Origin of the sequence: Fulvivirga imtechensis AK7 (assembly GCF_000331535.1) — a bacterium.
Classification (GTDB): domain Bacteria; phylum Bacteroidota; class Bacteroidia; order Cytophagales; family Cyclobacteriaceae; genus Fulvivirga; species Fulvivirga imtechensis.
The window spans coordinates 1-43,045 of record NZ_AMZN01000031.1; the positions used below are offsets into that span (position 1 = coordinate 1).

The 43,045-nt window shown below is 43.6% G+C and carries 40 protein-coding genes; 23 read left to right on the top strand and 17 right to left on the bottom strand.

Features of this window, described 5'->3' with window-relative positions; all coding sequences use genetic code 11:
- Positions 1–494: 494 nt before the first annotated feature.
- On the bottom strand, positions 495–2,360 hold the full coding sequence (locus C900_RS29835) for a toxin-antitoxin system YwqK family antitoxin (protein ID WP_009579508.1): 1,866 nt from the start codon (positions 2,358–2,360) through the stop codon (positions 495–497).
- A gap of 192 nt (positions 2,361–2,552) precedes the next feature.
- On the opposite strand from C900_RS29835, the gene C900_RS09190 reads away from it, so the two are divergent.
- Both C900_RS09190 and C900_RS09195 read left to right on the top strand, forming a co-directional pair.
- Positions 2,553–3,995 carry a carotenoid oxygenase family protein gene (locus C900_RS09190; RefSeq protein ID WP_009579510.1) on the top strand — a complete coding sequence of 481 codons (1,443 nt, stop codon included), beginning with the start codon at positions 2,553–2,555 and terminating at the stop codon, positions 3,993–3,995.
- 67 nt (positions 3,996–4,062) lie between these two features.
- On the top strand, positions 4,063–4,446 hold the full coding sequence (locus C900_RS09195) for a hypothetical protein (RefSeq protein ID WP_157493964.1): 384 nt from the start codon (positions 4,063–4,065) through the stop codon (positions 4,444–4,446).
- A gap of 183 nt (positions 4,447–4,629) precedes the next feature.
- Here the strand turns inward: C900_RS09195 and C900_RS09200 are convergent, their stop codons facing one another.
- Positions 4,630–5,109: a hypothetical protein gene (locus tag C900_RS09200; RefSeq protein ID WP_009579513.1), complete on the bottom strand. Its 480-nt coding sequence runs from the start codon at positions 5,107–5,109 to the stop codon at positions 4,630–4,632.
- A 150-nt stretch (positions 5,110–5,259) separates the two neighbouring features.
- Between C900_RS09200 and C900_RS09205 the strand changes: the two genes are divergently transcribed.
- From C900_RS09205 to C900_RS09225, 5 genes are all read left to right on the top strand, one after another.
- On the top strand, positions 5,260–5,445 hold the full coding sequence (locus C900_RS09205; RefSeq protein ID WP_009579515.1) for a GxxExxY protein: 186 nt from the start codon (positions 5,260–5,262) through the stop codon (positions 5,443–5,445).
- A 370-nt stretch (positions 5,446–5,815) separates the two neighbouring features.
- On the top strand, positions 5,816–7,771 hold the full coding sequence (locus C900_RS09210; protein WP_009579517.1) for an aconitate hydratase: 1,956 nt from the start codon (positions 5,816–5,818) through the stop codon (positions 7,769–7,771).
- Positions 7,772–7,905: 134 nt separating this feature from the next.
- The gene (locus tag C900_RS09215; protein WP_083867470.1) at positions 7,906–8,322 is read left to right on the top strand and encodes a DUF6567 family protein; all 417 of its coding nucleotides are present in this window, start codon (positions 7,906–7,908) and stop codon (positions 8,320–8,322) included.
- A gap of 7 nt (positions 8,323–8,329) precedes the next feature.
- Complete coding sequence (locus tag C900_RS09220) at positions 8,330–8,926, top strand: CDP-alcohol phosphatidyltransferase family protein (protein WP_009579523.1); 597 nt, start codon at positions 8,330–8,332, stop codon at positions 8,924–8,926.
- A 19-nt stretch (positions 8,927–8,945) separates the two neighbouring features.
- Complete coding sequence (locus C900_RS09225; RefSeq protein ID WP_009579525.1) at positions 8,946–9,485, top strand: flavodoxin family protein; 540 nt, start codon at positions 8,946–8,948, stop codon at positions 9,483–9,485.
- Between the two features lie 62 nt (positions 9,486–9,547).
- Here C900_RS09225 and C900_RS09230 read toward each other — a convergent pair whose 3' ends face one another.
- Positions 9,548–9,961: a hypothetical protein gene (locus C900_RS09230; protein WP_009579526.1), complete on the bottom strand. Its 414-nt coding sequence runs from the start codon at positions 9,959–9,961 to the stop codon at positions 9,548–9,550.
- 220 nt (positions 9,962–10,181) lie between these two features.
- Between C900_RS09230 and ppsA the strand changes: the two genes are divergently transcribed.
- Entirely contained in the window at positions 10,182–12,578 is a 2,397-nt protein-coding gene (gene ppsA / locus C900_RS09235; protein ID WP_040496299.1) for a phosphoenolpyruvate synthase, read from the top strand.
- A 71-nt stretch (positions 12,579–12,649) separates the two neighbouring features.
- Positions 12,650–13,708: an AI-2E family transporter gene (locus C900_RS09240; RefSeq protein WP_040496301.1), complete on the top strand. Its 1,059-nt coding sequence runs from the start codon at positions 12,650–12,652 to the stop codon at positions 13,706–13,708.
- A gap of 235 nt (positions 13,709–13,943) precedes the next feature.
- Here C900_RS09240 and C900_RS09245 read toward each other — a convergent pair whose 3' ends face one another.
- Positions 13,944–14,414: an OsmC family protein gene (locus C900_RS09245; protein ID WP_009579530.1), complete on the bottom strand. Its 471-nt coding sequence runs from the start codon at positions 14,412–14,414 to the stop codon at positions 13,944–13,946.
- A 432-nt stretch (positions 14,415–14,846) separates the two neighbouring features.
- Between C900_RS09245 and C900_RS09255 the strand changes: the two genes are divergently transcribed.
- The 9 genes from C900_RS09255 (at position 14,847) to C900_RS09295 (ending at position 23,790) form a co-directional block, all read left to right on the top strand.
- Entirely contained in the window at positions 14,847–16,097 is a 1,251-nt protein-coding gene (locus C900_RS09255; RefSeq protein ID WP_009579531.1) for a baeRF3 domain-containing protein, read from the top strand.
- Positions 16,098–16,248: 151 nt separating this feature from the next.
- The gene (locus C900_RS09260; RefSeq protein WP_009579532.1) at positions 16,249–16,623 is read left to right on the top strand and encodes a hypothetical protein; all 375 of its coding nucleotides are present in this window, start codon (positions 16,249–16,251) and stop codon (positions 16,621–16,623) included.
- Between the two features lie 338 nt (positions 16,624–16,961).
- The gene (locus tag C900_RS28300) at positions 16,962–18,509 is read left to right on the top strand and encodes a sensor histidine kinase (protein WP_009579533.1); all 1,548 of its coding nucleotides are present in this window, start codon (positions 16,962–16,964) and stop codon (positions 18,507–18,509) included.
- Positions 18,487–18,864, top strand: coding sequence for a response regulator transcription factor (locus C900_RS09270; protein ID WP_009579534.1), 378 nt, complete (start codon positions 18,487–18,489; stop codon positions 18,862–18,864). Before C900_RS28300 ends, C900_RS09270 begins: the two co-directional genes overlap by 23 nt.
- Before the next feature lie 814 nt (positions 18,865–19,678).
- Positions 19,679–20,104, top strand: a complete 426-nt coding sequence (locus C900_RS09275) for a response regulator transcription factor (protein WP_245558415.1) — start codon at positions 19,679–19,681, stop codon at positions 20,102–20,104.
- Positions 20,105–20,313: 209 nt separating this feature from the next.
- Positions 20,314–20,772, top strand: a complete 459-nt coding sequence (locus tag C900_RS09280; protein ID WP_009579537.1) for an Hsp20/alpha crystallin family protein — start codon at positions 20,314–20,316, stop codon at positions 20,770–20,772.
- Positions 20,773–20,966: 194 nt separating this feature from the next.
- The gene (locus C900_RS09285; RefSeq protein ID WP_009579538.1) at positions 20,967–21,650 is read left to right on the top strand and encodes a BON domain-containing protein; all 684 of its coding nucleotides are present in this window, start codon (positions 20,967–20,969) and stop codon (positions 21,648–21,650) included.
- 592 nt (positions 21,651–22,242) lie between these two features.
- Entirely contained in the window at positions 22,243–23,412 is a 1,170-nt protein-coding gene (locus tag C900_RS09290) for a carbohydrate kinase family protein (protein ID WP_009579539.1), read from the top strand.
- 48 nt (positions 23,413–23,460) lie between these two features.
- Positions 23,461–23,790 (top strand): HPF/RaiA family ribosome-associated protein, encoded by a 330-nt coding sequence (locus C900_RS09295; RefSeq protein ID WP_009579540.1) that lies wholly within the window; start codon positions 23,461–23,463, stop codon positions 23,788–23,790.
- A 940-nt stretch (positions 23,791–24,730) separates the two neighbouring features.
- Here the strand turns inward: C900_RS09295 and C900_RS09305 are convergent.
- The 11 genes from C900_RS09305 to C900_RS09355 all read right to left on the bottom strand — a co-directional run bounded on the left by C900_RS09305 (position 24,731) and on the right by C900_RS09355 (position 35,731).
- Complete coding sequence (locus C900_RS09305; protein WP_009579543.1) at positions 24,731–26,221, bottom strand: carboxypeptidase-like regulatory domain-containing protein; 1,491 nt, start codon at positions 26,219–26,221, stop codon at positions 24,731–24,733.
- A 13-nt stretch (positions 26,222–26,234) separates the two neighbouring features.
- Positions 26,235–26,765 (bottom strand): hypothetical protein, encoded by a 531-nt coding sequence (locus C900_RS09310; protein WP_009579544.1) that lies wholly within the window; start codon positions 26,763–26,765, stop codon positions 26,235–26,237.
- A gap of 283 nt (positions 26,766–27,048) precedes the next feature.
- Positions 27,049–28,038, bottom strand: a complete 990-nt coding sequence (locus C900_RS09315) for a hypothetical protein (protein ID WP_157493965.1) — start codon at positions 28,036–28,038, stop codon at positions 27,049–27,051.
- A gap of 102 nt (positions 28,039–28,140) precedes the next feature.
- A complete protein-coding gene (locus C900_RS09320) occupies positions 28,141–29,517 on the bottom strand; it encodes a CsgG/HfaB family protein (RefSeq protein WP_009579547.1) in 1,377 nt (458 codons plus the stop codon).
- A gap of 12 nt (positions 29,518–29,529) precedes the next feature.
- Positions 29,530–29,946 carry a curli production assembly/transport component CsgF gene (locus C900_RS09325; RefSeq protein ID WP_009579548.1) on the bottom strand — a complete coding sequence of 139 codons (417 nt, stop codon included), beginning with the start codon at positions 29,944–29,946 and terminating at the stop codon, positions 29,530–29,532.
- Positions 29,947–29,969: 23 nt separating this feature from the next.
- On the bottom strand, positions 29,970–30,467 hold the full coding sequence (locus tag C900_RS09330) for a CsgE family curli-type amyloid fiber assembly protein (protein ID WP_009579549.1): 498 nt from the start codon (positions 30,465–30,467) through the stop codon (positions 29,970–29,972).
- Between the two features lie 202 nt (positions 30,468–30,669).
- Complete coding sequence (locus C900_RS28305; RefSeq protein WP_051052812.1) at positions 30,670–31,824, bottom strand: hypothetical protein; 1,155 nt, start codon at positions 31,822–31,824, stop codon at positions 30,670–30,672.
- Positions 31,821–32,540 (bottom strand): ABC transporter ATP-binding protein, encoded by a 720-nt coding sequence (locus C900_RS09340; RefSeq protein ID WP_009579551.1) that lies wholly within the window; start codon positions 32,538–32,540, stop codon positions 31,821–31,823. The genes C900_RS28305 and C900_RS09340 overlap by 4 nt, the downstream gene beginning before the upstream one ends.
- Before the next feature lie 11 nt (positions 32,541–32,551).
- Positions 32,552–33,778, bottom strand: coding sequence for an ABC transporter permease (locus C900_RS09345; protein ID WP_009579552.1), 1,227 nt, complete (start codon positions 33,776–33,778; stop codon positions 32,552–32,554).
- On the bottom strand, positions 33,775–34,992 hold the full coding sequence (locus tag C900_RS09350) for an ABC transporter permease (protein WP_009579553.1): 1,218 nt from the start codon (positions 34,990–34,992) through the stop codon (positions 33,775–33,777). Before C900_RS09350 ends, C900_RS09345 begins: the two co-directional genes overlap by 4 nt.
- Before the next feature lies 1 nt (position 34,993).
- Positions 34,994–35,731 carry an outer membrane lipoprotein-sorting protein gene (locus tag C900_RS09355; protein WP_009579554.1) on the bottom strand — a complete coding sequence of 246 codons (738 nt, stop codon included), beginning with the start codon at positions 35,729–35,731 and terminating at the stop codon, positions 34,994–34,996.
- Between the two features lie 246 nt (positions 35,732–35,977).
- Between C900_RS09355 and C900_RS09360 the strand changes: the two genes are divergently transcribed.
- Positions 35,978–37,189: a DUF8173 domain-containing protein gene (locus C900_RS09360; protein ID WP_009579555.1), complete on the top strand. Its 1,212-nt coding sequence runs from the start codon at positions 35,978–35,980 to the stop codon at positions 37,187–37,189.
- 121 nt (positions 37,190–37,310) lie between these two features.
- Here C900_RS09360 and C900_RS09365 read toward each other — a convergent pair whose 3' ends face one another.
- Positions 37,311–38,150 carry a universal stress protein gene (locus C900_RS09365; protein WP_040496306.1) on the bottom strand — a complete coding sequence of 280 codons (840 nt, stop codon included), beginning with the start codon at positions 38,148–38,150 and terminating at the stop codon, positions 37,311–37,313.
- A gap of 339 nt (positions 38,151–38,489) precedes the next feature.
- Between C900_RS09365 and C900_RS09370 the strand changes: the two genes are divergently transcribed.
- From C900_RS09370 to C900_RS09380, 4 genes are all read left to right on the top strand, one after another.
- Positions 38,490–38,903, top strand: a complete 414-nt coding sequence (locus C900_RS09370) for a hypothetical protein (RefSeq protein ID WP_009579557.1) — start codon at positions 38,490–38,492, stop codon at positions 38,901–38,903.
- The gene (locus C900_RS29840; RefSeq protein WP_009579558.1) at positions 38,893–39,030 is read left to right on the top strand and encodes a hypothetical protein; all 138 of its coding nucleotides are present in this window, start codon (positions 38,893–38,895) and stop codon (positions 39,028–39,030) included. The genes C900_RS09370 and C900_RS29840 overlap by 11 nt, the downstream gene beginning before the upstream one ends.
- A gap of 83 nt (positions 39,031–39,113) precedes the next feature.
- On the top strand, positions 39,114–40,985 hold the full coding sequence (locus C900_RS28310) for a sensor histidine kinase (RefSeq protein ID WP_051052813.1): 1,872 nt from the start codon (positions 39,114–39,116) through the stop codon (positions 40,983–40,985).
- Entirely contained in the window at positions 40,982–42,040 is a 1,059-nt protein-coding gene (locus tag C900_RS09380; RefSeq protein ID WP_009579560.1) for a response regulator, read from the top strand. The genes C900_RS28310 and C900_RS09380 overlap by 4 nt, the downstream gene beginning before the upstream one ends.
- Positions 42,041–42,123: 83 nt before the next feature.
- On the opposite strand, the gene C900_RS28315 is transcribed toward C900_RS09380, so the two are convergent.
- Positions 42,124–42,744 carry a class I SAM-dependent methyltransferase gene (locus tag C900_RS28315; RefSeq protein WP_009579561.1) on the bottom strand — a complete coding sequence of 207 codons (621 nt, stop codon included), beginning with the start codon at positions 42,742–42,744 and terminating at the stop codon, positions 42,124–42,126.
- Positions 42,745–43,045 lie beyond the last annotated feature (301 nt).

The window sequence follows — 43,045 nt, forward strand, 5'->3', positions numbered from 1 at the left end:
AGCCAAACTAAAGAGTCCCGATAATTATAATAATTATCGGGATCACTACGATGAAAATACCTGCCTTATAACTTAGTAAGGTCCTTCGTTACCTACCAATGACAAGTTTTCATGCTGATAGTCAGATGATAGCATCTTATTGCTCAGTTTGTAACTTTTGTGGCTATTTTGATTTTTCATTGCATGTCTTTACTTTTTTGTCTTGACACAAAAAAGTAATAAATCCCAAAGGTCCAAAGGACTCCTGTGGAGGATACCTATGTGAAAAAGTCAAGGCTGTGAGCAAATGGCTAAATTTCAATCCCTGTGATGACAGATCACAAACTCGCCCGGTTGTCATCGGTCACAAACAGTGTGATTTACAAAGTACGTGTTGCATTGAAATACTTAACGCCATTTGCTCAAGGCCGTTCGGGTAACTGTCATTATCCACAAAATCAACTAAAAAGTTGTTGGCTACCTCGGGATGTTCTTTTGAGACAGCTCCAAATATTCTAAAGGCTGGTAATGTTTTCCTCGACCAATTCTCCGGCTTTATACACTTCTTCTCTGATCTTTATGCCCAGTTCGTTATAAAACTCCTGAACGCCATCTTTCTTGCCATTGGCAAAATTAATAGAGCTTTCTAACAGACCATTTTCATAGTACCAGTACCAGATCCCACTTTGTTTGCCATTTTCATAATACCCTTCGATATTTAATGTCCCCGAAGGAAAATATCCTTTGTAAGTGCCATGAAACCTTCCGTTTTTATAGTTTGCTTCTATCAGTAATGCACTGTTGGTGTTGTAAGTATGCCATAAGCCTTGTCGGTAACCCTTGATTAGTTTGCCTTCTTGATATAAACCATTCTCAATGCCAAAATTTGTAACGTTACCTGTTCCGTTTTTAATAACAATATTACCCGTATCATCCCAATATTTATCGATGACAAAGATTTCTTCTTCGTCAAATTCTCCTTCGGCCTGCAGAGTGCCATTATCATGGAAAATTTTCCATACACCTATTTTTTTGCCATCTTTAACGGTTCCTGTTTGGGCTATTTTATTATTAGAAAAGTAAGTATTAAAAATACCGTTGCCTTCGGCCACCAATATTTCACCGGTTGGCGACCAGCAGTTAATGATCCGCTGTTTTTCATCGTGATATTCAAGTTCCCTTGATTTTTGACCATTGTCATAGTAGTAGGTCGTTTTTCCGGATAATACCCCTTTGTCGTAGCTTTCTTCTGAACTCCGTTTTCCGTTTTCATAGAAGTAGTCCCAGTTTCCTGTAAGCTTGTCTCTGAGAAATTTACCCCGGCCGGCAAGGCGACCACTTTCATGCCTAATGATCCACCATCCATCCTTTCTTCCATTGTTGTAGGCCCCTGAGTCAGCCACAAATCCATTGCTGTAATAATTGATCCAGACTCCATGTGGGATTCCGGTTGAATAGTGGCCTTCTTTGGTCATAATACTGCCTTCATACCAGGTCCATTTCCCATTCTCCAGCCCATTTTCGTAGTTTCCTTTGAGGGTAATGTTTTCATTTTCATCATAATATGTCCAGGGGCCGTTGACCACACCATCTACAAGTTCTCCTTCAGACATCTTAGCCCCGCTTTCGTAGTAGTAGGTTTGCAAGCCGTTAACACCACCACGAAGACCAAAGAATAACCCAGACAGGCCCACGAAAATGACTGCTACCAATGGTGTTCGCAACTTATGGTTGGCCGGATAGGGAATGAATTCCGGTGACTTTTTCAATAGTGCCAGCTCTTCAAATGAAAGTTTTCTGAAAGCAAAATTATAACCTTCAGCAACTGCAATTCCATAAAATATCAGGTCAATAGGGCTAAAAGTCTCCTCAAAAATGGCAACCAGAAGATTGGTATTTAAAAGCTTAAAAGCATCAAATAATCCAATGGACTGATATTCAGCTAAAAACCATACCTGAGTAAAGAGATTACCCAGGAGACACCCAAGCAGGGCGTAGATTGCACCAATTATCCCATATGTTTTGTCTATACCAGAGCCAAAGAAACGTACTCCGAAACCGACAATTAGCCCTACGCCTATGGCCATAAAGCCTATCTGGTAATTTGTAGCAACTGTAATTGTTGCCCATAAAACAGCACCCAATAATGCAGCAGCCAAACCTCCGATGAGGGCAAATAGCATATCCTGCGTTTCACGCAATCGCTCTATAGTGTCTGCGTCCAGTTGCTCTATAATTTCTATAGGTTTGGCCTCTTGTACGGGGGTGGTTTTCTGTTCTTCCTGATAAGCGGCCTCTATTTCGTCTTTAATAAAGTCATTGCAGGAGTATTCAAATGTAGCCACATCGCCTGTAAGCTTACAAACGATGCCCTTTTGCATATCCATTTGCCTGTTTTGGCAAATTTTGCAAAATTCAAGTTGTTCTTGTCGTTTCAAAGTGAATTGAAATTATATAAAATATTATAAATAAACTTACAGTATAGTGAAGATTATTATTTTCGGCAAGTAAAAAATGATTTAAATCTTACAAAGCCTGGTGCAACATTTACAGAAAAATCTTGTTTGACTCATATGTCAAAGGCCGAATATAGCATTGGATTTCAAAGTCAGGAAAATGAAATAGTGCATAATGAACTTCCTGTACAGGGTGCATGGCCTGAGTGGCTCAGCGGAAGCTTATTAAGAACCGCCCCTTCTAAATTTGAAGTGGGTAACAGTAGGTACCGTCATTGGTTCGATGGGCTAGCCATGCTTCATAAGTTTACCTTTAGCCGCACCAATGTAAGCTATGCCTGCAAGCTGCTGGAAAGCCGGGCGTATAAAAAAGCTGTTGAAAAGAACCGGATCATATATGGTGAATTTGGCACTGATCCATGCCTTGATCTTTTTGGTAAGGTGTTTTCATTCTTCAGCGGGCCCGACCCTACGGATAACGGAAGCATTAATATCAATTTGTGTGGCGAGAGTCTTGTGGCAGTTACCGAAACACCAAAACCCGTGGCAATTGGTATGGATGATCTTCGAACCATAGGTCCGGTGGGCATCAAAGGTAACGTCAGAGGACATCTTACCGTTGTGCATCCCCATTATGACCGTGAGGGCACATTGTTTAGCTTTATCACGAAATTTGGACCTGCAAGCAAGTATAAGGTGTATTCTCAGCAGCTCAACAGCAGAGAAAGACGGCTTGTTGGTACCGTTACTACTGACAAGCCTGCATACATGCATAGTTTTGGCATGACTGAGCGATACATTATACTAACCGAATTTCCTCTGGTAACTAATGTGCTGAAGCTTCGATTTGGTGGCAGATCATTTATCGAGAACTATAAGTGGCAAAAGGAGAGAGGTACAAGAATACATTTGATCGATAAGAAGAACGGAGCGATAAAGTCTTTTGATACAACATCTTTTTTTGCTTTTCACCATGTCAACGCATTTGAACAGGAGGATGATGTTGTGTTTGATATTGTGGCATATAAAGATGCTACTGTAATTGATGAATTGTACCTGGATCATTTGCGATCAGGGGAGCGATTATCTGCTACAACAGAACTATGGCGGTACAGACTCAATACCGCAGAAAAGACTGTTTCCAGAACCGTGATAACGAGGGTGCCCATAGAGTTGCCAAGGATTAATTATTGGCAGGTAAGTGGCAGAGTTTACCAGTATGTTTACGGGGTAGGTACTACCGTCAGGGGTAATTTTATTGATAACATCAGCAAAGTAAATGTATCTAACGGGCACGTGGTAATTTGGCGTGAGGCACACTGCTACCCTGGTGAGCCTGTATTTGTCGCACGTCCGAATGCAAAAAATGAAGACGATGGTATACTGCTGTCTATTGTATTAAATACCAATACAAAGACGTCATTTTTGTTGATCCTTGATGCGAAGAATCTCAGGGAGTTAGCCCGGGTGCTGGTACCGCAGCATATTACATTCGGATTTCACGGTCAGTATATTGATAGCAAAGAGCCGGAAGAGATAATAAAGACCATTCACAGTTAATGTTGCTTCAATACTTTCCAACCAATTGGCCAGAGTTAGTGTCATATATGAAATGACAATAATGCTGATGAAAAAGACATACCATTTTATAATTGTGGCTTTTGTAACTCTTGGCCTGTGGAGCTGCGAATCGGAGGCCATCGAAGTAAATAAGTCTTGCACTTACAATGCAACCATAAAAGATCTGAGTGGTCTGGATGGGTGCGGGTATCTGTTTATGCTTGAAAATGGTGATTACCTGGAGCCTGTCTGGCGCTGGGGCTTTTGTGGTACACCACCTCTGCCTGAAGGCGCTACCGAAGACCCTTTGTGGGACTTTCAGTTTGAAGATGGCAAGAAACTGAGGCTGGGATTTGAATACACTAACAACTATGGGTCTTCCTGTATGAAAGGAAAAACGGTGATCATCACTTGCCTGGAAACGATAGATGATGATTCGCCAGAATTATAAATACGCTTTCTTAAAAACTACGAACCTAGTGTGTCCAGTGTTAATTAAACGAACTAAAATCTTTGATTATACTTTGTTTTTTCTAGGTAAATTTTTGGGTAATTAGTATTCTACACGCCAGTGTCGGCAATGTCTCTTTATGCAACTTTCTGCAGTTGCACAGGAGACATTGACTCCATTAATTTACTCAGGCCATTGGATGTTATCTTCATCGTCAAACAAAGGGCCAAACTGTATTTCCGATAGCTCCTCTTCATCGAGCCAGAAATTAACCTCAACCTCATCAGCGGATATAAGCTTGTGGTCAGGGCTTTCAGCAGATGACCAATCCTCGAAGTTAAGCGGTCCCAGTTCCAGCGTTTCCAGCCTTTTAATGAGGTCATTTCTGTTGAGGCCGATCAGGCGCTGCCCTTTTATGGTAGCTTCTGGTGAGCTCAGGGCGATAGAAACAAGCCGCCAGTTCTCTTCTTCATCAAAAGAAAGAGAAAGCTCTAAATTGTCGTAGTGCCAGGTTTCGCTCAGCTCGCCCTCCTCTGACTCATAGGCATAGGTTTCTACTTCATCCGGTTCCCCGATAATATCTTTTACCTGTGCGGTGCTCATTCCAAATTTGATCTGGCCTAATCCTCGGCCCGGCTTGATCTCGTGTACATTGGTGCTCATGCTGATTTTTAAGTTATAAAACGCAAAGTTTATGTAAATAAATGATAAATGCAGCGTAAATCAGGAAATTGTATGCGTTGACATTTTACAGAAAGCCTGATTACCTGAGTCGATTTTATAGAAATCAATATATTTACGATATATAAAGAATTGTTAACACCTATTGTTGAGGACAAAGTGGTCGTGGAGCTAAAAGCTGTTGTCAAGTTAGAAGATGCTCACCTTGCCCAGGGAAAGAATTATACAGTAGCCTACGACTTCCCCAGAGGTTTGTTAATCAATTTTGGAGGCAGGAGCCTGGAATATAAGTTATTATTTAATCCAAAATACAATTGAGTTGAAATTGTCTGGATCAGAAATAGAGGATTTCAGAATTTTGGGGAAGGAGCATAGAGCTGGGTCTGTAGATTTGACTGGATACTGTCGAAGAAAGACTAGCCCAAATCCTGATCATCCTGTCATTCTAAAATTCTGTATCATATAGAGGGTGGTAAAACTGTCTGTATCAGGATTTACAGGATTGCAGAATTTGGGGAAGGAGCATTAAGCTCGGTCTGTAGATTTGATAGGTATTGTCGAAGAAAGACTGACCTAAATCCTGGTCATCCTGTCATTCTAAAATTCTGCTCCGGGACGAATAAGGAAGTATAACCATCATTCCCTCCATATTGTTCTATACCTATAACGCAATCTCAAATTTCAGCCTATGAATAATTCACTCAATGTAACTCAAAAGCTCATTTCTTCGCACTTATTATCAGGTGAAATGGTGTCTGGTAGTGAGATTGGACTGAAAATTGACCAAACGCTCACTCAGGATGCAACCGGCACAATGGTAATGCTTGAGTTGGAAGCTATGGGCATAGAAACTGCTAAAACTGAACTATCTGTTCAATATGTAGATCACAACCTTATACAGGCAGACTACAGAAATGCCGATGACCATATTTTCCTCAAGTCTGCCGCTCAGCGGTTCGGGCTTTGGTATAGCAGACCGGGGAATGGTGTTAGTCATCCTGTACATATGGAGAGGTTTGGAGTTCCCGGGAAAACACTGGTAGGTTCCGATAGCCATACACCCGCTGCCGGTGGCATGGGTATGCTGGCCATAGGAGCCGGAGGACTTGATGTGGCTTTTGCAATAGCCGGAGAACCTTTATATATAAAAATGCCTCAAATATTAGGAGTTAAACTGACTGGCCAGTTGCCGGACTGGGTGAGTGCCAAAGATGTTGTGTTGGAGATGTTGCGCAGGTATGATGTAAAGGGCTGCCGCGGTATGATCATTGAGTATTATGGGCCAGGACTTAAAAGCCTGAGCGCGATGGACAGACATGTGATTGCCAATATGGGTACGGAAATGGGGGCAACGACCACGGTATTCCCGTCAGATGACGCGATTAAACGGTTCCTTCGCTCACAAGAGCGGGAAGATGATTGGAAAGAAATAGTGCCTGATCCCGAGGCTCATTATGATCTTACGGATGAGGTTGATCTATCAGACCTGGAGCCTATGATTGCCTGCCCCAGTAGCCCCGGTAATGTAGTAAGGGTTAAAGATGTAGCGGGCAAACCCATTGCACAGGCAGTAGTGGGTTCATCAGCCAACCCGGGGATCCGTGATTTTTGGGTGGTAGGAGAGATCCTTAAAGAGAAGAATGTACATCCTGATGTATCATTGGACATTAACCCTACTTCAAGGCAGGTAGTTCAAAATCTTATCGATACTTCTTCATTTCCAAGTCTTTTCAGATCAGGAGCACGCTTTCATCAGGCCGGGTGTATGGGTTGCATAGGCATGGGGCAGGCGCCTGCCTCCGGAAAGATCAGCCTGCGTACAGTGCCGCGTAATTTCCCCGGCAGATCAGGCACGCTGGATGACCAGGTGTATCTCTGCAGCCCTGAAACGGCAGCAGCTTCGGCCCTTACAGGAAAAATTACGGACCCGAGAGACCTTCAGGAGCTTTACAATATGGAATACCCGCGCTATAAGTATCCGGAAAGGGAGATCGTTAATAAGGATATGTTATTAGCCCCACCGAAAGACGGGCGGGGTATATCGCTTGAAAAAGGAAAAAATATAAAAACCTTCCCCGAATTTTCTTCATTGGAAAACAGCAGGAGAGTTCCGGTGATCCTTAAAATGGGTGATAACATCTCCACCGATGAAATTTTAAAGGCAGGAGTTAAAGTATTGGCGCTGCGCAGCAATATTCCCGAGATCAGCAGATGGGCCTATGCTGTAATAGATGAAAACTTCTATGATCATGCGAAAGAGGCGCAGGATAAATTCGGAGGGCATATAGTGGTAGCCGGGGAAAATTATGCTCAGGGATCAAGCCGTGAACATGCAGCCATTGCCCCGAAATACCTGGGGCAGGTGGCGGTTCTGGCTAAAAGTTACGCCCGCCTGGGGTGGCAAAACCTGATCAACTTTGGGATTATACCCTTTGAATTTGCTAATGCGGATGACTATGATCATATAGCTACCGGTGATGTCATGCGCCTGGACAACCTGGTGGATAGCTTTAAAAACAATGAAAAACACTATGCTGTTAATGAAACTAAAGGGCTTACCTGTGAATTAAAACACAGCCTCAGCGAGCGGCAGGTAAAAATGATCTTAGTTGGTGGCGTGATCAACCATTTTCGAAAACAATGATTGGATGCATACCAGGGAAGTGATGAAAATCATGGAACGTAAGGATAAGCATCATACCTGTTAGATGTTTGAATAAGTAATATTGTTATCAGAACAAGGGCCGGAAATGATTCTCAGGCCAAAAACCTACCACTATGAAAAGAATACTGATAACCGCAGGCTTAACAGGGTTAATATTGATCATAGGGGGATGTGCTTCTACCGGTCTCACAACCTCTAGTCATTTGACCAACGTTGAACTCAGAGAACCAAATTTTAAAATTGTGGCTACGAATGTTTCTGGTGAGGCCTCATCAGGAGCGGTTTTTGGGGTGAGTTATGGTCTGGGGATGGCTACTACCCAGGTCGCGTTGATACCCTTGAGTAATAACCGGTTGCTTTACAAAACGGCTATGCAAAATTTGTGGAACAACTTTGAATCAGCGAATGGCAAACCTGTTGACCGGAAGCTGGCTTTGGTCAATGTTAGGTACGATTCCGAGTCTTTAAATTTATTCTTCTATACCAAAGTGACAACTGTGGTAGTTGCGGATGTGGTTGAATTTCAATAGTAACGATATGAATACCCACAAGACCAGTTATTATGTCATCAACGGTATAACCATGTATCGCCTGGTTTCAGCGCCATTTTTGCTGCTGCTGGCTTATATCGGAGAGGTGGTGTGGTTTAAGTGGCTGTTGGCGCTAAGCTTTCTAACTGATGCCATTGACGGACCGTTGTCACGCAAATTTAATGTGACCAGCGTGTTTGGATCAAGACTGGATTCTGTGGCAGACGATGCAACCGTTTTGGTATCTACAATTGCGATTTGGCTTATCCACCCCGAATTTATCAACAGCAAATGGATGGTTATAGTTGCACTGTTGGCTTTGTTCGGTATTCAAACCGTAGCTGCTTTGGTAGCATATCAGCGGGTTACCAGCTTTCATACTTACCTGGCCAAGACTGCGGCTGTGGTACAAGCCATTTTTTTTATAATGATATTCTTTCACCTCGGACCGGTGCAACTGATGTTTTACATAGCTGCACTAATTACGGCAGTACAGCTTTTGGAGGAGATAATTCTTGTGATCCTCCTGCCGGAATGGAAGGCCAATGTAAAAGGGTTGTATTGGGTATTGAGATTTCAAAAACATACACTACACTCCGATTAGAACTGCAAACACTACACCTATGAAGACTTTAATAATTTATTACTCCTTTACCAGCAACAACGAACTTTTAGCCAGGGATATACAGGAAAAACTGGATTGCGATATGGCCAGGATCGAAGAGGAGAAAAAGAGGACCGGGTTTACCATTTTTATGGATATATTTTTCAAAAGAAAGCCCAGGATCAAGCAACTGCACGTATTTCTCAATGATTATGACAATTTTATATTCATAGCACCTATCTGGGCGGGCAAAATAGCTTCTCCGCTGAGGTCATTCCTGGTATTGGAAAAGGACAACATCAGTCGCTACTCATTTATAACAATATGTGGAGGAGTGCCAGGGCAGAAAGAAAAAATTACCGGAGAACTTACAAAGCTGGTGCGAAAATCACCACAAAATGTGACCGAACTGTGGATCAACGATCTTTTACCCAAAGAGAAAAAGGATACAGTGAAATACACCACTGCCTACAGAATAAAGCAAGCCGATCTGGACGCTTTCAATCATGAGGTATACGAATTTTTAAAGGAGAGCGAGGCGCTTGAATACCATCAGTAAGATCAATTAGCAAACCAGAAACCAGAAACCAGAAACCAGAAACAAGACCAGTGACCAGCACACTACATCGCTTTTTCAATAAACTCAAAAAACTCCTCCTTGTATTGGATAAATTGCCTGCTAAATGACTCAAGTTCGTTCATTATTGCATCATGTTCCCGGAAGTATTCTATTTTTGATTCATCTTTCCTTTCCAGCATATCCGCCAGTTTTTTCTCATGAAGCCGCAGTTTGCCGGTGAGCTCATTAATTAGCTCTCCTCTATAGTAGAGGATAATATTTTGGAAATATTCAATTTTTTGTTTGTCTTCAGCAGCCGAAAATTTTTGGGCATACTGGTCTAGTAGTTTCTGAAAGAAAGCGAGTTCATGTTTCCATAAAACGGCTGAGGATAGCCACTCCAGCGTTTTTCTGTGTTTGTTGAGTAGTGTTGGCTGTACAATATACCTGTCTGTAGCCGATGTAACAGAGATCATAATTAGTGCTTTTAGTTTAGTAGTCAAAACTAGTCATCATACTAGTCAACAAGGATGATGGTAATCAGGTTCTCAGGGTGATTGTTGTCATGTTTTAAGGGGGTAGGATATTACGTGACAAAACCTGATGTAAATCACCTGTGGTGTAAACAAATGTCATAGTCGTTGTACCAGGCGTATGGTAAGTTTGTTAGTCTAAAAGTGAAGTGAAATTGGAGCCATGAAGACAACCTATATATTATCATTCAATAAACTGACCATGCAGGACCTGGCAAAAGTAGGAGGTAAAAATGCCTCGTTGGGTGAAATGATCCAAAAGCTGACGCCACTAGGGGTTAATGTGCCCGGGGGTTTTGCGATCACCGCAGGCGCCTATTATGATTTTCTTTCATACAACGAGCTAAACAATAAAATTCAGGTTGAGCTTGATATGTTGGATCGTGCCACACTAGACAACCTTCCTCAAGTAGGGGCGCGGTGTCGCGATCTGATACTGAAGGCCACATTTCCTGAAAAGGTGCAGCGAGCAATAGCAGATGCTTATTACGAGTTTGTAGCAGCAGAGGGAAAGGTCGCTACTTTTGCCGTTCGTAGCAGTGCAACAGCAGAAGATTCTCCAACAGCGAGCTTTGCGGGTCAGCATGATTCCTTTCTAAATGTATCCGGCCTGGATAATTTACTGGATGCAGTACAGCGATGCTATGCGTCCCTGTTTAACGACAGGGCTATCAAATATCGCATGGATAATGGCTTTGACGATATGCAGGTAGGGCAGTCTGTGGGGATACAACTGATGGTGAGAGCAGACAAAGGCAGTGCCGGAGTAATATTTACCATAGAACCCGAGACCGGAAATAAGAACCTGATATATGTAACAGGAGCATGGGGTTTAGGAGAAAGTGTAGTTCAGGGCGCAGTAAATACCGATGAATTCTACCTGTTCAAGCCTGCCATCGAGGCGGACAAAAGGTCATTGATCTACAGTGTACTAGGTAATAAACAGCAGATGGTGGTATATGGTGCCGGATCCGGTAAGAACACCACCTGGAAAGAAACTCCACCTGCCTTGAGAGATCAGTATGTGCTTACCGATGATGAGATATCGACACTGGGCAAATGGTCATTAAGTATTGAGCGGCATTACGACCTGCCAATGGATATAGAATGGGCTAAGGATGGTCTTTCGGGAAAGTTATACATTGTACAGGCGAGGCCTGAAACTGTACATTCCACCAATAGGGAATTGGTGTTGAAAGAATATAAGTTGTCAACCAGGGAAACTCCATTGCTTACAGGAAAGGCAGTGGGACGTTCCGTTGTCAGCGGCAAGGTCAGTATTGTGAAGTCTCTGGCTGATGGAGCTAAGGTGGAGGCTGGCAATATAATAGTAGCAGACATTACCAACCCCGATTGGAATGCTTTGCTGAAAAAAGCCATATGTATCGTAACCAACAAAGGAGGTAGGACCAGTCATGCTTCTATTATTGCGAGAGAACTGGGCATACCGGCAGTGGTGGGTACGATGGCTGCCACTGAAAAACTGGTAGACGGGCAGGAGATCACCGTTTCCTGTGCGGGGGGCGATGAGGGATATATCTACAATGGCAAGCTGAACTGGGAGGAGAAAGAAACTACCCTTCAATCCATCGCCAGAACAAAAACAAAGCCTATGTTCATATTGGCGGATCCCCAAAAGGCGCTGCTTTATGCTTCATATCCCAACCAGGGGGTGGGATTATTGAGAATGGAGTTCATGATCAGCAATAGCTTGCAGGTACACCCCATGGCGCTGATCAAATATAATGAGCTACCGGACGATAAGGAGAAAAAGCAGATCGATGCGCTCACCCGGCACTATATTGATAAAAAGCAGTTTTTTGTTGATAAGCTGGCTCAGTCTATAGCCTTGGTGGCAGCCGCTTTTTATCCCAAAGAGGTAATTGTGCGTATGAGTGATTTCAAGACGAATGAGTACGCCAAATTACTAGGAGGAAGGCTTTTTGAGCAGGAGGAGGAAAACCCGATGTTGGGATTCAGAGGGGCCAGCCGCTATTATAACGAACGATATCGCGAAGGATTTGGACTCGAATGTGCGGCTATCAGGAAAGTACGGAATGAAATGCTCCTGACCAATGTGAAGGTAATGATCCCTTTCTGCCGCACAGTTGAAGAAGGTAAAAAAGTGCTCGATGTGATGTCATCATTCGGATTGGAAAGAAAGAAAAATGACCTTGAGGTGTATGTAATGGCTGAAATTCCGAGTAATATCCTGCTTGCTGCGGAGTTTGCTACATTGTTTGACGGATTTTCGATCGGTTCCAACGACCTTACACAACTCACACTTGGGCTTGACCGCGATTCAGCTATTGTTAGTGATCTTTTTAACGAAAATGATGCTTCTGTACTGTACCTGATAAGGCGACTGATTGAGGTAGCCCATGAACATGGCGTGAAGGTCGGGTTGTGTGGTCAGGCTCCCAGTGACTATCCGGATTTTGCCCGCTTTCTTGTTGAGTGTGGTATTGATTCAATTTCATTTAATCCTGATGCTCTCATGCGAGGTATTGAAAATATTGCGCTTGCTGAGGCAGAAGTTAAGGTTGTTTTTAACACATAATTTATAAATTTGGGTACTCCCCGGCTACCATAACGGGGGATTTTTCAAAAACCCGATATTTATCTATGCCAATGCAGCGGTCAGTATTTGTGTCAGGGTCATCCTATCTGAGATGGTTGCAGATCATTGTCTACGGGTCGGTAATTTTATATTTCGGAAGGGATGTTTTCATCCCGGTGAGTTTTGCATTGCTGATCAGCTTTGTTCTATATCCTGTCTGTGCATGGCTGGAAAGGAAGGGGTTAGGTCGGCTCACAGCTATTCTTGTTGCAGTATTTATATTACTTATACTGGGTTTGCTATTACTTACCCTATTGGTCAGCCAGTTCATATCCTTTATAGATGAATGGCCCTCGCTACAGAGCAAACTGTCACAATCCATCGATGATCTGAGCCAAATGCTCATTGACGTATTCGGTATTTCAAAAGATAAGCAGAAGGAAATGATCTCCAAAATGTCAGATCAGTCTGGAGGAAATATGCTGACAGTAATTCGTAACACTATATCGGCATCAGCGTTTTCTGCTGTACTGTTTTTGCTGATCCCGGTTTACGCTGTGCTGATCCTTTATTACAGGAGTTACTGGATGAAAATCCTTTACCGGTTGTTTCCTAATGAGCGAAATGAAAGTATACTGGAGCTTATATCTCTGACCATTCAGGCGTATTATAACTTTATAAAAGGAATGGCGATAGTATATCTGGTGGTGGGCACGTTAAACAGTGTAGGCCTCCTGCTACTGGGAGTTCCGCATGCTATCCTGTTTGGCTTTATTGCCTCTGTCCTTACCTTTATTCCTTATGTGGGCATTATTGTAGGATCTCTGCTGCCTATCACCATGGCGTGGATCACGTATGATTCTGTTTGGTATCCGGTAGGTGTTGTAGCTATATTTACGTTTGTACAGTACCTGGAGGCTAATGTCATATTTCCCCTTGCGGTGAGCAACCGGCTGCATGTTAACACGTTGGTAATGCTGCAGGTGATATTCGTTGGTGGTGTATTGTGGGGTGTAGCCGGGATGATCCTCTTTGTGCCTTTTGTTGGTATTTTAAAGCTGGTGGCAGATTATAATCCCAAATGGAAAACCCTTTCCATGATCCTGGGTACTGATAACGGGAAGCTTTAATGGGTGAAATAGAAACTCTTAACTGGTGTCATGTGTCGTCATTTAAGCTTTCTCTTTAGTTTCAGAATATAAACCGAAGACGTCTTTCAATAATCAGGTAAGGAAAAAAGTTGTGAAGACAGAAGCCGGTTTTGCCCACCCCTGCCTCAAACTGGTCAACGTCCCGGAGGCCTTAAAGATTTATGGCTTTCGGGATCGAAGCCAGCACACATGGTTTAAGCTCTGGCAGAGGTTTTTATGTCCTGCTAACTAAAGCGGCATATTCAATTATAGGCTTCATCACCACTTTTGCAGTTATTGAATTGGAAATGAGACAAGCTGTCTCTGCTTTTACCAATATCCGTATGGTACGATCAAAGTCGTCTTCATCAAAAATAGTGACCCTGGGCTCAATATACACCTCTGACATCTGTAGTTTTCCATCCAGTTTTTCCAGCTTTCCGCTTGATTGACAACTGAATGATTTAAATGCAAGTTTTGAACTTTCGGCTACTGCCAGAAAGGTGGTCATAAAGCAACTACTCACCGCTGCGGTAAACAAATGTTCAGGAGACCAAATACCGGGCATACCCTGAGGAAATTGAGGGGGAGTGGCTACCTCTATATGTTGATTTTTGGAAGATTCATCGTTTAGTTCAGGGGAGTGCATAACACCTTTTCTGTGGCTACTCCAGGTTACATTGACATTATAAAAATGTGGTTCCATACGGGTTATAATTTTTGCTAATAAAAAATAAATTCTTTAAAGCTACCTTTTACCCCCAGGCCAATGAATGATCGGGCTCATGTGGCAATATGATTAATATCATGGGTGGAGAGTGGAGAGCGGAGAGCGTGGCGCAGAGAGCTGAGGGGCGGGGTTGCTGGCTACTGGTCTGTCACTGGTCACTGGTCACTGGTTACTGGGTACTGGTTACTGGTTACTGGTTACTGGTCACTGGTTACTGGTCACTGGTTACTGGTTACTGGTCAGGTCAGGTTACCGATTACTGATTACCGATTACTGATTACCGATTACCGATCACCGATCACCGATCACTTGTTACTGACTACAGATTGCTGGTTTGTTTTGTGACTTGCAGCTTAGGGCTCGAGGTTTGCAGCTATGGCCAACTGAAGTATAAAATCTCTCTTATGAATGATTGCAGTCATTGGCGCTGACATAAATAATAGCGTACTTTTCGATATAAAAAGGCATGAAAATGGAAGCTGTGGGGGTTTACCTGTTATTATCACAAATTACCTGTTTCCGACATTTTACAGGCGTCTTATTTTAAAAATGAAGATGACTAGCAACCTTAAAAATAATAATACCATGCACCACCTAATGTTGGACCCGGACTTAGTTAGTAAAGTAACCAAAGACAACGGTCTGTGTGTGACTTTACAGATACCCACCAGGAGGGACCCCTCGGCGTGGGAAGAAAATGATCTTTCACTGCGCCTGGCAGTCAACGAGGTAACCGAGCTTATCGAAAAAGCCCGGGCTCCGGAAAAGCTAAAAAAAGACCTGTCTAACAAAGTCAATGTGCTTTACGAGAGTGTTGACCCCAAGCAGGCGCTGGACGGAATGGGAATGTACGTTTCTGCGGAACTGTCGGCTCTCTTGCGCTTTCCTTTTACCGTGAAAAAGGAGGTGGAGGTGGGCAAATACTTTAAATTCCGAAATGTTTTTTACCTGCAACAGTACACGGAACCATACAAAATATTACTGCTAAGCAAGAAGATGATCCGTCTTTTTTCCGCAGTGGGCAATGTATTAGTAGAAGAGAAAAATGAAGATTTTCCCCTGCTGTACAATGAAGAATACGAATACTCCAGACCGGCTCTTGGCAACTCCTATGGATATACGATGAAGTCTTTTGAAAAAGATAAGTCTTTGATGCAAAGCCAGCGAATGAATGCATTTATCCGGTCCGCAGATGCTCAGGTACAGAAGTACATCAGTGGTACCGGCCAAAAAGCCATTTTGGCGGGGTCTGCTGAACTACTACACGAATTTCAGCCCTCGAACCCTGAACTGATAATGGGTAGCGTAACCGGCAGCTTCACAGATAGAAATATGCATGTACTCGCTGAAAATGCCTGGTATGCAGTTAAGGAACATAAAGACGCCAATATAAACGCTCTGATCGGCACGATAAGGGAGCTCAGAAACAGAGCGCTTGTGATATCCGGAGCGGATGATAGCTATGCTGTGGCTAAAGAGGGACGAGCACAGTTCCTGCTGGTCGATAAGAACTACCACTACTATGTGAGCAACGATGAGAAACATGACTTGGTGGATAACATCATCACCACAGTGTTAGAGAAAAACGGGGAGGTGATGTTTGCCGAGCCTGGCGCGCTGAAGGAGTATGACCATCTGGTGATGAAGTTAAGATATTAGTGTACTAATAAAAACGAACGGAGCAACTCTGGTGCAGGACATTACCAGTTTTGCTTTTTTCATACTCCAGGTTAAATTATGTATTAAAATTACATCAATCCAGATAAATAGCTCCTTTGATTTAATTTAGAATGAAACCAACTTTTGTTTCATGAATCCATTCATAGGTTGTGAGTTTGATCCTCAAACCAGGATCTTCTATAAGTATTACTCGGGGGCAATTTACATGGAGGATCTCATTGCCAGTTGGGAAGATATTATTGAGAAAGGTTTGATACCTCCTAACACAAGAAAGTTTATACTGGAATACAGCAATGGATTTTTAGTGGCCGGGCCAGAGGCTTCAACGGAAATTGCCGCGTTTTACCAGAAGCATCATGCAATATTTGGAGGTAGTAAAGTGGCGTTGATCATGCAAAATCCGGATCAGGTTATCTTCCCTATTTTAGTCAATCAGGAGCAGTCTCATGTACAGTTTAAGCCTTTCTACACACTCGAAGGAGCGTTGGAGTGGGTAAATGCATAAAATATTACCTGCCACAAAAATAAAAATGGAACCTTTTAAACTGTTTTTAATTGCGGTCTGTTCTACAATCAAAGCCCTGGTACATCCCGAATCTTAGCATGTTGTCCGTAGGTTAGGCTGCTTCGTACGTAGCTCCTATCAATTTAATGCCAATTTTTTGGGTTATACTTGGTAAATAATGTATATTTTATTAATTTGATTATGCCGCCTCTGTGTTATAATTCAATTTTGAATCAATCTTATAAATAAACTTACATGTGGGTAAAAAGAGTTTTAAGGCTCCCTAAAAAGTATTAAATTTATTATTACCCTTATATAACACTAATGACTGTTGCGAAATGACAGTACAAAAACCAACTGCACTAGAGGGCGAAGCCGGATTCAGGGTATTATTTAATTGCGCCACGGTCAGTATCATCGTTGTTAATGAAAGAGGGTGTATTGAGTTGGCTAATCCGTATACAGAAGAGTCTTTTGGGTATTCTGTGGAGGAGTTAACGGGCGAACCTGTCGAGATATTGATCCCAGAGGAACTCCGTGAAAAACACAGTCTCATAAGGGAAGAATATTTTAAAGATCCGGAGGATCGCCCGATGGGTCTGGGTATGGAGTTATACGCTCGCAGGAAGAATGGAGAAGTCTTTCCTGTAGAGGTTGGCCTCGGACACTATGAACTGGACAATGAAAAACTGGCAGTAGCTTTCATAACCGATATATCAGAGCAAGTTCAGGCCAGGAAAATTCTGGCCGATCGTGAGCAATGGCTTCGAAGTATGGCTGATAATGCTCCGGTAATGATCTGGGTAACCGATTCGAATGGGAAATGGACCTATTTCAACAAAACATGGCTTCAGTTTACGGGGCGTTTACTGGAAGATGGTCTGGGCACTGGCTGGACAGAAAATGTCCACCCTAACGACCTGCCCCGAACGGTTACTAATTATAACAATGCTTTAGAGAACCATCAGTCTTTTTCAATCGAATACCGGCTGAGGCGCCACGATGGCAAATATCGCTGGATCCGGGATACAGGCAACCCAGCATATACCCCGGAAGGTGAATTTACCGGGTATGTCGGGTGTTGTCATGATATACATGATCAGCGATTGACCCAGGAAAAGCTGGAGGATCTGGTTTGGCATCGTACAAAGAGGTTGCATAAGGTGCTCAGTCGTGAAAAAGAGATGAACGCCCTGAAGTCGAGATTTGTTTCTATGGCTTCTCATGAACTGCGCACCCCCCTGAGTATTGCCCTTTCGAGCCTCATGTTGGTAGAGCAATATGGTACATGGGAAAAGGATGAAAGGGTGGGTAAGCACCTTCAGAGGATCAGAACATCCATCAATAGTATCAGCACGATACTGGGCGACTTTCTATCACTGGATAAGCTGGAACAGGGCAAGGTAGTGTTAGAGTTAGAGATGTTCGATCTGTTGAAATTTATGTACGAAGTGATCGAAGACGTTAAGGCGCTGAAGAAGAAAGGGCAGCATATCTACTTAAGCCATAAGGGAGACAGGACCGTTATCCTGGACAGGAAAAAGCTTCACTATATCATGAAAAACCTGGTTTCAAATGCCATAAAATACTCTCCGGAATATACTGACATCGAGCTAAATTTTGAGAATAACGAAAAGAGCATCTCTATGATGGTCAGAGATCATGGTATTGGTATACCCGAAGATGAGCAGCAATATATGTTTAATAAGTTTTTCCGGGCCAAAAACACAGAGGGTATTTCTGGCACCGGCCTTGGTATGACTATTGTAAATCAATATGTCGAACTAATGAAAGGAACTATACACTTCACCAGTAAAGAAGGAGAGGGCACTACATTTACTATGGAAATGCCACAGCATAACCATGAAAACCATACTCATCATTGAGGATAATTACGATATCAGGGATAATACCGCTGAAATACTGGAGCTGGCAGATTATGAAATAATGGTTGCTGAAGATGGTGTGCAGGGACTATATAAGATCAAAGAACGAAGGCCTGATCTGGTACTCTGCGATATACTCATGCCTAAAATGAACGGTTTCGAGGTCCTCAGGCAGTTGAAAAATAACCCTTCAACGGTTGATATCCCCTTTATATATGTTGCCGCCAGTGTAGAAAAAGATGAAGTTTTGATGGCAATGGACATGGGGGCTGATGGCTATATTGGCAAACCCTTTGAAGTCGAAGATCTTATTGAAAAGGTACGGGAAAAAATGGCATTGCTAAACCGGGAATGATGCTTTAATCTGGAATCCCTGCGGGAGGTGTAATTGTGGCAGTTTTTACGTTATCAATTACTTAGTGTCTCTAATAAAACTCTTGTCGTTATCGGTAGTGTTGGTTTTCAGTTTATTGAAAAACCTGGTATTGGTACGAGAGGAAGGGCCTTCCCAGGTTTTTAATTGTACCCTTGAACTTAGTGAGATCTTTCATTCCAGTAGGGCCTTATACAGAGGGTTTTGGGTCGGTCTTCCTGGTTTGCATACCTTTAATCGGTTTTGCTATGTCGAGCTCACGTTAATTTAGTGGCTTTAAACGTTCCCGCCAAAGGGCCATAGCCGCTAACTTAACAGTAAATATAGTCCCAGAGGCCATACGCGGTAACTTAAAGAAATTATGACTTTTAGAAAATACATGTTTCACACCTCACCCATCAAAAGCCTGTGCTTTTACTGCAGTCTGTACACCCCTCTCCTCAAGGAGAGGGCGGTTCTTCTGTGCTTATATTTCAGCCTGTGATAACTCAGTGCGAGGAATAAAAATGATTGGGTTTAGAGTTTTTCCATCATTTTACGAGGTCTACAGGCATTGAGTTCCCAGCGGAGTGCTTAAGTTAACGGATATGGCCAAAGGGCGGGACGAAGTGCCAAAAAGCAGAGCGTACGGAGGTACGTGAGCATTTTTGGGGCGAACGTAACGCAGATATTGGCGTTTTCTTAGAGACACTAAATTAACTTCTTTGTAATCAATATATAACGAAAGAAACCCGCATTTAGTAGAGTGATGTTAGAGGATTAGAAAGATATTTATTAAATTTTCAAAATTATTTGTGTGCTTATAAAAAGCAGGTTTTTTAAACTAATGATGTTGCTGGAGCGGAGCCAGTCTACATTTATGAAAACAGTATTGATCATTGAAGATAATCAGGATATCAGGGAAAATACCATTGAAATTCTTGAGATGGCTAATTTTAAGGTGTTGATAGCCGAAAATGGCAGAGATGGGTTGGAGATAGCGTTCAACGATGCTCCAGACGTTATCATATGTGATATTATGATGCCTCAAATGGATGGTTATGATGTACTCCAACAACTTAAAGGTCATTCATCAACGGAGAATATCCCGTTTATATATCTTACCGCAAGGACCGAGAAGGCAGAAATTGAACGCGCCATGGCTATGGGCGCCGATGCCTACATTTGTAAGCCCTTTGAGATCAACGAGCTCCTCGATGAGGTCAACAGATTTTTTGATTAGAAACCACTCAAGCGCCTCAATCCCCATAGGAAGTTGAGGAAAGAGATGTGCGGGGAAATTTTTCTATACCCTCAGCCGGACCTTCCAAACTTATCATGATTACCCCCTTCCAAAGCTGATGAAAGTCTAATGCGCAACTGATCTCCATCATAGTGAACTCCGGTATACCAGCGTAGATTTACTTATATAACTAAAAACAGGAGGTAACTATGAACTTAACCGTTAAAAAGAAAGAAGGATTTCCTTCACTGTTCTCCGACTTTTTCAGCCCCGCTTCATCGCTGCTGGGACGCGATTGGTTTGATTTCGACACTGATCTGCCTGCACGTCTGGGCGTGAACATACCTAGCGTCAACATTAAGGAGGGACCGAAAGAATTTACCCTCGAACTAGCCGCTCCGGGCATGGAACGAAAAGACTTTAATATTGAAGTGGAAAGCAATATGCTGAGCATAAGCGCTGAGAAAAAAGAGGAGAAGAAAGAAGGAGATGGCGAATATTCCAGGAGGGAATATTCCTTTAACTCTTTCAGCAGGACATTTACCCTGCCCGAAAACATTAAGGAAGACAACATTAAGGCCAAGTATGACAACGGCATTCTTAAGGTTACTATTCCTAAGATGAAAGAAAGCCCTGTAAAGCCGACTCATAAAATTAATGTTTCATAAGGTTGTTGAGTCGGTGCCGTTAAAAAACGGGTATGCCCAACGGACTTAGAGAAGCTATTGTTTAAGGGGTAAAAAACGGAAGGTGGGAGTCCTTTTCACCTTCCGTTGTATTTTGTAAGAAAACGCAATGAGCTGGCGCAATAAAGACAGTGGCGTCTTCTTAAGGACAAAATTTAACACTAAAAAGATAAGACATGAGAACTGATGATGAAATTCGTAATGATGTAATAGAAGAGGTTCGCCTGGAGCCTCAGTTGGCAGACATTGCCCCTCGCATTGGTGTTACCGTTAAAGATGAAGTAGTTACACTGTCTGGTGTGGTAGACCACTATACCCAAAAACTGGCGGCTGAAAAAGCTGCCCAGCGGGTGAAGGGGGTAAAAGTAGTGGCTGTGGATATTGAAGTAAAAGGCGATGCTGTTTCCATAGAGCCAACTGATGCTGAAATTGGTGAGGCTATACGCAATGCATTGGCCTGGCATAGCGCCGTCAATCAGGATCAGATAGAAATTGTAGTAGACAACGGATGGGTGGAGCTGGAAGGCGCTGTAAACTGGGACTATGAACGCAAGGCTGCGGAAAAAGCCATCCAAAATATCCGAGGTGTGAAAGGGGTGGTAAATAAAGTCAGAATCAAAGCCAAAGAAGTAGATGCCAGTGAGATCAAAAGTAAGATCGGTAAGGCTTTTTATCGCCATGCCTCAGTTGATGCTGATAATATTTCCGTAGAGGTGCATCAAAACATGGTTACCCTCAAAGGAAAAGTAAGTTCCTGGGTTGAAAGAGAGGAGGCAGAAGACGTAGCCTGGTCTATGCCCGGAGTAACGCAGGTGGTCAACAACCTGGTGATAGATACACAGATCTATGCCGGGCAGTGATAAAAATCTTGATAACATAAAACCTGTGTCATCGTAGCCCGGCAGGTGTTGGGTTATCTTTGCTTTAATCAATGAGGAAACAAGCCTGTTAGTTGTGAAGTAAGGAGGTGTGCATGTGTCAATGGTCGCCTCTATCAGCAGTACAAGCGTTCTTTCTCCTGATCAGGTGAGTTTCAACAATGATAGTCATGTCTGAGAGAACAATCCAGGCATGCCGGAGGTGATAGGAAGGCGGAGTAGATCCGCCTTCTGTTTTTTTTTCTATTATAGAGAGGATGCTGGTTTCACACCATCACCAAGTTTAAAGTAGACTCACAGGTTTTCAAAATGCCAGCAACAACTCACCCATCAAATTACTACTGTACGTACATCCTTCTCCTTGAGGAGATCGTTGGCCAGTAAACACCTCATGAGCAGGCACGAAGAAAGCTTCCTTTCTCTTGTGAAATGACCGATCTCTAAGCGTTTTACATCGAACTCGGGGTCAAGTATTGTGATGACAAAAATCAGCGTCAACGAACAACGTTCGTCATACCATGAGTAATCTACTGCCTTTACCTTTGAACCGAATTAAATACCAAACCAGCAACGAATGGACAAATCAACAAATTTGCTTTCCGAACTGCGCCAGCAATTAGGAACTGTGGAGAAGCTATCGTCAGGAAAACAGGTGTTTGTAGGTTTTGATGGCTTTGTAGATCAGATCAGGAAGGCAGTAAAGCAAAAAGATAAAGACAAAACAGTTTATTTTAAAACACTGCACGAATTTGCAGAACGAATCCAGGCGGCTTCAGGGAAAAGTGGTCAGGTGGAGATGGTTACCCAAAAGGTGAAGCTGGGAGGTAATGCACCGATACTGGCCAATACACTTGGGCGACTTGGAATTGACAGCGTCTGCCTGGGCACGCTGGGATACCCTGAGCGACATGAGGTTTTTCGCGAAATGAGCGATAAGTGCCAGCTCATCAGTGTGCTGGACCCCGGAAGGAGCGATGCTATAGAGTTCGAGGATGGCAAAATGATCTTTTCGGAACTGAGTGTGTTTGACCACTATGACTGGCTCCATATTAAAAAGACGGTAGACCTGGATAAAATGAGGGAGGTGATCGGGAAAAGCGATCTGCTGGCGTTTGTCAACTGGGTGAACCTGCCTCATGCCAATGACATCTGGACGGGCCTGCTGGATGACGTGATCAAGCCATCCGGCAAAAGAGATTTCCTTTTTTTATTTGATCTTTCGGACCCGACCAAAAGAACTCCAGACCAAATAGATGAGGTGCTCGATATCATGAGCTCTTTCTTCCCTTATGGTAAGGTAACGTTGGGATTAAATGAAAATGAAACCCTGAAATTATGGGCGGCTATCAACAACCTGGATATCAGCCAGCCTGATGTAATAGACCGGATACCTCCGGTGAAGCAGGCCGGAGCGGATGTCTACAAAGCCATGAATATCGACTGTTTGCTTGTGCATCCTGTCGACCGCACCATTTTGTATCACCAGAATGAAGTGCTGGAGCTGAAAGGCCGGTTAGTAACTGAGCCAAAGGTACTTACCGGAGGTGGTGACAACCTCAATGCCGGCTACTGCCTCGGGCTTCTTTGCGGATTTTCACTTTCGCATTGTATGCTGCTGGGCATGGCTGCTTCAGGTGCTTACATTCAAAATGGATCAGGGGCAGATATCGATACAATTATTAATTACATCGACACCTGGATGGGGGAGTTGGCCACAGAAGCAGAACAGGTGCTTCAGGAATAGAAACACCGGGAGTATTAAACGTAAAACTTACTTAAAACAATTATAGAGATGAAGATGATCATTGAAACTCCGAATATTAAAGCACGCAAAAGCTTGCTGGATTTTGTACATGAGAAGGTAGGGAAACTCGAGCACCTTAGCGACAGGATCATTGAAGCCAGGGTATATTTAAAAGTGGACAAATCAGATGTTACAAAGAATAAGGTTTGTGAAGTAAAAATCGTCATTCCTGGTGATGATCTGTTTGCTTCCACACAGAGTAACTCTTTTGAAGATGCTGTGCAGCAGACTGTTGCAGCGCTTAAACATCGTATCGAACGCTGGAAGAACTCCAACAATAAAAAGCTCCATGAGACTATAACACCACCTCAACTATGAATTCCGGAAGCTACTCAGCCCATTGCAGGTCCGTAAACCTGTAGTTTATTCCCGGGCGGTAGCTTCCGTTGTCAGATGAGTTTGTGGAATAGTGGCACGCGAGCCATTCTGCCAAAAAAAGCAGATGGTTTGTGTGCCTTTTTTTGTTGCTTATACACAGGCAGTTCCCGGACCTGTTCCCATAGCCGTTAACTTAAGCATCCCGGGATTCAATATTGGTATCCCGGGGTGAAGCCCCGGGATAGGATTAGATTTTTTATGCGCCATATTCAAGCTTAGGAAGATGTGAAGGCTATTTTGGCGCATCCATGCTTACCAAGGCAAATGCTTCGAACTCATTCCTGCCATGTGTGCCAAGGAAGCCTGTGTTCCATGGTTGGGCCTTCCTGTGGCACATCAACTTCCTTTTTTACACCCGGGGCTTCACCCCGGGCTACAAAGATTTTGCCCCTCTGGGGCTACATTTACTCTGAAGTTAACGGCTATAGGACCTGTTCCGGGACCCTTTCCGCAAAAGCACTTCTTGAGAAGTAACTCTACACACCCAGGCAATGGAATGGCTCAGAAAAAAAAGCCATTTTCTCAGATTTCATCGATTTTAACGAAGTATCACTTCGGATATCGCTCTTCTCCCATGGCCCCCTGAACTTGGTCCGGGATTAGTAGTTGGAGTTTTTTGAGGAGGGGCATAGGATCTAATCGCTCCGAATGAACTTTAAAATAGCACAAACCCTCCCAAGCACCAGTTCCGGGACCCTTTCCGCAAAAGCACTTCTTGAGAAGTAACACTACACATCCAGGCAATGGAATGGCTCAGAAAAAAAAATTTTTTTCGAATTTTCATTGGTTTTGATGGAGTATTACTTCGGATTATCGCTCTTCTCCCATGGAGCTCAGGTTGCAGCCTGTATCAACCAGGAACGAATGCCTTAGCTTTCCACTACTGCCAGTGAGGCATCTCAGCATCCTCCATGAGCAATTGCCTCTCCGAGCCATTTTTGTTCATTATCCATACCGATTTCTTGCCACTTCCATCATTGGAAGCATTCACAAAGATGATTTTAGCGCCATCAGGAGAAAACCTGGGCTGAAGGTCATTCGTGCCATTGGGTTTACCACCCGATACTTCGGTAACGTCAAGTGTTTCAATATCTTTGATGAAAATACGGGTATCGAGCTGGCGACCGGTTGCTGATTCATATCCGGACACATCGCGGGTGTACATGACCTCCTTTCCATCAATAGAGAAGGACGGAGACTGGATGATGCCTGGCAGGTTGTCCACCAGCCTGACAGTATCTTTTCCGCTGGCATTCATCAGGTAAATTTCGGAATCGTAAATGACCGGGCCGACCGTCTCTACTACGATCTTGTTGCCCACTGCGGTCCAGTCGCATGCACGGAAATTTCTGTTTTTTGGCGCTGTTGCTATGGTGGTGAGGTTTACACCGGTCCTGTCGATCCGGTAGAGTTTGTCGTAATGACTGTAGATAAACTTACCATTGTCGGGCGACCAGCTAAAGCCCACACCCTGGTTATGGAAGCCCGCTATTGGTATTGTGGTGACCTGTTGTATGGCAGAGCCGTTGTAGTTCATGGTGTAGATGTGGTAATCTACATTTTTGTTAGATGAAAAGGCGATCAGATCCCTCTTGTTGCTGAACAGGGGCCTTAACTCATAATGATCGGAGTAGGTGAGCTGTACTGTGGAAGTGGCTCCCGGACCTGAAGAATAGATCTCATAGTTTCCGGATTTGGCAGAAGTATACACAATCCTGTTATTGGGAAACGGAATAGTTTGAAACAGCCATGTGGGGCCGGAAGTAATATAGCCGGTGCTGCTGACGACATCTACATGCCAATAATATGTGGTATTATACCTTAAGTTTTCGACAGTAAGTGTAGTGTCTGCCAACTGCTCTCTTTCTACAAGCGGAGTGATGTTGTTGGACTCGAAAAGTCTGACTGTGTAAGTAAGTTTGTCATCAGTATTGTTGTCGGTATCCCATTTTAGTTGCACTGTGAGTGGAATATTGGTTTCCCCGTTTTTCGGATTCGGATCAAAAGGTGCAGGGGCCAGCAGGCTGGAGGACCTCAGTTTAATTCCCAGCTCTGTAGATGCGTTTCTGATCACCTTTACTTTAACGCTTTCCCTCGAGTATCCATCGGCCTTGGTGACAACCGTATATTCACCTTCCGGAATTTTATTGATAATAAATCTGCCTTTATTGTCAGTAAGTACCACACTTGTTACCGGTACTGTCGTTATTTCTACTTGCTCAATAGCTTCCAGAGACGATTTTGACAGTACTGATCCATGAATAGAGCCCAGGTAGAGAGGATCTACCTTATCTTCTGTGCATGAATGGAATAAAAGTGAGCTAATAAGGAGGACAACTGCCCTGAAAACGGAGTGATTACGTGTGTTCATAGATGCGTTTTTTCTAATTTCTTGATCTGATGATCAATCTCATATCATTACCTCTCTGTTGTATTCTCAGTGGTGCGGACCAGTGATCTCCCGAATGTTGGATATCGTTGAAGTTGCCTTCCTGGATCACTTCGAACATCATCTGATCGCCTGATAGGTTTTGCATTATACTGTTATAGCCTCCATGTTGGAGTATCGACAGCTCTATTTCCTCTCCTGCAGTTATTCCGTGATAATGATTAGCGGTACCACGTTGTCGTATCTGTACCTTTCCTCCTGGTGACACCTGCGTGCTGTAGGCCTCATTGTAGAGACCACTTTGAAGTACCATCGCTTTTGTACCGTACTGGTCGATATACAACAAATTCTCAGTGCCCTGCTGGTGGACCAGCAACTGGCTTTCCTGAGCTGGAAAGGGGCCAAATAGCCATTCTTCCAAAACAAGGCGTTTTTGAAGGGGAGTGTTTTCTTCTGTTTGACAAATAGCAACAGAGGCGAGGGCTATGGCCAGAATGTTCAAAAAAAATCTAATAACCTTTTTCATGCGTATATTTTAGTATTAAGATATTAGTATTGAGGCTGGAAATGGCAGTTTGATCTTTAGAGTTTAAAGTTCAGTTTGCTTACACGCTGTTTTGTTTATAGCTCAAAGCTCAAAGCCTACGACTAACCGGTTGCCTATTGCTTGTGCCAACTGCTGACTATTCATCATGGCATGTCCCGATTCCTATATCCCTATCGGGGCCTGCCGTCATTTCATAGCAGTATTTTTTCAAATGGTACAAAAGCACAAGGGGTAATGCCCCGGAAGCATTACCCCTCATATTTTAGTTTTGGATCACAGTTGTGGAGTTGCCGATACCAATCTGGTTTACATGAGACATGTGGCCCGCATTGAACTGGGTTACTTCGGCAAAGTTGCCTGCACCAAATTGCTCTACGGTTGACATGTTCGCTGTTCCATACTGGAATTGGAACGATTCGTTGTCAGCGCCTATTTGTACTGCCACTGCCAGGTTGGACCCACCAAACTGAACCTGCTCAGCAAAGTTGTCGTAGCCGAATTGGTTAATGGAAGCCATATTGTAGGCTGCGAAAGAAGCTCCATCTTCTTCACCACCTCCTCCTCCCTGAGTCTGAACAGCGTGGTTGCCACCGCCAGACTGAAGGGCTGAAGCAAAGTTGCTCTCTCCAAACTGATATTGGGAAGAAAGGTTCGCATCGCCAAACTGTGTACTTGTTGCTACATTGCTGTACAAATACTGAGTTTGGTAAGCCTGGTTGCTTACACCGATCTGCTGTACGAGAGCGTTGTTGTACTTGGCTTCATAATCTCCACCTTGCAGTTGATCAGAGTAGTTGCCCGCACCTGCCTGGATGGCCATGGCATTGTTGCCCTTGTCGTATTGGGTCTGAACAGCCTGGTTGGCTTCACCCAATTGCACTACTGAAGCAACATTCCACTTACCGTCCTGATACTGTTGTGACCAGTTTCCCAAACCAGACTGTGTGGAGATGGCCATGTTGGATACTCCTTCTTGCTCTTTATAAGCGGCATTGGCTTCTCCTGATTGATTAGTCACTGCCTGATTGAACCAGCCCAACTGATCACTTTCTGAGTAGTTGTTCAGGCCGGTTTGACCCACGGTCGCATTGTTGGCTATTCCTGATTGTGTTATATCAGAAGTGTTGCCATCACCTGATTGAACTACCGCAGCATTATTGGCGAATCCCCCTTGCAAAACATTGCTTACGTTTTGCGCGTACGAAGCAACTGCAATCCCTGCAGCCACTAACATTGTTAAGAATTTTTTCATGGTAAAATTTGAAATTAAAAGTGAAACAAAATGGATATCCATATATACAAGCTTGTTTTTTTATATAAATGCCGCTGTTTGTCACAGCAGTTTTATAGTCTGTTATTTTAAATAATATGTGATCCCCACATCCGCTGCCCACAAGAAATCATTGTATTTGCCCTGGTCTAAGCGGTCGATGTTGTCGCTGAGATAGAGGTGATAATTTACAGCACCGCTTATTCCAAGATTTTTCTTTAGCAAAAACTCCAGCCCCAGTGAGGAAGTCACCTCCGGGTAGGTGTTTTTAGTCAGTGACGGCCTGCCATCGAGGCTATTTTCAACTTCGGTAACTACTCCTGCTCCAACCCTCACGTAGGGTGTCGTTCTTAATAAATTGAAGAATCTGTATTTCACGCCTAAAGTGGCATAGCTGATGGTAGCATTAAATTCATCGCCTATACCCATCCGGCCGATTCCTGTGTTGATGTCCAGAGATATTGGCCTATGGGCAAATAATTCAACATTGATCTCTCCTCCGGGAAAAACCTGGCTTCCCCGGTAGTCACCCTGATAAAGCAACCCGCCTCCGCGAATTCCCAGTCCGAAAGTTGCCCTTCGTGGAGCTACTCTGTTGCCAAAAGCATCGATTTCGCTGTTGATATCCTTTTCTGCCATATACTGACGTATTGATTCATTTTCCATCTCCTGCTTACTTTTTACCTGCCACAGATTTTCGACAATTCCTTCTATTACCAGGGCATACACCGCTTTCTCAATGGCCTCTTTCACGGCCATCTCACCGGGTTCGTTATAGGTAAACCCTGTTTCTGCTTCCAGTAACCTGCGAGTACTTACAAACCGGAACACCCCAACATCAATTTGCTGCGAGAGGATCGTTTTTGACGTGTATATTGTCTTCAAAATGCGTCCGTTGCTTGTGGAGACCGCTCGTAGATAAATAGTGACCCGGTCTTCGCGATATTTGGTAGAGGCCCCCGCTCCAAAGTACCTGGCTCCTGCACCTCCCGTCATAATATTGGAATCAAAGGAAATGATGCCACCTTCCAATATGATACCCGCAAATACCAGCGGAGGCAATAATTTATTATGGTCTTCTTCAGTATAATTCGACATACTCGAGCGGATGATCTTTCGCTCGTTCAGCAAGTTTGATAATCCTTCGCGTTCGATAGGAACAAACCATCCTGACTCTTCCATTGCCCGCAGCAGTATAGAGGTGGCTCCCTGTGTCACGGCTGTAGACCAGCTTGTGCCAGCCTGAGTGTTTTTATATTGTCCCGTTTGATCACGGAATTTATACACTGCAGCCACAATCTTATCTTTTGGGGCAGGAAGGGCGTCAAACTGCCGGAACTGCGGTGTTTCAGCACCCAACCGTGCTTCAGATATCCTGAGAGGCTGGTGAAAATATTGTGCGCATGACGACAACAGTATCACAAATACACACATTAGGGTATAGAAGAGCGTGGTTTTCATGTGAAGGAGCCGTTAGAAGTAAGGCACAATAATGGATGTTTCATTTCCATTGCTGGAGTCGAGAATATCGATGTGGATACCATCACCACGACTGTTGATCTCGATCTGAAAGCCGCCAATTTCAAAGGTTCCGTCTTTTAAGCCCTCCTCTCCGAAGACATCAGTTACAAGTCTCCTGGATATCTGGCTAAGGATCTGCCTGTTCAGGTCTTGTTCAAACTGTTTAAGCGGATCCTGATTCAGAAAGTTGAGGTTGGTTTTTTCCTTAAAGTCATTTTGCTCCTGGGCAGAACTTAATAACCACTGGTAGTTGAAAGAATCTCCACCGAAGGCGGGATTAACGGGTTTGTAAACAAGGTCCTGACTATAGACATTTTGCAGAAAAATGGTTAATAGAATGGTTAGGGTAACACTGATGTTAAGTTTCATAGTTGAGGTTTGGTTTAATATGGTCAATAAATTCCTGTGCCCTGCATATCCTTCCCCTCTAATTGCTTCATTATATTATCATAGTTCATTAAATAGCTATAAGTTTGTTCTGCTGCCATTTGGGCCAGCGACTCCAGAACATCGTACCGTGTTTGTAGAAAACTCTCAAATACGGTCAGGTCATTGATCGTTATAGTTATAGTGGTTGATATCCCCCGGAAAGGTCGTTCTTTGATCATCATCATAAAAGATCCGTTGGATACTTGTGGCCAGCTCCACAGCGAAAAGAAGATCTCCATAAATTCATGTCCCGCTTTACTGATCGTTTCGTCTACTATTAGCTTATCTATCTCTATCAGGTCAGCTTTTAAAGTGCCATTGTCTATGGTATCTGCTGCTGGCAGGTAGGGTTTCTGAAAGTACTGCGGTTCGATAGTAGTATGTGCCATGGGCAACTGAACTGTTTGAACCGCAGGTATTTCGAAAGGATAAAATAATATTAGGCCTATAACTATAGACATTTTTATATTGGTTTATTGTTTTAGGAATATAAAAAAGAACAATTACTCAAAATTAACCGGAGAGTTCACTAAAAGAGATGATATTCGTTATCTAAAGCGGAGATTAAAATCCTGATTTGGGTAGATTGTGGTCATCGAAGGGATATGGATTTATTCCATATAAAAAGAACAAGTCCACGGTTTCGGAGCAACAATGGTACGATTAAAAGCTCCATTTTATTCGTATAAATATACGATGGGCCATGTCATCAAATCCCGTATCTTGTTTGTTGAAAAAGGATTGCCACACCAGGTTGAAATCCAGGTTTTCCGAAAGATTGTAGCTAAGTGTTGGAAGAAGCATGACGAGATGGCTACCCGGGCTGTAGATAATAGTAGTATTACCCGTAAACAACGGAGTGATCTCTTTGGTGAAACCAACGATCGAATTCCATTTGGTAGGCATCAGATTTTTTGGAGAAAATTCTAATGTGGCGATAGTGGACAGGTCAGCCGGTTCTTTGATGCCTCGGCTGTTAAAGAATCCTCCGATGTTTACATACCACCCGTTTTCAAAAACATGATCTATTTCGGCGGATACATTAATCAACTCCTGAAAGTCTTTGCGAGGGAAGTAGTACTGTACTTCACCTTTAAAACCTGATTCTCTGATAATCCCCGACCAACCCACACCCATAGTGGGCTGCCGCTGAAACCAGCCACCAATGAGCTGTAAGTCATAGTTAGCAAAGTTTATAAAATATTTTGCTGCGCTAATCATTTCATGACTTTCATCGCCAACAGAAATGGCCAGTTCGATATGGTTCATTAACCCGGTAAAATATTGCAGCCTTAATGCGTCCACACCGGGCCTTTCTTCATAGTCAAAATCCAGGAAATTGAATGTGTTGAACAGATCGTTTGGGTTCCAGATGGTGCCAATACCCCAGTTGATGCGCTGCCTTCCCACTCTTACATTCCACCTGACCTTGTCATATAGTAGGTACAACCTGTCGATAGTGGTGTTCAGCACCATTTGTTCTTCGTTTATCCAGTTCAGTGACAAGTCTGCCGCTTCATTGGCATTTCTTAGTTGAGAGGCGAAACCCGGTGTTAAGGCTACCTCTTCGCCCCAGAACAGGCGATTCCGAAATTCCATAACAGCGATAATGGACCCTGAAGGCTGCCATTTGAGATTGGCCCGGTTGTGGATCAGGTTGCCTGTAGTCAGGTGGGTGAAATTTTCCGCATAATTCAGCGATTGTAGATTTTTGATGTACCCTGAATACTTTAGACGTTGTACCGTTGTATCCTGGGCATATGTTGCTGTTGTATAGGTCAGGGTCAATAACACCTTTATGAGCAACATCCAGTTCATGCTGTTACCGGATAATCTGCATGAACACTTACAGGTGAAGAATCCGTATGTATTTGTCCGTCCACCAAAGTGACCACTCTTCGTGCCCTTTCGATTACACGTTGATCATGGGTAGAAAATATAAAGGTCATATTTTCTTCCTTGTTCAGCTTGGCCATGATGTCAAGTAGATTGTCTGCTGATTTGGTATCCAGGTTAGCCGTGGGCTCATCGGCAAGGATAAATTGCGGACGCGAAGCCAGCGCCCGGGCTACTGCTATACGCTGCTGCTGTCCACCTGAAAGTTGAGCTGGCCGGACATCCATTTTGTCTTCCAAACCTATCTGCCGGAAAAGGCTCGTAACGCGAACATTGATCTCAGCCTTCTTCACATGTTGAAGTTGCATGATCAGCTCTACATTTTCACGGGCAGACAGCACAGGTATCAGGTTAAATGACTGGAAGACAAACCCGATGTTATGGAGTCTGAAGTCAATTAACTTATTGGCCGAAAGCCTGGTAATATCCACACCATTGATAATGACACTGCCGTTATCCGGTTTATCAAGCCCCCCGATGAGATTGAGAAGGGTGGTCTTGCCTGAACCGGAAGGACCCACCAACGCGGTAAATTCGCCCCTTTCCAGGTGGAGGTGTACGTTGTTCACGGCCACTACAGGTACGGTTTCAGGGTTGTAAATCTTCTTGATATTATGAGCATCAATAACCGTTTTCATTGTTCATATATTCATTTTTGTAGCGCTTCTACGGGGCGCAATCCGATTGCTTTAATTGCAGGAATGAGTGATGATAGCAAAGCTGCCATCAGTACGATCAGCATCTGGCTCAATATCTTTTCCCAGGGAAATGCCGGGTAGATCATTGAGCTGAAGCCAAATTCTGACATGGCTTGCCCACCGAGAGCTGAAATATCCAAGCCATGACGATGGTATATCTTTACAATAACCCAGGTGGCAAACACACCTGTTGGAACTCCCGTTATTGTTAAAAAAACCGTTTCGGTTAGTATCATGGAAAAGATCTTCACGCGGTTCATGCCCAGGGCTAGCAGCATGCCTATTTCACGCGAACGCTCCAGTACAGCCATGAGCATGGTATTCACAATGCCAAATGATAATGCAAGCATGATGATAATAATAAAAATAAGGGAGTACTGGTCTGTGGTTTCTATCATTAATTTAGTTTCAGGTGAGATCTCTTTCCAGGACTCAATTTTCAGTTCGGGATATTTACTTTTCAGTGCCGCCTGCACATCTTCCACGTCACCATCTTTTTGGAGCAGTATAGCTATTTCATGGACTTCTCCATCCAGAGAGAGATATAGCCTCAGATCGTCTTGTTTTACAAAAGCTATCCTTTCATCCATTGGAGTATTGTCCGTTTGGTAAATTCCGGCAACCCGAAACGCACCCGAAACAATATTGCTTTCTTTGTCAATGAACGTCAAAATGGCTTTAGAGCCTACCTTCAGGTGCATTTTATCAGCCAGTTTTTTACCTATGAGCAACTGGTTCTTTTTACCATTAGAAAAGCCTTTTCCATCTTTCAGTTTAGCATTCAGTCCGCTCACTTGATTTTCTTGTTCCGGATCAACTCCTACAAGCTGGATAGCTGAGGATCCGGTTCCTGTTGCCAGCATACCCTGTGCGACAGTGCGGGAGGTAAATACCTTAACAGTTGGCAGGTGGTGTAGATGCTCGATGAGTTCATCTTTCCCGGGGATCACATATTTGGGGTCGAAATCTTCTTTAAAGCGGACATGATGGACCTGGAGATGAGACACTTCCCTGTCAATCACCGTTCTTACCCTGTCTTCAAGAATTCCTTTATACAGGCTGAGTACGAATAGCCCCGCTACCAAACCAATAGCTACTGAACTGATGATGATCAGGCTCCTGACCTTGTTTCGCCAGATGTTACGCCAGGCCATTTGTATGATGATGATCACATTCATTTTTTCATTGCTTTGACAGGGTCTATTTTAAAAACAGTAATTACCGGATACAGGGAGAGTACCAGACCAATACCAAGCACTATCAATCCCTGGGTAATGAAAATAGAAGGGTCGGTAGAAGCCGGGAAAACAGGTTCGAAGTTGAAGCGCTTGTAAGTTTCGGCCATTTCTCCACCTATGCGTATCGGGTGCTCTTTCAGGTAGTAAACCAGGGGAATACTGCACAATAATCCTGTGACAGAGCCTATGATGACGGTGAATATCGACTCAGTAAGGAAAAGCATGGCCAATATTCCTTTTTTCATACCAATCGCCACGAGCATTCCTACTTCATACCTGCGCTCTACCATCATCATCAGCATGGTACCGAATATGCCGAAGCAAATGAGCAGGTACAATATGCCGAGAATGATATACATGCTACCTTTGTCCATTTTTATATGCTGGTCTACATCAGGAAGAAGTTCTTTCCAGCTCATCACCTCGTACGTATCACCGGATATCTGTCTGAGGTTTGAAACCGTAGATTCGAGGGTTTTGTCAAACTTCAGACCCAATACATAGGAGGTTACGAGATCAGGGGCAGCGTAGAACTCCTGAGCAGTTTTTAACGGCATGAACAGCAACTGGTCGTTAAGTTCCGGTGAACCGAAGCTGACGAAACCTCTGATCAGGTACTTGCCGGCAGCAAGCGCGCCATGATAGCCCTGGCTGATAAGATATATTGTATCTTTTACCTGGAGACTAAATCTTTCCGCCAGCCCCTCAGATAAGATCACGGTATTGCCGCCATTGTGATCAAAATAGTCCCCGGCGATCACCTTCTTTTGGAGCCCTGTGATCTTGTTTTCCTCTTCAGGGTGTATCCCTACCACCATACATCCTTTGGTGAGGTCTTTAAATGATGCTAATGCATATGATTCAATACGGGGAGCCATAGCGGTAATATTCTTTTGACCCCTGATCCTGGTTTCGTATTGCTCGTTTCGGAGCATTCCGTTATCCAGCACCTGGTGGTCCCAATACCCTTGTTGGTGAATTTGGATGTAACCGGTGTAGTAGCTCACCATGTTTTTAATAAAATTGTCAAACACACCATCCTGAAGACTGCTGGCAGCAATGGACAATATCACGGCAAAAAAAATAGCCGCAGTAGTAATGCTGGTGCGATGCTTATTTCGCCATAAATTTTTCCATGCAAGTCTGAACCACATTTTAATTGAGTTTTTTCATTTGTTGCAGCGTGAAAAAAGTATCGGGTATCGGTTCGTTGTATGTTACGCTTGAGTAGATCAATACTGTTTTCTGGTTTGGCTTATCCGCAGGGATCATTTCTATATGTGTGGGAATGAGCCTGCCACCCATCGTTTTTATTTCATAGGCATTCATGATATTAATCAATTCCCCATCTTCATCATAAAACTTCGTATGTAGCTCCAGGAAGTCTTTTTTGTCAATATTTAGGGTCAGTTTGCCCCAAACAATGGCCGCTTCCGGTTTGGGTACCATATTAATAGTGTAACACTCGCGACCGTTGATGGTAGTATCCCCGGCAAAACTGTGGATATAGTCCTCCACGATCGATGACTCTTTCACCAGGTCATCATTGGTAAAATCAGTCCCCATCCACGACTGGGTCATCATAGACGGGGGTAGTTTAATAGATCTTTCCAGGGCTGGCACCCAATTCCACACTTCCTTTTCACGCTTTAAAAAGACCACTCCTTTCTCTTTAGCAGGACTTTTGATCAATACTATAGCATATTTTTCACCCTTCATCCAGGTTTTGACGGTCATTTCCCGCTGCCAGGTAGGACGAACCGTTCGGATGATCAATTCTGATTGGGAGGTTTCGCCTCGCATATTGTCGTTGGCCCTTTGCACTACCTCTGTTGCAGTAAGTGCAAGGTGTTGATGCCAATTAGTAAGGAGTATGAAAAAAATCGTAGTCACGGTATGCTGATTTATTCGTTTTATACTGTAAGATTACTCATAGCTATGCGCAGTTGTAATGATTCCTGTCAACCATTGTCATGACATTTGTCACGCGCTGTATTCACAACCCAAATCTCCTTTATCCATGATTGCCATCATTGACCAACCCCTTGCTTATATATAAATTATTGGCAGTAAGTTAACATAGGGCAGATTCCCGGAAAGGCAAGGTGAGGGGAGCCTGAAAACATAAAATCGTTGAGTATGAAAACTAACCTATTGCCTGCTTTGATGATCGTACTGGCTTCAACCACCCTGGTATTTGGGCAAGTGGAGTCGGGAGAGACTGTTGTGATCAGTGAAAGAGTGATGAATGATCTTTACGTTGCCGGTGGCACCGTTACTGTTAATACACCTATAGAAGGTGATCTTGTTGTGGCAGGAGGAACTATCATTGTAAATGATTCTGTGAAACAGGATATTTTGGTTGGCGGAGGGAACATCACCCTAAACGGGTATGTCGGAGATGATGTGCGTTGTGCCGGTGGGTCGGTCAACATAATGAAGGGAGTGGGCGGAGACCTGGTGGTCACTGGTGGTAGTATAAGTATTGGCCCGGGTGTAGTAGTTAGTGACAATCTCTTTGTTTCCGGTGGTAAAATTATTTTCAGTGGGGAAGTGAGGGGCATGGTAAAAAGTGCGGCTGGTGCATTTACCATGAATGGCCGGGTGCTGGGTGATATGGATTGCCGCGGTGGGGAGCTCACCATCAACGGTGCAGTAGATGGACAGTCGACATTAGCTGCTGAGGAGATAATCATCGGGCCTCAAGCCAGGTTCAGAAACGATGTGCGCTATTGGAGCCGGCAGGGTACTGTGGACTTTGGTAATGCATTACAGGAAAGCCAGGCAATATTCGATCCATCGCTGAAAATTGAGAGTGGCAGGTGGGAATTCTTCGGTTTTAGTTCGTTTATCCTGCTTTTATGGTATCTGGGTACAGCGCTGCTGATGATCTTTATTATACAATACCTCTTTAGTAAAACGATGAAACGAGCTGCATCCACCGTGAAGGACAGCGCTGCCAAATCTCTTGGATGGGGAGTTTTATTTTTAATAGGGGTGCCTATAGCCATCGTGGTGGCCGTGTTCACAGTTATAGGTCTGCCGGTAGCTGCGCTCCTGTTTATAGGGTACATCACGATACTGTTGTTTGCCACGGTGATAGTTTCTCTAGTGGCAGGCCATTGGATCAATGATACTTACTACCACTCTTCCTGGAGTAACAGGAAGCTGGTATTTATGGCCTTTGCTATTTTTATCATCCTAAAACTGGCTACTCTGACACCTGTTATAGGTCCGCTGATCATGCTGCTGCTGGCGTGTATGGTGTTTGGAGGTATACTGCATAATATCAAAAGAACACGCAAAGGACCGGAAACGCCAGTTCAGCGAGAGGTGAGCATGGCAGAGTAAAAAGAGATTCATCCGGTTGCCCGAAAAATTTAAGGTTTACCGAGCTGTTTAGCGGAGACTTTCTCTACGAGAACTTCGATTACGGTCTTTTTGCTACATTTGAAAACATATTTGTTCATCTCTAAATTTTATTATACGTCCATACGGGGGCGGAGATGTGGTTTACAACATCCTCGGTAATACTGCCGGTAAATAGTCTTGCCAGCCCCTTTCGGGCGTGAGTAGCCATGGCAATGAGGTCAATACCTTCTTTGTAGGTAAAATCTATGATGCCGTCCTCTTCATTATCATAGCTTTTGAAGTGGAGCGTGTGATTTTTGAGGTGGTAATGCTTTGCAAATTCCTCAAGAGCTGCAACGGCATCTTTATCTGTCCTGAAGTGGGAAGCGGTATTCACAAGCAATACATGCAGTGTGGCGCCAAAAAACTCCTGTAGTTCTTTTACTTTATTCATAAAGTCGGTTTGATCTAGCCGTAGAGTAGTGGGTAGCAGTATCTTTTTAATTGAGGAAACAGGTGGCGCTTTATGTACAGCCAGTACAGGCGCCTGGGCAAAACGCACTATTTTTTCAGTATTTGAGCCAATGAATACTTCGCGTATCCCCGAAGCGCCCGATGTTCCCATTATGATCAGGTCTGTCTGCTTCCTGTCAACATGATGCTGAATGGCTGAAATAAGATTATCATGAACAATGTCAAGACTAACAGAGACCCCCCGGACGCCTGATTCGTTCTTCATTTTTTCATAGCCTCTTTTAGTGTCCTCTTCAATCCTGTTTAAAAAAGAGATATCATATGCCAAAGGAGTGCCACCGGCATAGCCGGGATCATATAGCACAGGTACATAGGCGGCATGAAGCACGACAACCTCAGCCTTGGCCCGGGCGACCATCTCCATAGCAAACGTAAAGGCTTCCCTTGAGGGGGCGCTGAAATCGCAGGGAACAAGTATCCGTTTCATGTCTGTTTAATTAGTATTGAGTATTAAATCTTGAGTAAAAGACATGCAAAGCCAATGGTGGCATAGCCCGGTCGCAATACTCATATCTCATATCTCACGACTCACGACCCACGACTCAATTTTTATTAAAAGTATACAGTACTACTCCAATATATAATGATAACCGTTTGGAAGCCGGAATGATTTTTATCACAACCGTTTTTTTAGATAAAAATCATGGCAGCAACATGATGTACATCATACTGTAAGCTTTACACTCTGCATAAATTAGCATTGTATAAATTCCCGGGTATGCATCCGGGGTTGAGGAAAATAGTCATAATAAAAAAATATTAAGTCATGGAATTGATAACACGCCCTAGAGAAGAGTACCTGCTTAATGCGAGCCTCGAATCTTTACATGAGGAAAGCAGAGAATGGCTTCAGGAGATAGGTTTTTGGAAGGATGAAATGGCCTTCTTTTATAAACTACTGCAGCAAAAGAAAAATGATCCCGATTTTCCGGCAGGTGAAATTGCAGCGCTCGAAAAAGAGCAATTACGCATTGATAATGTAAAGATCGATGCCATTAAAGGAGAGGTGAAAAGCCACGAAAAAGCATTGGCTTCACTGTTTAAGGTCAATTCGCTACAGGAAGAAGAAGGATACAGGCAAATGCATAAGAGGCTTCTTAAAGATATGTATGATGTACATATTCTGGTCAGGAATCTGAAAAAGGAAATATTCTCTATGGTCCAAAAATATGAACGATAGCAGAGGCAAAGTTACTGCTGCATTGTATACAGGACCTTTTGCCTGGCCAGAACATCCAATGATGATAAATATCATCTCTATACTTGACAAACGTCATGCCAATGACATGATGCTTCGGTTAATTTAGTCCTCAATTTACGTAGGAGAAATATGATTTTATTAATGTAAACTGCCGTGAAACCCTCTTTCGAACATTCCAGACGTTTGTTGATGGGTACACTCATGATGACCCTCATTTTCATTATTGAAGTTTATGTGGGTTCTTTATCAGGTACCGCAGGGTATATATTGATTGTTTTTTGTCTGCTTTGGTATGCGCGTACGCGCCTGTCGTTGATTATCGTGGGAGCTATCTCCACGGTATTTTTAATCTCCGCCCTTTTATTGCATTTTGCTGCCATTGAGGAGGTTGCTGTTGTTATCAACCGGATTTTGTCTGTTGTTGCCATTTGGATGGCCATAACCTTCACCTTTCGTTTCAACCGGTTATATGAGCAACAGCGAACAAAAAGCGGTCAGCTTCATGCTTTGTTTGACAATGCTAACGAAGGGATACTGTTTGCTGATAATAGTGGGAAAATTATCCTGACCAACCCTTTCCTGGAAAGGATGTTCGGTTATCAACGTGGGGAACTTGCAGGCCACGATATTCAGGCACTCACGCCTGAAAAATACCAACGACAAAATGCCCGTTACCTTCAAAAATATATAAGAAAGCCCTTGAACAGACCTGTGACACAGGAGTTTTGGGCCATTCATGCGGATGGACATGAGTTTCCTGCAGAGATCAGCCTTAGCCACTTTTATGATAAGGGCGAACTGTTCATAATCGCTTTTATACTTGATATTACTGAAAAGAAAAAGCATCAACAGATGATTGAGGCAAATTTTAGCAGGATACGGAACTATAACATTGAACTTGAGGATAAAGTAAAGCAGAGGACGCTGGAATTAGAGCATACCAACCAGGCGTTGCAAAAGAGCCAGCACCTCTATAAATCGATGGCGCACTATTTTCCTGATGGTATTATGGGGGTATTGGACAAGGAGGTACGTTACCTATTGGTTGATGGCCAGGACTTAAAGACGACCAGATCAGGTGATGGTGTTGCGATTGATAACGAGTTACTGGGGCACATACGTTCGGCCATAATGAATTATGCAGCAGGCGCTGTAGGCCGTGTATTTAAGGGAGAAAATCTGTCGTTTGATACCGCGGTAAATGATAAGATCTATAACATTACCGTTGTTCCAATCCCCGGCAACAACCAGGTGAATGAGGTATTTTTTGTAGCTAAAAATATTACCAGCCAGAAGCAACTGGAGCAGGATCTGATCAAAAACCTGGAAAGGGAAAAGGAGCTGAGTCTGTTAAAATCCAGGTTTGTGACCATGGCATCACACGAGTTCCGTACACCACTAACCACCATCTTGTCTTCGGCTTTCCTAATGGAACATTATACAGGGAAACAACTCGATACGGAAAAAACAAAGCATTTGGGGCGTATCAAAAGGGCGGTACAGGGGCTGACTGACCTGCTCAACGATTTTCTATCCCTTGGTAAGCTGGAAGAGGGGAAGGTGCATGCCGTATATAGTGAGATCAATTTGCAGCAATTTTTTGAGGACCTGCTGCAAGAAATCGACCTCTTAAAGAAAGATGGCCAAAACTTCAGATTTGAATTTTTAGGTGAAATAAAAGAGCTAATGACGGACAGGTATTTGCTCAGGAATATCGTGGTCAACCTGTTGTCTAATGCCATAAAATATTCTCCTGCTTCATCAGATATTGAAGTGATTGCTGCGGTTACCGGCAAGCAGATAACTATTCAGGTCACAGACCATGGCATAGGGATACCCGAAGACGAGCACAGGCACATATTTACACGCTTCTTCAGGGCCCAAAATGTAAATGAGATCCAGGGCACAGGCCTCGGATTAAATATTGTAAAAAAGCACGTGAAGCTCCTAAACGGCAATATAGACTTTATAAGCAGACTAAATGAAGGCACTACTTTTACAGTTAACCTTCCTTTGGTAACCAATGAAACCAACTTAACTAAAACGAAAGTATTAACATGAGCTACAACATTTTGTTAATTGAGGACAATGCTGAAATGGCGGAGAACATTATGAGCATACTGGAGCTGGCGCACTACAATGTGACGCACGCTCCTAACGGAAAGAAGGGTGTTGAAATTGCGCAACGGAATCCACCGGACCTGATACTGTGCGATATTATGATGCCCGAGCTGGATGGCTATGGTGTAGTGCATATTCTGAATAAGGATCCTGAAACAGCCAGTATCCCGTTCATTTTTTTAACGGCCAAAACTGATAAAAGTGATTTCAGAACGGGCATGAATCTTGGAGCCGATGATTACATAACCAAGCCTTTTGATGGGGTGGATCTACTAAAAGTAGTCGAGATACGGCTTAAAAAGAACGAATTGCTGAAATCCAGCTACAGTAACCATCCCAAAGATGTAAGTTCCTTTTTCAGTAAAGCCAGAGAGATCAAGGAATTTCAGAAACTTTCTGATAACAGGCCCACGCGCAGTTTTAAAAAGAAGGACCTGATCTTTATGGAGGGTCAGACGCCCAATGACCTTTATCATATTGAGGAAGGAAGGGTAAAAACCTATAAAATTAACTACGATGGCAAGGAGCTGATTACCGGGATCCACAGCGCGGGTGATTTCTTGGGCTATGTGCCGTTGCTGGAAGAAAGACCATACAATGAAAATGCCGAGGCGCTGGAAGATGTGCGCATATCCATCATCCCCAAATCTGACTTCCTGACGCTGATCTATTCCAGCAAAGATGTGGCCAGAACATTCATTAAGATGCTGTCTAACAACCTTGAAGAAATGGAAAACCGGCTGTTGGATATTGCTTATCAATCCGTCAGACAGCGTGTGGCAAGCGCGTTGCTGAAGATCAATTCCAGGTTTGCGGGTGAGGATGAAGATGTGATCATCACCATAGCCCGAAAGGATATCTCCAATATAGTGGGTACGGCTACCGAATCGCTAAACCGTACCCTGGCTGATTTCCGTGATGAAGGATTGATCGAGATCAGCGGAGAAGGATTGAAGGTAGTGAACAAAGCCAAGTTGGAGAAACTGCTGAGATAGGGGCTGTTGTGATGGGTTCAGGATCCATTTCTGTAGTCTATTGAATTTTTACGACTGTACCGACCCCTCAATAGATCTCTTCTTCACAGCATATCTTTCTTTTTAGCCCGTACTACTACAAAGGCCCCCTCACCATACCCGGGCTGAGGAGATTCTACAGTGGTGATCTGGTCGGGAAGATGAAAGAGGGTTTGACAAAAGCTAAATTCATTAAACCAGGCACGACTCAGCTCGAATACCACTTTTTCCACAGCATATATGTTTATTTGCCGGTAAAAAGGGATAAGTGGCAGGTGTGTGGCGTATTGTTGGCCCATGCTATGTTGGCGATCGATAAAGCCTAACACCAGCACTCCGTTGGGTTTTAGCACCCGGTGAGCTTCTTCAAAGGTGACATGCAGGTCGTTAAAATTATTGATGCAGCAGACATTAACAATGAAGTCAAATTGATTTTCAGTAAAAGGCAGTGGTTTCACCGTTCTTATTTTCCGGTTCATTTTGGATGCCTTTTTGCCAGATTTTGGAATATTTAAGGCGTTAATAAACACATTATATCCTAAAGGTAGCTCTAACCCTTCAAGGCCCCTTCCCTTGACAACCGGCAACATCTGTCTGAGCGCTTTTATTTTTGACTGGAATATCATTGGATAGGTACTTCCACCATTCTCCTCTCCACTGGTCGCTTCACTTTGAGAAATAATCATACCTGAGTTTTTACAAAAATAATGCCGCGCCGTTCCGAAGAAAATGACATTTGACAGGACGATGAGAGACAGAAATCAGCCGGGAAGCTGTGAGCGGTGAGCAGCAAGCCACAATCCACAACCAGTAGCCAGTAATCGGTAATCGGTGATAGGTAATCGGTAAGCGGTAATCGGTGATCGTCCCTCGGCCCTCTGCGCCACGCTCCCCGCCCGTTAAGGTGTCAGACGGTTTTGAACCGTTCAGACACCGGGCTTAATGAAGTAATAAAAAGCCTGCTTTACTAAGCCTGTAAGGACTAGT

Coding starts and splice junctions, on each gene's coding strand:
- C900_RS29835 (WP_009579508.1), bottom strand. CDS start 2,360: ATGCAAAAGGGCATCGTTTGTAAGCTTACAGGCGATGTGGCTACATTT.
- C900_RS09190 (WP_009579510.1), top strand. CDS start 2,553: ATGTCAAAGGCCGAATATAGCATTGGATTTCAAAGTCAGGAAAATGAA.
- C900_RS09195 (WP_157493964.1), top strand. CDS start 4,063: ATGAAAAAGACATACCATTTTATAATTGTGGCTTTTGTAACTCTTGGC.
- C900_RS09200 (WP_009579513.1), bottom strand. CDS start 5,109: ATGAGCACCAATGTACACGAGATCAAGCCGGGCCGAGGATTAGGCCAG.
- C900_RS09210 (WP_009579517.1), top strand. CDS start 5,816: ATGAATAATTCACTCAATGTAACTCAAAAGCTCATTTCTTCGCACTTA.
- C900_RS09215 (WP_083867470.1), top strand. CDS start 7,906: ATGAAAAGAATACTGATAACCGCAGGCTTAACAGGGTTAATATTGATC.
- C900_RS09220 (WP_009579523.1), top strand. CDS start 8,330: ATGAATACCCACAAGACCAGTTATTATGTCATCAACGGTATAACCATG.
- C900_RS09225 (WP_009579525.1), top strand. CDS start 8,946: ATGAAGACTTTAATAATTTATTACTCCTTTACCAGCAACAACGAACTT.
- C900_RS09230 (WP_009579526.1), bottom strand. CDS start 9,961: ATGATCTCTGTTACATCGGCTACAGACAGGTATATTGTACAGCCAACA.
- ppsA (WP_040496299.1), top strand. CDS start 10,182: ATGAAGACAACCTATATATTATCATTCAATAAACTGACCATGCAGGAC.
- C900_RS09240 (WP_040496301.1), top strand. CDS start 12,650: ATGCAGCGGTCAGTATTTGTGTCAGGGTCATCCTATCTGAGATGGTTG.
- C900_RS09245 (WP_009579530.1), bottom strand. CDS start 14,414: ATGGAACCACATTTTTATAATGTCAATGTAACCTGGAGTAGCCACAGA.
- C900_RS09255 (WP_009579531.1), top strand. CDS start 14,847: ATGATTGCAGTCATTGGCGCTGACATAAATAATAGCGTACTTTTCGAT.
- C900_RS09260 (WP_009579532.1), top strand. CDS start 16,249: ATGAATCCATTCATAGGTTGTGAGTTTGATCCTCAAACCAGGATCTTC.
- C900_RS28300 (WP_009579533.1), top strand. CDS start 16,962: ATGACAGTACAAAAACCAACTGCACTAGAGGGCGAAGCCGGATTCAGG.
- C900_RS09270 (WP_009579534.1), top strand. CDS start 18,487: ATGAAAACCATACTCATCATTGAGGATAATTACGATATCAGGGATAAT.
- C900_RS09280 (WP_009579537.1), top strand. CDS start 20,314: ATGAACTTAACCGTTAAAAAGAAAGAAGGATTTCCTTCACTGTTCTCC.
- C900_RS09285 (WP_009579538.1), top strand. CDS start 20,967: ATGAGAACTGATGATGAAATTCGTAATGATGTAATAGAAGAGGTTCGC.
- C900_RS09290 (WP_009579539.1), top strand. CDS start 22,243: ATGGACAAATCAACAAATTTGCTTTCCGAACTGCGCCAGCAATTAGGA.
- C900_RS09295 (WP_009579540.1), top strand. CDS start 23,461: ATGAAGATGATCATTGAAACTCCGAATATTAAAGCACGCAAAAGCTTG.
- C900_RS09305 (WP_009579543.1), bottom strand. CDS start 26,221: ATGAACACACGTAATCACTCCGTTTTCAGGGCAGTTGTCCTCCTTATT.
- C900_RS09310 (WP_009579544.1), bottom strand. CDS start 26,765: ATGAAAAAGGTTATTAGATTTTTTTTGAACATTCTGGCCATAGCCCTC.
- C900_RS09315 (WP_157493965.1), bottom strand. CDS start 28,038: ATGAAAAAATTCTTAACAATGTTAGTGGCTGCAGGGATTGCAGTTGCT.
- C900_RS09320 (WP_009579547.1), bottom strand. CDS start 29,517: ATGAAAACCACGCTCTTCTATACCCTAATGTGTGTATTTGTGATACTG.
- C900_RS09325 (WP_009579548.1), bottom strand. CDS start 29,946: ATGAAACTTAACATCAGTGTTACCCTAACCATTCTATTAACCATTTTT.
- C900_RS09330 (WP_009579549.1), bottom strand. CDS start 30,467: ATGTCTATAGTTATAGGCCTAATATTATTTTATCCTTTCGAAATACCT.
- C900_RS28305 (WP_051052812.1), bottom strand. CDS start 31,824: ATGAACTGGATGTTGCTCATAAAGGTGTTATTGACCCTGACCTATACA.
- C900_RS09340 (WP_009579551.1), bottom strand. CDS start 32,540: ATGAAAACGGTTATTGATGCTCATAATATCAAGAAGATTTACAACCCT.
- C900_RS09345 (WP_009579552.1), bottom strand. CDS start 33,778: ATGAATGTGATCATCATCATACAAATGGCCTGGCGTAACATCTGGCGA.
- C900_RS09350 (WP_009579553.1), bottom strand. CDS start 34,992: ATGTGGTTCAGACTTGCATGGAAAAATTTATGGCGAAATAAGCATCGC.
- C900_RS09360 (WP_009579555.1), top strand. CDS start 35,978: ATGAAAACTAACCTATTGCCTGCTTTGATGATCGTACTGGCTTCAACC.
- C900_RS09365 (WP_040496306.1), bottom strand. CDS start 38,150: ATGAAACGGATACTTGTTCCCTGCGATTTCAGCGCCCCCTCAAGGGAA.
- C900_RS09370 (WP_009579557.1), top strand. CDS start 38,490: ATGGAATTGATAACACGCCCTAGAGAAGAGTACCTGCTTAATGCGAGC.
- C900_RS29840 (WP_009579558.1), top strand. CDS start 38,893: ATGAACGATAGCAGAGGCAAAGTTACTGCTGCATTGTATACAGGACCT.
- C900_RS28310 (WP_051052813.1), top strand. CDS start 39,114: ATGGGTACACTCATGATGACCCTCATTTTCATTATTGAAGTTTATGTG.
- C900_RS09380 (WP_009579560.1), top strand. CDS start 40,982: ATGAGCTACAACATTTTGTTAATTGAGGACAATGCTGAAATGGCGGAG.
- C900_RS28315 (WP_009579561.1), bottom strand. CDS start 42,744: ATGATTATTTCTCAAAGTGAAGCGACCAGTGGAGAGGAGAATGGTGGA.